Here is a 55629-nt window from a genome sequence, read left to right on the forward strand (position 1 = left end):
AACCTCTCGATTTGGGCCGAGCTTGGACTGTCGGACGCAGAGATCGAAACGTTGCGACATGAGAGGGTGATATGAGCGATGTTGCCGATTGGTGGCGCACCGCCATCATCGATATGGAGCCCGGGCGCATTGAACTGCGTGGCCAGCCGATTCAAGACCTGATCGGCAATCTGGGTTTCGCTGAAATGATCTGGTTTATGGTGCGGGGTGACAGACCGACACCTGCGCAGGCTCGATTGTTCGAGGCCGCTTTGGTCGCCGCCGTGGATCACGGCCCGCAAGCCCCCTCGATCGCGGCTGCACGAATGGCGGTGACCTGCGGGCTGTCTCTAAACAACGCGATGGCGAGTGCTGTTAACATGCTGGGTGACATCCATGGTGGTGCCGGCGAGCAGGCGATGGAGCTTTATCACTTTGTAGACGCCCATGCCGAAGGCCCAGAACAGGCATTAGACGACTGGATCGCCGAACGCGGGAAGATACTGCCGGGTTTCGGGCATCGGTTCCATACACCGACGGACCCGCGCGCACCCCGGCTGATGGCCCTGGTTGCTGATGCAGTCGAACAGGACGCCTGCGAGGGTCGGTTCATGAAAGTCGGGCAAGCCGTGGAAACCGACCTGATGCGCCGGAAAGGCAAGCCGGTGCCGATGAATATCGATGGTGTCACGGCAGTGATCTATGCAGAGCTAGGCTTTGCCCCGCCATTGGCACGAGGCTTATTTTGCCTTTCGCGGTCGGTCGGCATTCTGGCCCATGCCTGGGAGCAGACCCAGCAAGGCGGACGCAACAAAGGCCCTACGCCGCCCCACTATCGCTGGACATATCTAGGCGATGGAAGTTGAGGTATGCCGCCTGTCGTTTCTCATGGCTTCGGATGCCTTTTATCCAGATTCTGAAACACAGCGACATAGTTTGTGGCTAGAGCCTTCGCCTTGCGGCCAACTCCGTCCAGAACTGCGTAGTACAGGAGCTGGATAATTTGGGTGAAGTGACGTCGCAGCTGACACAGGTAGGACTGGCGTAGCGTGTTGTCGTTTTCCAGGAAAATGCGCACAAGGCGGACAACGTAATCGCCCTAAGTCAATGATCTAGAGTGAATTGGAGGCGAGTACCTGTTTTGAAATCGAACCGAGATTCTCAGGAAATCTTTTAAAAATAGTGTGTTAATGACGACCCTCTCGTCCTTCATTCGAAAAATGTTGCGGGATTTGTTGCGGGATCGGCATGACGCTTTCTGCTTAGCCATGCCGCTCGGACTACGATAACTTGATGCGATCTAACTGAGCGAGCCATCTGACAAAAGAAAGGCCTTGCGAAACAAGTAGAACTGCAGCCTCTTCAGTAGGCTGATTATGCACCTCAACACCTTGCTCATGTCGATAAAAGTGAGAAGCGTTGATCCACTCCTTGAATGACCCCAATGATTTTGCGGCTGCTGATTGCGAAGTCGGATGATCAGAGTAAAGCGATTGCAAGTCTCTTCCGAGTTTTTCGCCAGCAGTGCGCGCATCTAAGCGAGGCACGTTGTACATGAGTTTGAAAAGATTTTCATTGGCAGCAAAGGCCGAACGAATTGCGCCGATGTAGTCAACAGGCTCTTGTAGCAAATGAAAGTCTACAGCCTCTACAGATTTTACTGTGGCTGAGTAGCGTTCATCTCGCAGTGCGGCAATCGAAGAAAGTCTCTCAGAACTGAAAGCACCGTCAATGAGTGGGTGCACTCCACCTTGATCATCGATTTCGAAAGCAAGGTTTTCTTCTCGAAAGATGCGCTGAGCTCCCGATACGAAAACGCTTTCGTCACGATTGTAGGCCTCACGCAGATAGGTAGCTAATACCGTTATAGTATCAAGCAACTCCAAAACCGTTATTCGGCTAAAATACATTTCCCAATCACTGACCAACATGCCTGAGGCAGATCTTGTCGCAAATTTCATTCCCAGTTCGTTTTCGATGCGTTCCTGAGCGTACTTCGCGTGGTCGAAGGTGCGTCTGTTTCTTTCCCACCTAGGTTCAGGACAGTGGGCATTTGCTAACTTTGACAGGCGAAAGCGAGCTTTTTCACTGTCTTTCAGTGGCGCGCCTTTATTCACATAAACTTGCGTAAACCGTTGTCCTTTTTCGATCTCTGCCAACTTTTTTCCTACCTGCATTATCGACGCGAAGCCCTGCTTGATCGCTAGTTCTCTATCATGTGATGGCTTAGCTCAGCGGCATTGTGTTAACCAGCCTTTCATGCACCAACTGGTTGATTGTAACTTCTACAATTCACCAAAAGTGTCGAGTGCTTTGCCCTGCATCGTGCTGTCTAGCCATACGAAAGCCGCCGAAGGATACTCAATTCTCAAAGCTGTGAGAGGAATTTTTTCTCACGTTATCTACTTGGAAATAATGGATTATTTTTCTCGTGTGTTGCGGGATTTGTTGCGGGAAAAACCTGACTTGATCACGAGATAAAAATTTATCGTTTAAAATCAAGTATATAACATGGTTTTCTGGAGGCGAGTACCGGAATCGAACCGGTGTACACGGATTTGCAATCCGGAAAATTTCGTTGATTTCAAAAGGAAAAATTGTAAACGGACTTGTTTCGTTCAGGGTCACTTTTCAATAGGTTACGAGGCCCAAGTAAACGGTTTTTCACAGTCTCTCGCTCTGGCGAAAGGACAAAGAAAAACCGCTGAGGGGGCGGCCACCCACCTCAACGGCATAGAAGAATATTTCCGTCCCAATACCTACGGCATTTCCGGTCTGACCTCAACCCAATTGGCGGTGAGATCATGAGCTGGCGCATCGCAAATGAATGCGCCGAGCGCCGCTTTGGCAGCGCCGCGCGTAAGCAAATCATCATGTTCCTGGCCGACAAAGCGAGCGATGATGGCTCGGGCATCTGGTGCTCCAAGGGGACCATCCAGCGTCATACAGAGCTCAGCGAAAGCACGGTGAAGCGCACCATCATCGACTTCCTGCGGGAAGGCATTCTGATCGAGATAGGGCGGCGGCACTGCAAGAACGGCTACACGGTCATTTACCGCATCGTATTGGAGCGCGTGGCCGCGCTCGAACCCACGGCCGAGCCCGTCATCGACACGGGGGTCACTGTGAACCCCGTCCAGCCTGAACCCGGTACGGGGTCCACGGTGAACGGGGTACGGGGTTCACGGTGGACCCCAAACCATCCTAAAACCATCCATAAACCACCTACGCGCAGGCGCGAGGCGGCGGAGGAGGTTGAAGATCTTGAAGCTGAGAAGATCTTGGCAGCCTATCCCGAAGACAGGATCCGAGACCAACGAACTACTCTGCGCTTGATCGCTGCAGCATTGAAAGCCGGTGTGGAGCCCGATGACCTGAAGCAGGCGGTCAAAGCCTATGCCAAGGAAAGCGAGGGCTACACGCGCAGCAAGGTCTGTTTCTCGGATAATTGGTTCAAGATGCGGCGTTGGGAGAAGGGGCTTGCCCAGGTACAGGCGGACCGAGAGAAGGCGCGAGAGGCCGAAGCCAAGGGCCGTGCGAGCCTCGCCGAGTGGATCCACGAGCGCCATCCCTTGTGCCGCCACATCACTAACCGGCAGATCGAGGATTTGATCGCTTCAAAGCTAGTGACGCCTGAGCAGGTGCGCGCTGCGGGGCTGCAGGCATGACTTTCGTAGGAAGGTGACGCAATCGTTTCGTTCGAGCAGACGCGTTGTATCAGTGTGGTGAGATGACCGGGTTGTGTTTCGTAATGGTGACCTCAATGTGCCAAATGTTATACTGAGATAACATAAGATGAGACTGGTGTGGCGGCGTTGGATTATGGAGCTAAGCGGTGGAAATTGACATTAATGTTCTCTCTGTGTAACATTTAAAGGCTTAATGTCGCCTGGAGATATCTTTATGGCTGTTTCGATCAAAATGCCCAGGGCGGCGCGTAAGGAGCTCGTGGCACTTGGGGAAAACATTCGCGTTGCACGACTGCGCCGCAAGTTAACCGCTGAGATTGTTGCGCAGCGTGCTGGCACAACGCGGCAGACCATCGCCAAGATCGAAAGTGGCAACCCTGCAGTCAAGATCGGCACCTACGTTGCTGTATTGCAGGCGCTCGGCCTCTTGAAAGGTTGGGGGGACCTCGATGATCCGGTTGGTGAGCAGATGGCGCTGGATGACCTCCCGCAGCGTGCGAGACTGAAAAATGGTTGAGGTCTGGATCGACTGGAAAGGGTTGAAACAGGTCGGCACGCTCCACCGCACAGCGGGGCGCGGCCGAGAGCGGGTGTCTTTTACCTATCATGACGACTGGCTTGGCGACGAAAATGCCTTCGGGCTTTCGCCGGACATGCCTCTCGTCAGAGGGCAATTCGTGCCGGAAGCGGGGCAGGATATGCTTGCGCCACTCGGGGATTCTGCCCCCGACACCTGGGGCAGAACGGTGATGCGGCGCTATGAGGGGCGCATGGCAGAGGCCGAAGGGCGACGTCCGAGAGTGCTGCAAGAAACCGACTACCTGCTTGGGGTGAATGATGAGACCCGTTTGGGTGCGCTGCGTTTCAAGGTTGAAGGAGTGTTTCAAGCCCGCGAGGGCATTGGCGTGCCTGCGCTGGTGAGCCTCGGAGATTTGCTTCATGCGTCTCAGCGCGTTCTGCGCGGGGAGGAGACCGCAGAGGACCTCAAAATGCTGTTTGCTCCGGGAAGCTCGCTAGGTGGTGCACGGCCGAAGGCCAGCATCCTTGACCAGCACGGCCGTCTTTCTGTCGCCAAGTTCCCGAAAGAGACGGACACTTATTGCGTAGAACGCTGGGAAGCCATCGCACTGGAGCTCGCAAGGCGCGCCGGAATCACGGTTTCTGATCACACGCTTGAGATGGCTGGCGACAAGCCTGTTTTCCTGTCCCATCGGTTTGACCGGAACGAGGATGGCAGGATCCCGTTCATCTCAGCCATGGCGATGCTGGGCGGCAAGGATGGCGAAAGCTACAGCTATTTGGACCTAGCAGATATCATCACCTCAGAAAGCGTAACGCCCGACCAAGACCGCGAGGAACTCTACCGGCGGGTCGCCTTTTCCATTCTCGTGACGAACCTCGATGACCATATGCGCAATCACGGATTTCTGCGTGGGCGGGGCGGATGGCACCTCTCACCAGCCTACGACATCAACCCCGTGCCGAACCAACCACGCGTGCTCAAGAGCTACGTTGATGACGACAATCCGGATGCCAGTATCGCCCTGCACCGCGCGCAACATGACTCCTATCTTCTCGAACGCGGCGAGGCGGATCGCATCATTGCCGAGGTGGCCGAAGCGACGATGGCTTGGCGTGACGTTGCCCGTGCCCTGGGGGCTCCGGAGCGCGAGATCAGGGAGATGGCAACAGCCTTCGAGCACGAGGAAGCGGATCTGGCGCGAGCGTGAACTGGGGCATCTACTGGATTGGCTTGAGCGAAAGCCGATTAGCTACAGCGGAATCTTGAGGCCCTTGGCCATTCCGATGCGTTACGACGTGGCAGTCGATCTTGGAGTGCCGAACTCAGATCCTCAACGCCGTGTTTCTGATTGCTGAACATAAGCGGGCAGCCGTAGCAGGCGCGGTGCAAGCCCCGCTTCAACAAGAAATTTCCCCTGCGCCAGCGCATTCCTCGCGAGGCAACTTTCTTGCTGACAGCCCCTTGGTGCCAGCTTTGATCATGTTCATCGAAACACTCAAAATGAGGATCAAAAAATGGCCACCCAAACTCTGAAACTGAACGTCAAATCCGGCGAAAAAGACGGTAAGAACTTCTGGGACCGCTGCGGCGTGCTCTTCGTCAACACCGACGACAGCGGCAACATCACATCGATCAACGTCAAACACAGCATGTTCCCCGACGTCGAAATGGTCGCCTTCCCGCGCCGCGATGATGAACCAGTTACCGAGTGACCTTAGCGCCAGGGCGGGTTGCCCGCCCTGGAACGCAGCCAGGGAACAGCTTCACGCTGAACTCGACGACCTCTAGCAAGCCAAGCTTGCCGCTTCTTCTCCTTTCAACTAGTTTCAACCCATATCCCTCAGAGAGGACATTTTCGAAATGCCCAACGAAGACATTTTGACCGTGAAAGAGCTCGCTGAGTATCTCAAGATCGCTGAGAAAACGGCATATCGGTTCGCATCTGAGGGCAAGGTTCCCGGGTTCAAGGTGGGAAGCGCATGGCGATTTCGCAAAAGCGAAATTGACCGCTGGATTGCCGAGCAGGAACAAAAACAAGAAGGGGAGCAAAAATGACCGGGCAACAACAGGCTGAGGCATTGCGCCGAGAAATCTGGAGCATCGCAAACCGTGTGCGTGGTGCTGTCGACGGCTGGGACTTCAAGCAGTTCGTCCTGGGCGCGTTGTTCTATCGTTTCATCAGCGAGAACTTCACCAACTACATCGAAGGTGGCGACGACAGCATCAACTATGCGGACATGTCCGACGCAGACATCCCCGATGAAGCCAAAGTCGATGCAGTCAAAACCAAGGGCTACTTCATATATCCCAGCCAACTCTTTCAAAACGTGGTGAAAACCGCGAGCAAGAACGACAGCCTGAACACTGACCTTGCCGAGATCTTTTCGGCGATCGAAGCCTCGGCCAGCGGCTACCCATCCGAGCAGGACATCAATGGCCTGTTCGCCGATTTCGACACCACCAGCAACCGCCTGGGCAGCACGGTCAAACAGAAGAACGAGAGACTGGCTGACGTTCTCAAGGGAGTTGCAAGCGTAGAGTTGGTCTTTGACGATACCGAAGAAGACATGTTTGGCCACGCATATGAGTTCTTGATCTCGAACTACGCCGCCAACGCGGGCAAATCCGGCGGCGAGTTCTTCACGCCGACCCACGTGTCCAAGCTCATCGCCAAGCTGGCCATGCACAAGCAGACCAGCGTCAACAAGATCTACGATCCGGCGGCGGGGTCTGGGTCTCTGCTTTTGCAGGCCAAGGAAGAGTTTGAGAAACACATCATCGAAGACGGCTTCTTTGGGCAGGAAATCAACTACACCACCTACAACCTCGCCCGCATGAACATGTTCCTGCACAACATCAACTACGACAAGTTCAATATCCAGCACGGCAACACGCTGATGGAGCCACATTTTGGCGATGATAAACCCTTTGATGCGATCGTTTCGAATCCACCATACTCGATCAATTGGAAGGGCTCGGATGACCCAACACTGATCAACGACGACCGCTTTGCGCCTGCTGGGGTGTTGGCACCAAAGTCGAAGGCGGATTTTGCCTTTGTTCTTCATGCGCTGCACTACTTGTCTGCAAAAGGACGCGCCGCAATCGTCTGTTTCCCAGGTATCTTTTACCGGGGCGGGGCAGAGCAGAAGATCCGCAAGTATCTGGTCGACAACAACTTCGTTGAGACAGTGATTGCGCTCGCGCCAAACCTGTTTTTCGGAACCACCATCGCGGTGAACATTCTGGTGCTGGCCAAGAACAAGACCGACACAGCCGTTCAGTTCATCGATGCGAGCGGCGAAGAGTTCTTCAAAAAAGAAGCCAATACGAACGTCATGCAAGACGACCATATCGCCAAGATAATGGAAATCTTCGACACTAAAGAAAACTGGCCTCACATTTCGGAAGTCGTGAGGCAGGAGAACGTGGTCGCAAAGGACTATAACCTTTCTGTCAGCGCATACGTGGAACCCAAAGACACCCGAGAGGTTGCCAATATTTCCAAGCTCAACGAAGACTTGAAGCTCACAGTTGGCATGATCGATAAGAGGCGCGCGGCTGTTGATGCCATCGTTGGCGATATTGAAGGCGATAGCGATCAAGGGTTTATGGAACGGCTTCTGAAGCGGTCTGAAGTGGATTGGATACCCCTTGGAGATGAACAATTTTTTGAAGTGGCAAACAGGCACCGCAGACCTGTCAAAGCTTCGCTTCGCGTTGCTGGTGACACGCCATACTACGGCGCAAACAACATCCAGGATTTTGTTCAGGGACACACGCACGATGGCGAATATGTTTTGATCGCCGAAGACGGTTCGGCAAGTTTGGAGAACTATTCAATTCAGTACGCTCTCGGTAAGTTTTGGGCGAACAACCATGTCCACGTCATTCGCGGCAAAGACAATGTGAATACTAGGTACCTGTACCATTACCTTTGCGTCTTTAACTTCATTCCGTTCTTGACGGGGGGAGGACGCGCGAAGCTGACAAAGGGGCGGATGATTGAAATTCCAGTACCCATCCCCTGCTCAAAGGAACCGGACTCGTCGCTAGAAATTCAATCGGAAATCGCACGGCTTTTGGATACCTTCATTGATCTAAGTGCAGGTCTCAGCGAGGAGCTGAAGTCCAGAGAAAAGCAATATCACCACTATCGAGGTATCCTTTTGAACTTTCCTAAACCCGAGGGGACGGCCTGAAATGAGCCAAACCCTCGAACAGATCGCACAGCAGTTGCACAGTACAGACAAGAAAGTCCAACTGATCTATGCATTTAATGGTACCGGTAAGACCCGTTTATCCCGAACTTTGAAAAACTTAGTGGTGCCTAGGTCCGACGAAGGTGAAGAGGGTGAACTGTCACGCGAAAAAATCCTATACTACAACGCCTTCACTGAAGATCTGTTCTATTGGGACAATGATTTGGTTGACGATAGCGACCCGAAGTTGGTGATCCAGCCGAACACCTTCACCGATTGGATTCTTGGTGAAAGGGGCCTGGATCAAGAAATCATTGCCAACTTTCAGAGGTACACAGACGACAAGCTCACGCCGAGTTTTGTGGTGAAGACCGAGCAAATCACAAACAAAGACGGAAAACGGGAGAATAGAAACACCTATCCCCAGGTTACGTTTGCGTTTGACCGCGGATCTGAGCGGTCAACGGGGGTGAAGTTATCCAAAGGCGAGGAAAGCAACCTGATCTGGAGTGTCTTTTTTAGCTTGTTGAAGGAGGTCGTGGGACTTCTGCAGGAAGCCAAAGAAAACGAAGATCAAGAGCCGCAATTCGGTCAGTTGGAATATGTGTTCATCGATGACCCTGTAAGCTCTCTTGATGATACTCATTTGATCGAACTGGCCGTGGATCTGGCAGATCTCATCAAATCGACAGAAGCCGATTTGAAGTTTATCATCACAACTCACAATCCGCTTTTCTATAACGTTTTGCACAACGAATTTGGCAACAAGTATTACAAAAATCCGGAATCGATTGATCGGAAGCTGGTCTACAAGCCCAGCAAATCTGCGAAGTACCGCCTAGAGAAAAAGACTGACGGAACATACCAGTTAAATGAGCAGGCAAATGATGCGCCGTTCTCCTATCATCTCCTTCTATTGGCGGAGTTGAAGAAGGCTGTCGATGCGGACAGCGTTCAAAAATATCATTTCAACTTTTTGAGGAATGTTCTCGAAAAGACGGCAACTTTTTTGGGCTACAGAAGGTGGAGCGATCTATTGCCAAAGATCGATGGCAATCCTGACCCGTTCGCCAACAGAATAGTCAACCTTTCAAGCCACTCAGCGCATTCTGGTGAAGAAGTTGCCGAGATCGAAAGCAACGACAAGGACAAGCTGCGTGAGCTGGTCGAACATTTATTCACAAAATACCAATTTTTGAAACCGAAAGCAGAGTAATGGTCGAGCAAACAACGCCTATCGCGGAAACGAAGAATTTCATCGTCCTCGACAAGTACATTAAGGAGTGGGACGCCGCTGATCGCTACCAGAGCGAAGATGATCTGGAACGCGAATTGGTGCAGGATTTGGTCAATCAAGGCTATGAGTTCCTGCCTGCTCTAACGACTCCAGATACCATGCTTGCCAATGTCCGGGTGCAGCTGGAGCAGCTCAACAACGTCGCGTTTTCAGATGATGAATGGAAGCGATTTGTCGAGACCTACCTCGACAAGCCAAGCGACAGCATCGTCGACAAGACCCGTAAGATCCACGACGACTACATCCACGATTTCGTCTTCGACGACGGGCGTATCCAGAACATTTACCTCGTCGACAAGAAGAACATGGCCCGCAATAAGCTGCAGGTGATCAAGCAGTTCGAGCAGGTCGGCACCCACGCCAATCGTTATGACGTGACGATCCTGGTCAACGGGTTACCATTGGTGCAGATCGAGCTGAAGAAGCGCGGCGTGGCGATCCGGGAGGCCTTCAACCAGATCCACCGCTACAGCAAGGAAAGCTTTAACAGCGAGCATTCCCTGTTCAAGTTTCTGCAGCTCTTCGTGATTTCAAACGGCACCGACACCCGGTATTTCGCCAACACGACCAAGCGCAATAAGAACAGCTTCGACTTCACCATGAACTGGGCGAAGTCCGACAATGAGCTGATCAAAGATCTCAAGGATTTCACCGCAACTTTCCTTCAGAAGCGTACGCTGCTGAACGTTCTGTTGCAGTATTCTGTTTTCGATGTCAGCGACACTTTGCTGATCATGCGGCCTTACCAGATTGCAGCGACTGAACGCATCCTTTGGAAGATCAAAAGCTCATATGAAGCCAAAAACTGGAGGAAGCCTGAGGGCGGTGGTTTCATCTGGCACACCACGGGTTCCGGCAAAACGTTGACGAGTTTCAAGGCGGCACGGTTGGCAACCGAGCTGGATTTCATCGACAAAGTCTTCTTCGTCGTGGACCGTAAGGACCTCGACTACCAGACCATGAAGGAATACCAGAGGTTTTCCCCTGACAGTGTCAACGGTTCCGACAGCACGGCCGGGTTGAAGCGCAACTTAGGCAAGGACGATAACAAAATCATCGTCACGACGATCCAAAAGCTGAACAACCTGATGAAGTCAGAGGGTGACCTGCCGGTATATGACCAGCAGGTGGTCTTCATTTTCGATGAGTGTCATCGCAGCCAGTTTGGCGAGGCGCAGAAGAATCTGAAGAAGAAGTTCAAACGGTTTTACCAGTTTGGCTTTACCGGAACGCCGATCTTTCCTGAGAATGCGCTAGGGGCTGAAACGACCGCGGGGGTGTTTGGGCGCGAGCTGCATTCTTATGTGATCACCGATGCTATTCGCGACGAAAAGGTTCTGAAGTTCAAGGTCGACTACAATGATGTGCGTCCCCGGTTCAAAGCCATCGAGACTGAGCAAGACGAAAAGAAGCTCAGCGCGGCTGAAAACAAGCAAGCGCTACTTCATCCAGAACGTATTCGGGAAGTCTCTCAGTATATTCTGAACAACTTCCGTCAAAAAACCCACCGGATGCAAGCGGGTAGCAGTGGGTTCAATGCCATGTTTGCTGTCAGCAGTGTGGATGCCGCGAAGCTCTACTATGAAACCTTGAACGATCTGCAGGCGGGCAGTGAAAAGCCGCTGAAGATCGCCACGATCTTCTCGTTTGCGGCCAACGAACAGCAAGATGCGATCGGTGACATTCAAGACGAGAGCTTCGATGTGTCAGCGATGAATAGCAGCGCCAAGGAGTTCCTGAGTGCCGCAGTCAAAGATTACAATTCCTTTTTCAAAACGAACTTTGGTGTCGATAGCAGTGGCTTTCAAAACTACTACCGCGATCTTGCCAGCCGGGTTCGCTCGAAAGAAATCGACTTACTGATTGTCGTCGGCATGTTCCTTACAGGCTTTGACGCGCCAACGCTAAACACCTTGTTTGTCGACAAAAACCTTCGCTTCCATGGCTTGATGCAGGCGTTTTCCAGAACCAACCGGATTTACGATGCGACCAAGACCTTCGGCAATATCGTGGCGTTCAGGGACCTTGAGCAAGCGACCGTTGATGCGATCACGCTGTTCGGTGACAAGAACACAAAGAACGTCGTGCTTGAGAAGAGCTACGACGAGTACATGAATGGTTTCGTTGATCAGGAAACCGGCGCGGCGCGACGCGGGTTCATTGATGTTGTGAAGGAGTTGACGGAGCGCTTTCCAAAGCCAGACGAGATTGTCAAAGAAGTAGACAAAAAGGAGTTTGCGAAGCTCTTTGGTGAGTATCTGAGAGTTGAGAATGTGCTCAGAAATTACGACGAGTTTTCAGCATTGAAAGCCTACCAGGGCCTAGATTTAGCAGATGCCGCTGCCGTTGAGGAGTTCAAGCAAAAGCACTATTTGCGCGACGAGGACCTACGCGACCTGGAGGCAATAGAACTGCCTTCAGACCGAGCAGTTCAAGACTATAGATCAACATACAACGACATTCGCGATTGGCTGCGCCGGGAAAAGTCTTCGGCAGAGCAAGAACAAAGCAACATCGAGTGGGATGATGTCGTTTTCGAAGTGGACCTTCTGAAATCGCAGGAAATCAACCTCGACTACATCCTCGAGCTCATCTTTGAGAAAAACAAAAAAGTGAAGAGCAAAGGGGATCTGATTGAGGATGCTCGCCGCGTCATTCGCGGTAGCCTTGGAAATCGAGCCAAAGAGAGCCTGATTGTGGACTTTATCAACCAGACTGATCTTGATCAGATTGATGATAAGGCAGGCGTGATCGATGCATTTTTCTCTTTTGCTCAGGCAGAGCAGCGCAAAGAGGTAGAAGAGCTTATCAGATCGGAAGATCTAAATTCTGATGCAGCAAGGCGCTATATTTCTGCTTCCATAAAACGCGAATTTGCAAGTGAAAACGGTGCTGACCTCAATGCCATACTCCCCAAAATGAGCCCGCTAAATCCGCAGTTTCGGACCAAGAAGACGACGGTCTTCGAGAAGATTGCAGCTTTTGTAGAAAAATTCAAAGGTGTTGGCGGGCAGGTCTAGCCAAGACGTTGGGGTGCTCTACGATGGCTGTTTTGCTTCTGCTTGTTGCCAGTCGTGATACGTCTGCTTCGATCCCTTGACCTTCCACTCCAGGCGTCCGTTGCTGTTTCGGTCCAGGACGACAGCAGCGGCGGCTGAAGGACTGGTGAATGACCAAGGTTTCGTGAAGCGGAGTTTTTGATTGCCGTCGGCGACCAGAGTGCCGTCGGATATGAGTTTTTCCTTCAAGCTGCCATAGCTTTGTTGGACATAGCCGGTCTCGGTGAGCGCCTCAGACCCTTCCAGTACAACAAATTCACCATCTTCTTCGACAGCGGTCGCCTTGACGCCGCTTTTATGGCGGATCTCGAATTGCACTTCTCCTTCGGTCCGCTCGTCAACCGGCTTCGCCGTCTGAGTCACCGCGCGCGGTTGTGGCTTGAGCATATCCAGGCCGATCACTGGCAGGATGATGCGGAGGTTTGACAAAAACTGCTCCATGTTGGCAACGTCCGCCTCTGGCAATCGTCGCCTGCTGGTGTCTGGCTGCGTTCCGTTATCTAACGTGACGCGGCCTGCCTGGGCGGCTTGCTCTATTAGCCGCGCCTCCAGGTATTCAGCGTGTCCTTTGGAAAGGTCATCGTCACTTGTGGTGATGGTAATGGCCGTTTCCCAGAAGTCTCTTTTGATCGCGCTTTGCTTGATCCTCTCAGCCACGGAGTTTCCAGAGCCAATATAGGTGCGGGTTGCACCGGCTTTTTCGGGATCAGGACCCGATAGGATATAGATACCGGTCCGATCAACTTCTTCACGAGCGGTCAGGTCGCCGAAAGCTGAAGCGCCGCTTACAAAAAGCAAACCTGTCCAACCATGGATTGTCGCTTTTCGCAGCCCAGTTGGCTTTCCGTCGACGAGAAAAAGCTGGATTGTTCGACCGAATGAACCCTCTGCTTGCACGATTTTTCCCCTGAAAACATGATTCTAATAATTTCTTGTACAGCACACTTTAACCACGAAATTACATGATTGTCGTCCCGTCGGGACGGCTTTTGCAAACGGACTGCACCGGAGCTCAACGGGCCGTTGGCCCGCTCACCCCGATCCAGGCATCATTCTCTTTGTTTGGTCCGCCCAACATCCCTGACCGTGGCGGTCAACCTTAGTCCATCCCCAAAATCAGCCACCAATTTCCCCTGTCTCGCAGGCGAGCCATTCCTCGCGGGGCAAATTGGCGTCTGATTTGGGCGCAGGCATTTTCTTCGCAAATGTGGCCGATTGACAGCCCCGTTCAGGGCCGTGGGTCGGGCTTTGCCCTCTCCCACTCTGTTCCGCCGAATACATGCGTATTCGGTCAGATCAGGTGGCCGAGGCGCAGCCCATCGGCGGAAGGGGGCACGAAGCCTCACCCGCGTCACTTTGATCGAGGAGGCCACAAATGGCACCGAAGTTTGATGTTTATGCCCATGTCACCGACACCATTATTGCAGAGATCGAGGCGGGCACGCCGCCTTGGCGTAAGCCGTGGACCGGAAGCGCGTCCGGCATTGCCTTGCCGACCCGACACAACGGCGAGGAGTATCGCGGGATTAATATCCTGATGCTTTGGATCATGGCGGCCAAGCATGGCTATGTTTCCAGCCGCTGGATGACCTACAAACAGGCGCAGGAGCTGGGCGGACAGGTCCGCAAAGGTGAAACGTCGTCGACCGTGGTCAAATACGGGACGTTCACCCGAGAGAACGAATTGGGCATTGAGGAAGAACTGCCCTATGCGCGCGCATACCGCGTGTTCAATGCGGATCAGATCGAAGGTTTGCCGGAGGAATATTACATCCGGCCCGAGGCACCGAGTGATCTTGGGACGGCCGAAGATCCTGAGCTTAAGGCGTTTTTCAGCCGAACAGGGGCGGAGATACTCACCAGTGATGATCCGCGCGCCTACTACAGCCCCGCCAAGGACCACATCCATATGCCGCCGATTGCCACGTTTCACAATACGGCAGGCTACTATGGGACTTTGGCCCATGAGGTGATCCATTGGACCGGCAGCGAAAAGCGGCTGGAGCGGATCAAAAAATTTGCCAACCGCGAAGCCTATGCCTTTGAAGAGCTGGTGGCGGAAATCGGCGCTTGTTTCCTTGGGGCTCAGATTGGTGTCGCGCCGGAATTCGACCAAAGCGCCGCCTATGTTGAAGGGTGGTTGAAAGCGCTCAAAGAGGACAAACGGGCGATTTTTCGTGCGGCGTCCGAGGCGCAGAAAGCTGCCGACTTTGTTTTGAACGCTGCAGGTCAAAGCAAGGAGGTGGCAGCATGACCCCTGATTTTCACAGCGATGATTTTGCGACGGCGCGTCTGGAAGATACCGTCAGCTTGCGAAGCGCTGCCCGTGAGGCCCGCGCCACGCTTTACGCGGTGTTGAACCGGTTGGAGCTGAACGATCTGGAGGGTGAGGAGCAGCCCTATATCGACGATTGTCTTGGGGCTCTCGCAATCCTTGAGGAGGCGTTGCGATGACCTTGGAAGCGATCAAAACAGCAGTGGACGCGGGCGACCGCGTTCACTGGGTCAATAGCGGGTATGTGGTGACGCGTGATGACCTCGGGCAATACCTCATCACCTTCACACGGAACGGGTCGGCTATTGGCTTGACCAGTCGGGATGGCACCCGCCTGAATGGCGAGCCTGACGAATTCTTCATTATTGAAGGCGGCGGGGTTTGCCATGAAGTATTCTGACATCAAGCAGGCGGCCCGAGAGGGCCGCACTAGCGTGCATCTTCATGGGTTCTGCAATCTGCCCGATGGTGGGCAGGAGTATTGTGATGATCCAGAACTGATTGGTGGCTGGGCGATCTATGTCCGAGTTGAGACTCCGGACGACCCGCAACAGCCCTTTGATCTAAACGAGCTACCGGATCATCAAACCTATGCCAGCGTCGAAGGCGCGGCCCGCGCAATAGCGCTGCAATTGCTTGGCGATGCTGAGGCGTGGAACCACGACTAGTGGTGCCATGCCTTGCGCATGCGGCCGGGCTTTGCCCGGCGGTCGCAGCCTTTGGCTGCTCCAAACGGAATACAGGCAGTTGATACAATATTATAATATTGAATCAATAATTGTGAAATGCCATAACGGGGCTGCCTGTATGATGCTGGCAAGAAATAGGGGTGATTACTTCACATGGGCCAACCGCGCGCACCACGGCACAAGCGACTGACGCAAAACCAGCGTTTTGCCATCGTGCGCAAGCGTGCCGATGGGGTGCCGATCGAGGATCTGGCCCGCGAATTTGGCGTCACAACCCGCAGCATCTTCTACACCTTGAAGGCGGATCAAAGCCGCAAGCTGGATGCGCGCGTGCGCTCCGAACTGGTAAATGTCCGGCTGACGCCAAAGGAGCTCGCGAGCTTCGATGCGGTGCTGACGCGGCATGAAATTGCCAGCCGCGCCGAGGGGTTGCGGCGGCTGATCTATGCGTCGAACGATCTATTTGTTCCCGACGATGAACTGGCCAACCAGATGCAGGGGTTATCGGCCTCTCTCAATCGCACCGGCAACAACATCAACCAGATCGCGCAGCGCCTGAACGAGGCAAAGCGCCAAGGCAAAACGCCGCCCTATGGCAATTCTGCCCATGCTCAGGTCCGCGCTTTGGCCGGATTGATCTTCGACATTGCAGACCAAGTTCAGGACATGGCGCAGCGCCGCCGCAGCGCGCTGTCCGGTGAGGTTGCCCGGGTACTGGGAGGCTTTGCCGATGGCCCGGAATAGCGCCGTTGCTGCCGCGCAAGAGGCCTTCTTCGATCGCGACTGGAGCCGCATTCGCGGCAGCGTCCCGCGCGCCCGTGCCAAACAGATGGCGCGCGCGGCCATGGGGCATTCCCCCGCGATCTTCAAAGCCATTCGCGACGGCGGCACGCACAACAAAGCGCAACTGCGCAACCAGCTGGAATACCTGACCACCAAGTCCAGCTTCATCATCGACAGCCGTGGCACCTATGACGGCCAAAGCGTTCTGTCAGCCAAAGAGATCGAACAAGTCACGCGTCGGTTTTCGGCGCAGTGGAATGAGGGGTTCCACCCGAAACTGGGACATACCTCGCATCTCTTGATGGCCTTCCCAATTGGCACGCGCGGTGAGGATGTCGCCGACATTACGCGCGAGATCTGCGAGAGGTTCTTTCAGGGCGAAGGCAGCCATTTTGACTACATCGCCGCCGTGCATGAGGACCGGGATCACCCGCACGCCCACATCGTCCTCAACCGGCGCAGCAAGGATGGGGAGTTCTTCTTTCTGAAAGAAGGGCACCACTTCAACTATGACAGTTTTCGAGAGGCCATGGTGGAGGTGTCGGACCACTATGGGTTGCGCCTTGAGGCGACGCGAAAGCTGGAGCGTGGGATTACTACGAAGAGGCCAAGTGACTTGGACCAACGTCGCGCGGAATCCACCGGCCAAAAGCTGACCGAGCGTCAGCGCCTGGGGCCGGAGCTTGACCGTGCCTTGGCCGAAGTGGCGCAGAACGCGCGGCTCTATCGAGGCCTGGCGGCCGAGGCCTCGCGCGAGAACCAGCATGACATTGCAGCAGCCTTGGACAAGGCTGCGACGCTTTTGGCGCAGGGCAAACCGATTGAAGCAGATGGAAAGGTATATGGCATGGCCGAAGAACAGCATTCGTTTGATGAGGTCGTGGATGCCTTCCACGACAAGATCAACCAAGCCGAGCGCATCGTAGCGGACGCCCCAGTGGAGCGGCGCGCGGCGCTCGAGCATGAGCTGAACGACATCTATCGTTCACTGTCGCATCTGAGCCCAATGGGAACGCAGTCCCACACCTTGCTCGAAGATGCGTCCAAGAGTGGGATCTATTCCGCTGCGAATATACGGGCCGAGGCCCAAGGCGCTTTGCAGGATCCAGCTCTTTCCGAACGTCTTCAGCAGGCTTTGAAAGGCACCGGCATTGACGCACAAGAGGTTACCCGCCGCATCGAAATCGGTGCGGGCAATGCCGCGCTGGAGCGGCAATGGCTCGGGCAGGATTTGAAGGCGATTGCCGAGAAAGAGGGCTTTGACCTGTCTCGCGCCGATGAGCTGGAGAAGGCGATCGACCGCCTCGACCAAGTGCACAGTGATTTGGGGCGCGTGTTGGCCGATGCTGAGGTTCTCAAAGACAGTGGGGCGGTGGAAGCCGACCGGCAGGAAGCCATAGTCGACAGGTTGCCGCCGACCACCGCCGACATCCTGAGCCGTATGAGGGACGAGCCAACCGCAGATCCATTCCGAAACGATCAGGAACGCGAGACTTTGCGTGCCGAACTGGAGGAGTTGGTGGGGGAGGAACATGCCCCCGACTTGGAAATCGGCGATGAGACCACGCTGGAGGAGCATATCGAAGACCGCCTGGACCGGCTCTATGCGGCCAAGGCCTACCTGCAAAGCGATGCCGCTCTGGCGAACAGCGTGGCGATGGAGCATGTCCTCGACGAGATCGCCAATGAAGAAATAGACGTCCGACGCGAGCGGCACGTCGATGCCGACGGCGAAAAGGGCGTGACGCATGGGTAAGGCGCGGATCGCACTCGGCGTCATAAGCTTTGCTCTTCTGGGAGCGGTGTTGGGCTATGTTCTGGCGTCGGCCTTTCTGACGTTCCGCTGGTTCGGGGTTGGGGCTGACATCGATTTCTTGATGCTGGCACGCAGCTATGGGGTTCTCCGAACGACGCATCAGGCCGACATACAGATTGTTCACTTGATCGTGGGGATCAGCACTGGTGCCGGTGTTTTGCTCAGTGCGGTCTTGATGAACGATGCGCTGACCAAATTCGGTGAAACCCACTGGCAGCACATGTCCGAGATGAAGCGCAACGGTTTCTTCGGCAAGCCTGGCCACGGCTTTGTTCTCGGTAAAATGGGTAAGCCCAGGAGCTGCAAACCCTTCGTGATGTCCAAGGTATTCCCCCATGCTTTGATCGTGGCCCCGACCGGACGCGGGAAGACTACGGGTTTCGTCATTCCGAACCTTCTGACTTATCAGGGCAGTGCCGTCGTGCTCGACGTGAAGGGCGAAAACTTCGATGCGACGGCGCGCCACAGGGCCGCGCAGGGCGACAAGGTGTTCCGGTTCGCGCCAACAGACTGGAAGGATGGCCGTTCGCACCGGTACAATCCTTTGCTGCGCATATCGGCGCTGGAAAACGTCGACCGCCAGCAGATGGAGCTGCAACTTCTGGCTTCGCTGTTCCTGCAAGCAGATAACGACCGGGTGCAGGGGCTTCTCGATGGCGGTATTGACCTATTCGTGGCGGCAGGACTTTTGGCGTTCGAGCGAAAGCGGCCGACCCTGGGCGAGATCTACCGCATCACCGCATCGGGCGGGGACAAGCAGAAAGAGTATCGCCGCCGCGCCGATGAAGTGGTCAATCCAGCCGCCAAGCTGATCTTCATGCGGATGGCCTCGACCAACAACGATACGCTAACGTCTTATCTGTCGCTCTTGATGACATCTGGTCTCAAGCAGTGGTCGAACCCTGCGATCGACCGCGCAACTGCAACGTCAGACTTCGATTTCCGCGACATCCGCAAGACGCCGTTTTCTGTCTATCTCGTGGTCGAGCCGCTGATGGTGAAACCGCTCGCGCCGTTGATCCGCTTGTTCTTCTCGGACTTGCTGGCATCGTTGCAGGACCATGAACCCGGTAAAGACGAGCCCTGGCCGGTGATGATCATGCTCGATGAGTTCAATCGCCTTGGCAAAATGCCGATCGTGCTCGACAGCATCGAAACCCTGCGATCCTACCGCGCCAATCTTGCGATCGTCACACAGACGATCCCAGCTTTGGATGAGATCTATGGTGAAAATGCCCGCCGCGCGCTCCAGGGTAACGCGGGCATCAAACTTTATCTGACCCCCTCAGATGAAAAGACCATCGAAGAGCTCAGCAAAGCCGTCGGCAAAACAACCAAGCGCGTTGTGACTCGCTCGCGCTCGGTCGGTCGCAACCCATTCGCCGGGCGCAGCATGTCTGAACGGACCGAAGAGACCGCGTTGCTGCCCGAGGATGAAGCGCGGCGCATGGATCTTGATGACATCGTTCTGGTGGTCGACGCGCAAATGCCTGTGCGCGCCAAGCGGATCAAATACTATGAGGATCGGTTCTTTAAGCAGATCTTCGACAAGCAGAGCGGCGATCTGCCGTATCCCTCGGCGGGGGATCAAATGCGCGGCCTGCAAGGGCAGATCAAGGCGCTGGAGGCTAAGATTGGAGCGCTTGAGATGCCGATAGGGGTTGCCGATGATGCCCTAGAAAGGACTCAGGAACGGCGCGATGAGATCAAGGAATTAGCGTCCGGCATTCCAAATGCACAGTCAGCTGCTAAGGCCACTTTGGGTGATTACCAGGCCGGAACTAAAAGGGTGGAAAGGTTTATGGAAGAGGCCGCTCAGGGATGAATGTGAACTCAGATCTGCAACGCGGATCTTTAGGCAAGGCTAAGGCGGACAATCGAAGCCTCAAACCGGGGGGTATCAGGCAACCCGATGCGAAATAAGATATTCTCCATCGTCAGTTGTTGCGATCAGATCACTTTGAGCGGCAAGCGATAGCAACGTACCGAGACGATCTTCCGTGACTGTGGGCTGCCAAGGCGATGACACGAGTGCCGTCAGGCCCGTCTCTTCGATAGAAAGGCGCAGGCGTTGGTTGCGTCCATCGAAGCGGTTCACTGCTGTCGAAAAGTGCTGGCTGATGACCATGGCTTCCGCAATGTATTCGAAGGCTTCCGCCACGGTGACATCGCCAAGACCGGTCAATCTGTTTCGAAGTACACTGAGAGATAAGCGCGGCGCAGTGCCGAGTTGAATCATGTTCGGTGGAGCGTTTTCTGCACCCGCAAATGCGGCGCAGAGCAGAAGTCCGAAGAAGCATGGTGCGGCAAACTCCAGATCACGCTGGCGAAATTTTTCGGTGATCTCGGCCATGACCGAGAAGGGATCAGGGAGGGCGTTTGTGTTGACTGAAGCAATGAATTCTTCGACAGAACGAGACTTCGCGTCCAGTTCCTGGATCTGATTTTCGAGGGTTTGATCCTCGCCGAGACCGTAATCGGCTGGCGTCCAAGACGTCTTGAAGCGCGCAGCCATCGCAGACGGATCAACGAGATCGTAGCGAAGTATCTGGTCTTCGCACCAGCTGAGCAGGCTTTCCAAGGAAAGTCGTTGAAGCTGGCGCATTTGCAGCGCCAGCCATTTTCGGCGGCATTCTTCCAGCGAGTTTGGGACGACATAGGTCGATCCGTCAGGATGAACGGAGAAACACATGCCGCGTCTGATCTCTGGAATGCTCTGCGCCGCGCCAACTTGCTGTAAGTGGTGGCGTGCCAGCGCAAAGGTGGTGCTGCGCTTGCCCAGAAGCGTATCGGTCGAGCCGATGGCTTCTTCAGACGTCAAGGCGTCTGAGAAGACAGCCATTTCTTCATGCTCGACGGTCTCGGGAGACCAGAGCGCCCATAAGGCGATGGCATCACTCTCTCTTGCTTCGACGGGATCGAGCGTTGCCAGTAAGCTGCTATATCGCTCGCTATCCTCGCGAAGCTTTTTGTCGAGCGCTTTTGCCAAAGCGACGCCTGCGCTTGATACTCTGAAGAAACCGCCCCGTCCTGGAACAGGAGATAGAAATCCGAGCCCCGTCACGGTTTTAGTTGCAGGCCCGTACCACAGCGCGGCGATCAAGCTCGTACTACTTTGCACGCGGCCCCACGCGTCAAAGGTAAGAGGTTTTACGCCATCCTTGTCCGGCGGCGGCGTAGCCGAAACTCCTGGAATGCGCTCTGATGTTTCATGGAGGCTCGCGCCCCATGTAAAGAGCACCTCCATGCGTTCACGAAAAAACTTGAGATCGTCGCTGTTCGCTTCTTCGATCCCATCCTCTTTACAGAGGTCATGAAACTTCCAGTAAATCCACGACAGAAGCGAGAAGGGCCGAATATAGGAGGTAACGTTGTTGATGGACGGGATCATCTCTCCCATCATGTCGAGATTGGCTTGGCGCAGACCCAGAAAATCGACACCGCTATTTTCACGGTCGAGCGGAGGAAGGAAGAAAGGCTTCTGTGGGACTTCTATATTCATGGCTCGATATCCAACGAAAACTTCTTGCACTGGATACAATGACCAATTCGCTGACTTTGAAACTGATTGAGTTCCTGGATGGGGTAGGCGCACCAGCAATGGCTGCAAGCCGTGTAATTCGGGATTGCGCGTTTGATCTGCTTGTTCCAATTCGGTTTAATCAGTTTTGCGTGGAGAGATTGGCCGAGCGGTGTGCCAAATATTTCCCAGTCGCTCGGAATATCGTCCCCGCGCTCCGCAAGACGAAGCGCGTCTTCAAGCTGTCTGCGACGCGTTCTCGTGCTCAAAATAGATTTTAAGGCCGCTTCAAGTGCGTCTTCGTTAAGTTCGGGGAGGAGCGTAGACGCAAAGCCCGTTTTCGGGTCATGTACCAGACTCTCAAGTGCATTCGTTTCATCGACGATACCGGAGCAAAATCGTTCTAATGCATCATGTAAGGCGACCAACTGAGTGGTCTCTGAATAAGGATCGGCAAAGGCGGCAAGGATTGCGGCAGAGGTAAAGATATGCTGTGTCAACGCAGATAGATTGTCTTCACCTGCAAGACCGCGCTTCGTTGCATTTACAAACCATCGACCCAAGAATTCGCGCGCACTATCCAAGTCGTCCAGGCGATGCAGGCGCATCCACATGCCGACTTCAAGCTGGATCACGAGCAGACCCTTGAGCGCGTCAGGGCGATCTTCTGCGTCTTTGATCATCTGATCGAGCGAACGTTCAAAATCTTTTAGCCCAAGTCTATAGGCATCATCGTCGTTGGTTCTTTGGCACTCGTCATTCTCTTCGTCTTCAGCGACGACGGCATCTGCGTTGTCAGCGCGCGATAATGCGATCTTGCGCCCATGACCGAGCAACATTCGTCGGAGGCGCAACATCGCAGTTTCAAAGTGATCCTGGCCCGCGCTGCCCGCAGGGTTTTTGAACCCCTCAATATTGTCTAAGTCCGACATTGGGGCGAGATCATCAATAAGCACGCTGACAGTTTGTTCGTCCGTATCTTTTGGCGCGTCTTCGCCGTCGTCACTTGCCACCGGAAGATTGAAGATGCGCAAATGCTTGTCAGCTTGGACGCTGAGATAATCCAGCAACGCCTGGATATCATCATCCGTGCCATCTCGGCGCATGAGGCGGCTCAATGCACCAGCGGTCAGTCGTCGCCGCGACCCAATACTGAGCAAAAGGTCATTGTGAACCCAGCCACGGGCTTCGCGGTCATCTCGTTTTAGAGCGATTTGAAGTGCGGGCAGCTCGGCAAAGCCATCGAGATTCTCGTCGAAGACTTCGAATGAGCCATTGTCCTTGACGGTCACATCTCCTGCAACCGATGCGCCATCCGCTTGGGTCAGTCGGTACGTCCATGAACCTTCAGTCTCTTGCAGACTGAGAAGTGAGCCCCTTAAGACCCGTGTATCGCGCTGATCGAAGCGAGCGAAAACGATCTCTGATGATCCGAGACCGGAGGGCAATTGGGTATCAGCGTCAAAGCTCGGGGCGTCGCTTTCAGTCCAGTCCAGAAAGGAGATTCGCTCGTTCATCAGCCGAAGCACGCCGAGTTCGACATTGTCCGTTGTGGTCAAGGCCTTTCGTGTGGCGTTCACGCTGCCTGTCAACAGAACCGTCCCGTCCGCTGTCGTCAATTCAATCCATTTTGCGTGAACGAATTTTTGACCTGTAAGAACGGGCGCTTTCGGTGTGACGGGTTTTTTCCAAGAGGCGGCATCGGCAAACGGGAAAGGGCTTCCTTGGGGGGACGTGACGGCGACTGTTGTTTTTTGCGCGTCTGTTCTCTCAGCCAGATTTTGAACGGCAAAACCATTTGGGTCGAAATAGGGCGAGATGATTTTCAACTCTTCGCACGCACCGCGTGTGCTCACCGCGTCCACAAGCTGATCGGAGATAGGTGCCTCTAGCGGGTGTAGGAGTCTGATCGGTGGGGTCGAACTATCATCTGTGCCGCGCCGCGATGCTTGCTCTGCACGCGCGGCAAACTCATCGATCCAGCCCGTCAGTCCAGTTTGAATATCTGAGCGGGTGACCAAACCCAGAAGAAAGTCCGCATAGTCCTGGAATGCGGTGGCATGGTTTTCAGGCGTCAGGGCTTCGAAGACTTCGGCATTCCGCCCGTGTCCTCCAAATGTCAGATTGCCGCTTCCGACAAGAAGCACATCCTGTTCGGGCGATGACAGGTAAATACATTTCGGATGAAAAACTCCGTTCGGCAGACCGACAGGAACCAGTCTGTATTCCTGCCCGACACGCATTGATCGCCGTTCAAGCAGAGATGCACGATATCCTTGGGCGTCTGCCACCAGCCAAATATCGTCGCATCCCGCTTGTATCAGCGGGCGGAGAACTTCGGATTCAAAGTAGCTGAGGCTGAGAGCATAGGTTGTGAACAGGGCGTGTTTCCACTGACCTGCTTCAAGGAAATCTCGGATCGTTGGGGGTACGCTTTCTGTCACGTCGATCTTGTTCACGCGCACCTCATTCCAGGCTCAGAGGTGACGCACATTCGAGATAGCGGCAGAAACCATTTGCGAGCTGCATCTGTCTTGGGGTTTTGCACTCCGCTTCGAAGATGTCAGGGGAGGCGATTAGGATCGCGACGCATTGGGCGCGTGAGATCGCAACATTGAAACGGTTGGCGCTGTAGAGGAATTCCATGCCGCGCGGGGCATCGGCATGGCTGGATGTTGCCATGGAGTAGATGGCGATGGGGGCTTCCTGGCCTTGAAATTTGTCCACCGTTCCGACCCGTGCGTTGGGCAGGCGCTGCTGAATCTCAAACACTTGTGCGTTGTATGGTGTGATTATCACGATGTCGTCCAAGGTGAGGGGCTGTTCTTCGCCGTCGCGGTTGATCCAACTGGGTGTGCCCGCAAGGATGTTGTTGACCAGTTGTGCCGTGGCGTCGGCTTCTTCGAGTGAGAAGCTTTTATTGCCCGTGTGCTGGACGGCGAGGTAGCGCAAACCGCTGCCATTGATTGGAGCGTCTTGGTCCTCCGAGATGATCCGTTGCAGCGCGCAGCTCTCCTTGGCATGGAGCTTGTCGTCATAGAAAAGCTCTGAATTAAAGGCGCAGATATCAGGGTGCAGACGCCATGTCTGTTCGAGGAAAAGTCCGCGATCTGCGCTGATCGTATGCTCATCGCCCAGGATATGCTGGAGAGATGAGGCGTCTGTTCCATCGGGATGAGAGCCTTGGCTTGGCTGATCGAGTTGCTGCGGATCGCCGAGCAGGATCAGCGTCGGCGCAGCTTGAGAAACCGCTACGACATTGGCGAGTGACATCTGGGCAGCTTCATCGACAACCAGAACATCAAGTGTGTCTTGGGCGTCTTCGCGCGCCCAAAGGAAGCTAGTTCCTCCTGCGACTTGGCAGGCGCCGGAGCTTAAGCAGTCGAAGACGGCACCATTGTCCTTGGTGAAGATCAATCTGTCTTCAACATCAGCATTCTCTGACAGCTTTTGCAGACAGGTCAGGTCAATGCCCATCTCATGCGAGGCTTTGACGACACCGTTAATGAGGTTGCGAATGACCTTGTGCGAATTCGCTGTGATCCCGACCTTGAGGCCGCGTTCTACAAGGCGGCAGATCATCCGTGCGCCAGTGAATGTCTTTCCCGTTCCGGGCGGCCCTTGGATGGGAAGCACTCCGCCATCGATAGCAGCCGCGATACGTAGTGCCGCCTCGAGCGTGTCCTCACCGTCCGGCCTGATCGGCTGAACACCAATGCGGGGACGCTCGCGAAGAAGTAGCGTGCGAGCGGCGAGATACGGCCCATCACCCTCGATGCCATTTTTGGCGACATACTCCGCGATCCGGAAGATCGCACTGGCTTGTTCTTTCCCGGGAAAGTTATCGAAAGCGTAGACAGCGTCAGGGTGAAGCTCTGCCGTCTTCTTCGATTTCTTGATGTCCACTGTTCGTGCATCGGCATTGATCTCAACAATACTGCCGAAAGACTCTCCCCCAGCGGAACGGAGTTTTTCTCCGCCGCGTAAGTCAGTGTCTTGCTGCACGAACTGATAACGATCCGTCGGAATACCCGTCTTGGTGTGATCGACAGTGTCAACATAGGTAAGAGATGCGAGTGCTGGGCGCTCGTCCAAAAGCTCCTCTGCGGTCAATTCTTTGAGGCGGAAGAATTCCCACCACGTCGATTTTTCTTCACGCCAATGCCACTCGAGAAGGTAAGCGAGTAGCCATCGCGCCTGCTGTTCATCTGTTCGTTCCTCAATATCGACAGGAACATGGGCCGTAAGGCGCTCGATGAGATCGAGTATCGCAAGCTGGCGCTCGCTCAGTTCTTCCTGCTCCTGATCGTGTTTCAGCGGAGGGCGTGGCACCTCGATGCCGTGATCGATCAGGCCTTGTCGTTGCTCTTCAAGCCAATTTTGGAGGGCGGCAGTGGAGGCACAATCATCGAGGTTGTAGCCTTGCACGGTGGCTTTGTCGTCATCGCTGATGGACTCGATGTCGCCGAGTTCCAATCCTGCTTGCAAACTCTTGAGGGCAAGGTTGGCATCGGAAAGCTCCGTTGACCTTTCAAAGCCGTAGATCGGTTCCAGCTTTTTGATAGAGTAGCTTTCCACGCCTGCACGCACTGCATTGCGCACGACCGAGAGCAGATCGACGAAGATTTCTGCGCGCAGGAAATTGTCGATTTCGTTTTCGCGGCTGGCATAGCGCCCCATCAACCGCTTAAGCGCAGCGGTTTCATAGGGTGCAAAATGATAGATATGGAGGTCGGGATAGGTCTTGCGACGTTCGACGACGAAATCAACGAAACGCTCGAAGATGGCTTTCTCCCTGTCTCGGTCAAAAGCCCAGTCAGCCGTATATTCCCAGTTCCCGTCCGCATCTCGGTATGTGTAGCCGAACAGATATTCGATGCCATGTTCACCGACGAATGCATCGCTCTCAATATCAAAGAAGATGTCGCCTTCAGACGGCTCCGGGAGGATGCACAGGCCTGTTTCTAGTATGACGGGCAGAAGTTCGAATTTGAGCTCGCCTGCATTCCGGGACTCGATTTGGATACGCGCTTGCTCTCGAATTTTCTCAAATGACTGAGACGATCCGCGCTGGGGTTTCCACGGTAGGGGTGAGGGCATCGCAGCGAGGGCAGAGGCGGTGGTTATGCCGTGCTCTTGAAGCTCTATTGTCTGGTTTTTGCTGATATTGGCCACAAGGCACAGATGGTCGTCTTCGCGGCGCTTGGTTTCACAGCGCTCGCGCCATCGACAGATATCACAATGCTCTTTTGGCTCGGGATAATGCGCAGGAGGCGCATCCTCCAACGTCGCCGCCTCGATGGCCGATTTCGCCTTCCGAAAATAGGCCGCATAATCAGCGTATCGGAATTGCTGTGGTTCAAAGTTCGACCACGGCGCAACGACATGGATGAATTCAGGGGCAATGCCCTGCGCCTGATCAAGTAGGTAGGCGTAGAGGCATAACTGAAGAACGGAACCCGCCTTGGTCTCGCGGGCGAGCTTGGTGTCGATGATCTCATAGGACCATGCCCCGAGATCACTAGGTTTTTCGACGCGGCGAAGGATGTCCGCGCGGCCTGACCAGCGATTGTGGCGTAGCGCAGCCTGGATGATTACCTCCGCGCCTCGTGCCATTGCATCATTGGTTTGGGCGACGGCGTCATCGGTGATGTCCACACCCTCGATTACGATACTGCAGAGGCCCAGATCGGATAAATGCTGCACGAATTCCTGTTCGTGGCGATGTCCCCGCTCACGTAGTATCTCCAGAAATGGGTCCCAAACTTCGGGCCTTTGAAGCGTGCCGAAAGCGACGTTCAGATCGAGTTCCGTCAGATGGTTGCAATTCAAGTAACCGACAAGGTCGGAGGCGCTTAACTGTATGACATCAAATTTCTTTTTCATTGGAAAATAATATCAATACTCAAAAAACTGGTCCAATGAATCCTGACCTGATGAGCGCATTCCTTTGGCTTGGGCTGTTTTGAACCGAGTCTGTCGCCTCAGCAGTTCGCCGTCCAACCCTAGTGAGGGTCAGGTCAGGCCGTTGGGCCGACAACTTTTCATCTGATGTTTTTCAGAGCTTACGCCCTCTTCGCATCAATAGTCCGCTTTGTCCGCTGACGGAGAGCCCACAGCGTTTCTAGTTTTGCAACTATGGGCCGAAAATCCCTATTCCAACCGCTTTGCTCTTTCAGCTACCCGCTGAACCATTGAAATAGTCGCACCGCCCGCCTGGCGTATCCCAGCCCCAGCGATCTCAGCATTCGACCTCGTCCCAAACCGCGCCCGTGCCCGTGAGCCCTTGGTTCCGATCAAGCCCTTTGCGAACCCACCAGGGCCGGGAATGCTTGGCGTTCCGGCCATCATGAAGTTGCCTGAGATTGAGCGGACGATCAGCGGGGTGGCGATGATCATGCCGCCTGCGAGGAACATCATCATGAAGAAGGGCACCAGCGCGCCAATGCTGCTTGCGCCGGAGGGATCTCCGAGTTCGGTCATGAGCGAGCGCGACATGCCGACGACGGTGGAAAACACCCCTGCGATTACCAAGGGGTAGAGCGCGTAGGAGACCGTGCTGGACAGCCAGCGGTGGAAATAGTCCTTGCTGACATCAAAAAGCGACAGCGCGATCATGATTGGGGCGATGCCGATCATGAAGGCCAGCATGATTTTCGCAAAGATTAGGACAAGCCCGCAGAGCGCGCCGATCACGCCGAGGAGGAACGCGCCGATCGCGCCGATCAGGGCTCCGGCCATCCAATGCATGTTGTCACCAGCCGCGTTCAGGTAGTCGCCGAACTCTTCGATGAGATCGTCGAAGGCCTCGGCAAAGTAGGACGCACCTGCACCACCCCCGCCAAGTCCTGCCACCATGCCGCCCGCGAGCTGGTCGAGCCCGTTGATGAGGGCGCTGGCGACCGAGTTAAATTGGACCCAATTCATAGCAAAGAGGGAGATCAGCATGAGCTTGAGGGCGAACCAGAACGCGGTCCTTCCATCCATGGATTTGTACTGAAACACCATGTTGAGGAAGACGCCTATCACAGCCAACGTCGAGGCTACGGCAATGACGCCGCCGAGCTGACCCGCGACGTTTCCAAAGGTGGTTTGGGCCGCGTCGTCCAGAAAGTTGTCGGTTGTCTCAACCATCCAGGTGACGACGCCCATCGGTTCCTCCTCGGTTGGATTTAGGTGGTGTCACCAGTGCGACGTTTCAGGAATGCCTTCAGGATGTGCTCACCGTCGAAATCCGGCACCACCGACACCAACTCCCAACCATCCTGACCAAGAGCTGTTAGCTGCGCTTCGATCTTCGGTGGCTTAGTTTTGGCGGTGTTGATCAGTCCAATCTTGTATTCAAACATGGGCTGTTTCCTTTGAATGGGCCGGATCAACCGGCAGGTAGAATTCGGTGATGCCGCGTGCGCCTTCATGGCGACCGGCTTGGATGATCACATCGATCGAGCGCGTGATGTAGTCGTTCATGTCCTGGTAGGTCATGGGCACGTCGGTTTTCAGGGCGGCGATGGCCAGGCGCTGCACGGCCAGCTGAGGGGTTTCAGCATGGAGCGTGGTGAGTGAGCCACCATGGCCGGTGTTGATCGCCTCAAGGAAGGTCATGGCCTCTTTGCCGCGTACTTCGCCCAGGACGATACGGTCTGGCCGCATGCGCAGGGTGGATGTCAGCAGGACATCAGCGCTGCGTGTGGCTTCGTCGCGATCAGACATCAGGGTGACGACATTGGCCTGTGTTGGCCGCAGCTCGGCGGCCTCTTCGATCGTGATAATACGCTCGTCGGCGGGCACAAATGATAGGATTTTGCGTGCTGTGACGGTCTTGCCGGTCGAGGTTCCGCCGGACACGATCATGTTGAGCTTGTGGGTGACGCAGAACTTGATCGCGGCGTCGATGTCGCCGGTGGCCACGACATCCCGTAGCTCGGCATTGCGTTTGCGCCTTGCACCTTCATTGCTGCGCTCTTTTCCGAACAGGTAAGACAGCTTGATCTGCTCCAACGGCAAATCCGCGAAGAACCTCAAGGAAATCGCGTAACCGCCATCGACAGCGGGGGGCTGGATGACTTGCGCGCGGATCGGGCGGTTCCGATAGGTGATACTGACCGAGACGATGGGTTTCGTTCGGCTGAGCGTGGTGTTCGCGGCGGAGGCAATCTGATTTCCCAGGTCCTTGATCTCATTCGCCGAGAGCTGTCGATTGACGTTCCGCATGAAGTGATCCCCCTGAAACTCCCCCCAAAGCGAACCATCAGGATTGACGCAAAGCTCGATAAGCTTTGGATCACGCGCCTCGGGGATCTTGTCCATTGAGCTTTGCAGATAGCTGGCCGCCATGATCAGAAGATCTCCAGATCGCGGTCGACCATCACGGTGACGCGGGCACCCTGATCCACATAGATCACCGGCGAGACGGAGAGATATTCGCCTATTACGCTTTGCGCGCTGTCCTGAAGGTCTTCGCCAATGCCCTCGAGGACATCCGAGGTGATCTCATCTTCGGTATTCTGGGCTGCCACAGCGGGCAAGGCTCCGATCAGGGATATGAGGGCGGCTGACCCGAACCGCGTGCCAAAGCGGCTGTCGACAAAACCGGTCGTGCCGGAGCGTCCCAGTTCGTCGCCACCAAAAGCACTGATTTCAACGGTCTGGTTGCTGGGCAGAATGATCCGGTCCCAGGCGATGGTCACGCGTTGCTGCGCGATGTCGAGGCCGGATTGATACCGCCCGATCAGACGCGCGCCGCGCGGGATCAGGATCCGTGAGCCATCATAGGCGTGGACATCTTCCGATACCATGGCGCGGACCTGACCGGCGAGCGAGCTGTCGATTGCGGTCTCCAGCACCGCCTGGATCATCGTGCCCTGAACAACTGTGTTTGACGGATTCACGATCACTTGGGCTTGTGTCACCTCGGCAGGTTCAGCACCATTGCGGACAAAGTCTGTGTCGCCATCAAGCCGCCGTTGCTGCGTGGCGGTTTCATTGTTGCCGCTGCCCGAGCCGCCGAAAGCAATGATTGGGCTGGCGATACGGGCTTGCAGCTCTTCAAGTTCGGCTTGCCGCCGCCGTTCCAGCTCCTGAAGGCGCAGTTCCTCGGCCGTCGGGCCGGTCGGTGCAGGCGAGCGCGGGGCTTCCAGGCGTGCAAGCTCAAGATCGTTTTGCAGGCGCTGGATTTGCCGCGCACGTTCTTCCAACTCTTCGCGCAAGGCCGTTTGCGTTGCTTCTGCCTCGCTGCGCAGGGCGTCGATTTCTGCGCCCAAGGTATCCAGTGCCTCGAGGTCGACAGTTGGGGCTTCAGTTGCAGGTGCGTTGCGCATGGCTTCGAGCTCGCGCCGCATGGCGTCCATTTGCGCGCGCAGCTCTTCTGTTTCGCTGTTTGGTTCCGGCTCCGGCGGCGGGGTTGTGTCAATCGGTGCAGGCGTGGGCTCGAGCGCACCAAAGCCCGGTCCCGCTGCTTGGAATTCATCCGGGGAGGCGGTTTCCAGGCTGTCGGGTTCAGAACCGCCAGAGAACAACAGCAAGAGGCCGCCCAGAGCGGCGATTGCCCCAATGCCTAGGGCAATAGTGACAACGGACAGTCGCGATTTTCGGTTTTGTGGTTTGCCTTCAAGCGCTTCGAGGCGCTTCTTAAGCTCAGCTGTTTCACTCATCGTGGGTTGCCTCGCTCATCTCTTGGACGCAGATCTCATCCTCGCCGAGCCTGAGAACCCATCGATCGCTGACACCTGACACGCGGATCACACCATCTGGCCGGGCGAGCGCATTCACGCTGCGCTCATTGCCGCCTGACCAGCGAAAGATCGCAGGTAGCGGCGCGTTCGCGGCAAAGCGGAAATAGGTGAAGGTCCCGTCGTCCCAAATCTCGCGTGGGGTGATCTCGGATCGTGCGCTGACGCCATAGGCGTGGTTCGCGGGTCGGTTTGTTGCCACACGGGATTGCCGAGGGGCAGCCTCAGGATAGGTGAAGCGAATGACGTAGAAGGTCGGTGAACTCGCCTCGGTCACGTTGAAATAGTAACTGCGCCGGTTGGTATAGACGGTGATGTTGGTATGCGCGCCGCGCGAGACTGGCTTGATCGCAAAGGCCTGGCCACCGGGCACGCCGTCCAGGAGAAACCCTTCGGTGTCACCTGCAATGATCGAGCGGATGGTCTCGCCTTGGCCAAACTCGATGCTGGTCACATGGGTCAGGCTGGTGCGGATGCTATAGACCTGCCCATCCTGATAGGTGGCCAGCCGGACGCGGGCATCATAGGGGCCTTGGCGCGGCTGTGTCTCTGCATGGGCGTTGCCAGCAAGCTGAATTAGGAAGGTGAGGGTCAGGAACAGGCAGCGCATTGGTTACTCCAAGCGATCCGAACGGATCGCGTATTCGGTGACAGTGAAGCCGAAGGGGTTCTGCCAGACATCATCGATCGACCGACTATTCTCGGGCCGAAACTCAAACATCAGGGTCGCGGTGAAGAGCCCGTTTTGACTGCCGCGTGGCGAGTTGAGCCGCTTGCGCAGACGCACCTGTGCACGATTGGCGCTGATATGGGTAATCGACAGAACCTCGACATCAAGACGGGCATCTGTGCCGTAGCTGTCCGGCGGATAGGCCTCATAGCCACTGGTCCAAAGCGCGCGCAGCCCTGCGGCGGCCGCGCTGTCCGACTGATCCAGGACCCGCCGCACGCGCACGTCATTGTCGAGCTGATTGTATGTCTCTCGATCAATCACATAGCGATAGACCTGTGCCTCGATGATAGCGGGGCGTTCCGTGAGTGAGACCGCTTCAACCACGGCATTGGGGAGGGCCATGCCGGTTTCGCTATCAAAGGGCACGATCATGGGCGGCGGGTCCACGTCGAACAGGGCCACGAGGGCAGCGGCGAGACAACCTGCCATGCCAAACGCCATGCCTGTCAGCCCCAATTTCTGCCACATGAGCTCGCGTCGTCGTGCGCCGTAGACGAGCTCTTCTTCGATGATTTCTGCCTCACTGTTCATGGGGTCAGTCCGCGCGCAGGTCTGGCAGGGTGAAGTCCATGTAGCGGCGTTCTTCGGCCAGCGTGGCGGCATCCACCACGCCGGATTGGCCCACGCCAACGGTCTGGATGGCTTCAAGCTCCCACATGCGCGTCATGGCTATCGCCAACTCTGCCGTGACGCGGGTGTTGTGATCGACGGCTTCCTTGAGCGTTTCCATGTCGGGGATCAGCGAGACCAGCTGTTCGACCCGTTCGAGGGATTGCGCGGCCTCTTCATAGCTGTTTTCAGCGGCTGCAGACATGACAGCCCCGGTGCCTGCCTGACTGGCGATACGTTCGGCCCCTGGGTTGCCGCTGCTGGCCATGTCGGACAGGCTGTCTTGGTCAAAGCCTGCATCCTCTAAGGCTTGCGTCATACGGCCCTCCATCTGTGGGGCTGCATTGCCGATGAGGCCGCTGAAATCGCCGCTCTGGATTTGCCTGATGGTGCCCAGAAGATCGCCGAATTCCTGATCGAGAAGCCCGTCGAGATCACCACCCATGGCCATTTCGATAATATCCGTCGCGCCGGTCAGGGCAGCATAGGTCTCATTGAGCGTGTCAAGTTGCTGCTGCACCAGGTCGAGCTGTTCGAGAAGCGTGTCGAGCTGGTCGGTCTGGATCCCGAAATCCTCCAGCATCTGCTGTAGCTGACGAATTTCCTGCGCGATGTTGCGTGTGTCGACCGTCGGCACGCCTTGAGCAGTTGCAGGAGACGCAACCAACAATACGCAGGTGGCTACGGCAGAAAGAAAGCGGATCATGGGAGTGCCTCCAGATCGAATTGCATGAAGTCTTGTTCGCGGGCCTGAGCGGCCGCCATGGCCAGCTCAGCTGCGCTAAGCGGGCGGGTATGGGCGGCCTTGAGGCGCGTGCGGATCGCGATCAGGCGAGCGAGCTCGGCCCGAGCGTAGGAGTTGAGCGACATGGCCGCGTGAATGTCGTCGGTTTCGCCAATGCGGGTGATGATGTCCTGCACGCGCAGGGCGGCCGCTTGCACCGAGACCAGTGAGTAGTCGCCATAGACGCCTGCGCCGAAAGAGGTCAGGCTCATTGTGGAGTTGGCGAGCAAAACCGGATCAATGGTGCCGAGCGCATCAACGCCGCCGACACGGGCGAGGTATAGGTTGTAGCGCTCAGGGATGACCTGAACGTAGTGCTGGGTTTCGGCAAAGGGTGGCACGCCGCTGTAGCGCTGCACATTGCCGGGGCCGGCATTATAGGCCGCCAGCCCGTGAATGATGTTGCCGTCAAACATGGCCAGCATCTGCGCCAGATAGCGCGCACCGCCCGTGACCTGGATGTAGGGGTTTTCATAGTAGGCGGGATAAATCCCGAGATCCTGCGCCGTACCGGGCATGATCTGGGTCAGGCCGAATGCACCAACGGGCGAGCGCGCGCCGATGGTGAAGCGGCTTTCTTGCCAGATCAGCGCCTGCAACAGACAGCGCCATTGCTTGGGCGACAGACCGGCAGCACGCACGCCGGACATATGGTGCGTTTCTTGGGCGGCACGAATGATCAGCTGTTCAATCGAGCCGGATGCATCGCCGAACATCTGTGCCGCGCCGGGGTTTGGGTCGACCGGACCGTAAAGCGTCTCTGCGGTGCTCTCGGGCGATGAACCCGCTTCTAGGCTTGCGACCAGTGCGCCGGAATTCCCGCTGGCCAAAGTCGTGGCATCGAGGATGTCTTCTAGCGCTTGGAGTTGTTCTTGCTCGAGCTCTTCAAGCTCTTCCTCTTTGGTCAACCGATCCCGCTGCAGCGCCAGATCTTGTTCGCCCTGCTGCAGCACGCGCTCGCGCTGCAAGAACATGCCCGCGTCGAATGTGGGCACGCCTTGGGCAAAGGCCATTGGCGCGGCGAGCGACACCAAGCCTGCAAAGATATGCAGGCGGTGCTTACTCACCGAGACCACCAATCGGCCCGAGCAGTTCAAAATTGCAGTTGCTGCGGCTGACCTCGGCAAAAGACTTGAAGCATTCGGCATCTGATGGCCGGTATTCCGCGCAGGCTGTCAGGGTCAAAAGCGTGAGGGTCAGCACACAAAGGCTACGCATCAATCTGTCTCCAAAATTCGGGGTTCTGGCGGTAATCCGCGCCGACCAGCGCCTCGCCTTTTTCCATGCCGCCAAGGATCGTGAGGAAGGGGCCAAGGGCGCTCAGATCAGCGTCGATCACGACGGAGCCTTTATCATCACGCACCAGCGCCAGACGGGAATTGCTGCCTGTGCCGAGCAATACGCTGAGCTCTTTGTCAGTGAGCCCCAGCATGGTGTAATCGCTGGCCGAAGCGCGGATGTTGGGAAGCAAGAGCTGCGTCGGTACGGCCTCGACAATCGTCTTTCCGGTGCGAGTTTTCTCGAGCTGGCTTGCGTATTGGGTCATCATCACGACAACCGCGTTTTGTTTGCGCGCCGTGACCAGCCAGTTACTGAGCCGATCCGCGAAATACGGGTTGTCGAGTGCCTTCCAGGCCTCATCAATGATGATCAACGTCGGCTGGCGGTCTTCGATCACGCGCTCCACCCGCCGAAATAGGTAGGACAGGACCGCCATGCGTTCTTTCTCGCTTTCGCTGTCGAGAATCCCGGTCAGGTCGAAACCGACCACATCACCATCGAGCGAGAAGGTGTCCTCAGCGCTTTGACCGAAGATCCAGCCATAGCGGCCATCGGCGGTCCATTCCTGGATCCGTTCGAACAGATCCCCTTCATCCGCCCCAGCCACAAAGAGGGAGGCCAAATCCTGCCAGTTGCGCAGGGCGGCATCGCTCGCCCCGGCGTTCTGGCGCACCACTTCCTGAATTCGGTTGATCTGAACCGGGCTCAGGGGCTTGTCGGCACGATGCAGCAGCGTGGCCAGCCAATCGGATAGCCAGGCTTGGCCGCGCCCATCGATTTCGGTGCGGAGCGGGTTGAGGCCGGTTGCTTCACCCGCCTTGATGGCGCTGTAGCGCCCGCCATTGGCCCGCACGGCCATTTCCATGCCCGCGCGATAGTCAAAGACAAAGACGCGCGCGTCGCAGCGACGGGCTTGGGTCATGAGGAAGGCTGACAAGACCGACTTGCCGGAGCCAGGGCGGCCAAGGATCAAAGTATGACCACCGGTCGGCTCTTTGTCCGGCCGCCCCGTCTCATGGTAGTTGAAGAGGAAGCCCGAACGCTCCGGCGTCGGGAAGAGAGTGATCGGCTTGCCCCAAGGCACTTTGTGTCCGGGTTTGCCCAGTTGACCGCGATGAAGTGCGGCGAGGTCGGCAAAGTTCGTATTGGTGATAGCGGCCTTGCGGCTGCGCATTTGTCCGTTGCCCGGATGCTGCGCGAAATAATGTGTCCGAGCCGCAAAGCTCTCATTGACAAGATTGACCCCTTCACTGGCCGCGATATTGCGCACCTCGGCCGCGATTGCTTCCAGCTTTTCCTCGGTCTCGGCGAAAACCGTCACCGTCATGTGATGATCGCCAAAGCTGAGGCGCTTGGATTCAAGATCGTCCAGCGCGTCGACCAGCTCTTCGGCGAGGGAAATCGCGCCGTCATCGCTGGCCTTCATAAGGCGTTGCTGACGCTTGATCCGACTGGCCATGATGTTGCTGTTAATCGGCGTGAAGGAATGGGTGACGACCATGTCGACCGGCAGGTTCAGCTCATCGAACATGGTGCAGCTGGTTTTTGCCGGGTAGGTCTTGATCGCAAAACTGGTGCCAAACCGCTTGCCCGCCGTCCCGTCGTTGAGCGTAAAGCCACGCCCCTGAAACGTGACGCGGGTGTTGGCCACATCTTCGGCAATGACGCCAAAGCGGGATTTTGCGAAGAGGGGGTGTTCCTGTCCAATGTTGAGCGCCCCGAGGAACCCGAGTAGCTCGCCGCTTTCAGCGCCCAGCAGTCGCGGGTTCATCTCTGCAAAGGACGACCTGAGAAACCCGACGACTTCCTCGAGCTTACGTAGCTGTTTGGCCGTCTGGTCTTTCAGCTGTGCGATGGAGTCTGAACGTTTCAAGCGCAGCCGTGCGCCGAGGTGCGGACGTTTCAGCAGTGTGAGCGTCAGTGTCTTGTCCCGCAGACCTGCCCGCGCCATGGCCGATTGCCAACGGCTGTCCAGGGCTTGGGCAAACCCCTCATTGGGCACTGGTGGCAAAGCAGTTTCGATCGCTTTTGAAACCTTGTGCACGTAGAAACTGTACTCCGGCCCGATCTGCGCAATGATCGCTGCAAAGAGCGCGCGGACCTTCTCCAAATGCGCGTCATCGCTTGTCATGCTGTTGACGCCATCAAGGCGGATGCACTGGAACAGCGCATTGCCGCGCGTGCGGATTGTCACGTCATTCACGAGGCTGACATAGGGCAGCATGCTGGCCATCGGGCGCTCTTTGCGCGCCCAGTCCGGCAGCGTTGCAAGATCATCCGAAGGATCACGGAGCATAGATGTCCCCCGAATGGATCTTGCGGTTCGGGGTGGGCGGCGTTTCCTGCAGGGCAGTGACCATCACCTCAAGAAAGGCCGGATCCCAATCCGCCGCTTTCCACAGCGCAGGATAGGCCAGAGCGGCGATGATGATCACCGGCCAGCTCTGGACCCAAAGAAACAGCAACACAAACCCGAAGAGCCACACCATTGCATACATGATTGGTAAGCCGATGAGCTTTGGCGGCCGGATCAGGCCCAGGAAGAGGCGGGTTTGCGTTGCCATGCTGGATTTATGCGCCCCAGATGGCGGTCACGATGGTCGGCGCAGCTGCGATGCCTGCGATAGCGACCAGCACCCAAAGAGCCTGGCGGAAATCCAGAATGCCAAAGAGCCAGGAGAGGAACACGCCAATCAGGGCCAGGGTGCCGATCACAATGCCCAAGGGGCCGGTGATCGTGTCGACAATGCCTTGAAGAAGGTTCTGCACCGGGGAGAGATCGATGCTCTGTGCAAGGGCCGGGTTGGCAATCATCAAGCTGGCCAGAGCCAGCGACAGGATCGTGCGGAATTGAATGTGCATCAGGAGGCTCCAGTCAGTCGATCACGCACGGCCATGACGCGGCGCACGTGATTTTGGGTTTCTCGGTAGGGAGGGATGCCGCCATAGCGCGTGACCGCGTCTGGTCCCGCGTTATAGGCAGCGAGCGCGAGTTCGGGCGTGCCGAATTGCGCCAGCATCATCAGAAGGTAGCGGGCTGAGCCGTCGAGGTTGGCCTGCCAGTCATGCGGATCCACGCCGAGCTGCGCGGCCGTCGCGGGCATCAGCTGTCCAAGGCCAATCGCGCCTGCGGAACTGCGCGCATTAGGGCGATAGGCGCTTTCGATCTCGATATTGGCTTGAAAGAGCGCCTGCCACTCCGTCACCGAGAGACCGGCGCGGCGCAACGCAGGGTGCCCGCCATATCGATGCGCCGTGCTTTCAATTGCTGACAGGATTTCGGGACGAGGAACTGCGCGGGCGGGTGTAGGTGAAGACGCTTCAGGTACAGGCGCTGCAAAAACGATCAGCTCTGGTGGGTTTGCACCAATCCCGTCGACATAACTTTGTGCAAAACCTGATTGGGGGGATTTGGTTTCCAGCTGCCCATCGGCTCGCATGGAGAGAACGAAGCCTTCAGAATAGGCGGGTGCAGCAAGGAATGCTGCGAGGACGGCAAGTGGCTTAGCCCGCGTCGTCCAATTTGTGCGAGGCAACCTTGCCTTCGAGCATGGGGATCGAAACGATCGAGACGCCCAGCCCTGCAAGGAAGCTGGATAAGCCGTTGATTGTCTTGAACTCTCGGGCGGCCATGTTGTTGCGTGCAGTGACGAGCAGGCGACGCGTCTCGCCATCGGGCGAGACGCAATGCACGGTCCAAACACCGGACCACTGAGCACCTGTACGTTTGGGCGTAACCCGGCACACAACATCCGCCGAATGACCCTCGGCAAGCAGCGTGCGCAGCCCGTCTTCACTGACAACATTGGGGGCGTCTTGCATCAAATTCATAGGATCGAGCCTTGCAGAATTGTGCATTGGCCCGGCAGTCCCTCATGGACTACCGAACCGATACAATATTATAACTTTGCAATCAATAGGTGCAATTTGAGTTGTTGCGCCCTTCATGCGTTGAAACAAATTTACTGCAACGGAGTGGCTGAGCCAAGATAATATGGCGCTTTTGAAACAAACATGGGCGGTTATGGTCGTTCTGAGCTGGGGATCTGCCGCGATCGCGGGCAGTTGTTTGCCGCCTGCGCCGCCGTGGATGCCGACCGATGCCGATGACGTGCAGGCCTATGCGGATCTGTTGAAGCGCGATGCGGAGGCTTATTTTGCGGATGTCGAGAATTATTTCCGTTGCCTAGATCAGCAGAGGCGAGAGGTCTTCGAGCAAGCGCGCATGGTCAGTGGAGACTATGCGCGCGTTCTGGAATTCCTGGACGACATGAGGAAATGATACCCGTCCTCAAGTAGAGAAAGCTGCCGTTCAACAAAGCTGCCGCGAAGGTCGCCAACGCGGGACAAAAGGTAAATTCGCTGCGTTCGCACCAATGGCCGCTTGTTTTCTCTTCGCTGACGTCAGAACATTCCGTGCGCGAGTGGAGCTTTAAAGCCAGGTGTGGCGTAATTTGCAGCGGTCGCGCCATCAATGTTCATCTGGATAGCGCGACCTTTGATATCTAACAATTGCCCCTCGATCTGCGGTGCGAGACTGGAACAGGCCATAGCTTCAACCGCATAATATTTTCCAGTGTCTTGGAATAGATGCCGCTGACCCGACTGCTACAGATAGACCCGGTCCTCAGAGGTTTCATCGTCTTAGCTTTCCGATTTGACACCAGTGTATTCGGGCAGATAGCGCGGGGGCATTGGTCCTTTGTTCCGGCCGCCCTGCTGCATCTGTTCCCAGCCATGAGACAAGATGCCGACCGAGCGGGAGAGACAGAAAAAACCGCGTGAAAGCGGCGGTGGAAAACCCAGCTCGCAAAAGATAACCGCCGTGGCCCCATCGATATTCATTGCGATCTCAGTACCGCGCTTGCGTCCGATTTCCGCCTGAACGGCCTCACCGATGTCGGCAAACCGCCCATCCACCGTGCCAGACTTTGCGGCCTCGCGTACGAGTGCCATCAACCTTGGTGCACGGGGATCGACGGGCTTGTGGAAACGGTGTCCAAAGCCCGAGACAATCTTGCCATGTTCCTCGCGCCAAGCGGCGATACCGTCGCGGACGGCAGTTTCCTGTTCAGCGCCGTCATCGATCCGTTTGGCGACGTCAAAATAAAGTTCGGCGCATTGTTCACCTGCGCCGCCATGCACATCACCCAGCATGTTGACCCCGGTGGCAATGACGTTGTTAAGCCCCAGCCCACAGGTCGCGGCCATACGAGCGGCGGCAATCGAAGGCGCTTGCGGACCATGATCCACGCCTGCCACCAGCGCACATTCAAAAAGCGCCGCCTGTTCTGGCGTTGGCATATCGCCCCGCACCATGAGCCAGATCATCTGAGCAAAGCTGACAGACCCAATAAGATTCTGGATCGGGTGGCCGCGAAAGGCGATCCGCCCAGGAGCCATGTCGATAATTGCAGTGCGCCACCAATGGCGCATGTCATCGGCATCTTTGGGTTCCGAGGGGGCCGTCATATCGCGCCTTCCTTTGCCAGTTTTTCTATGTCTTCTGGTGAAAGTCCCAACTCACCCCAGATTTCAGTGTTGTGCTGCCCCAATGTGGGCGGGGGCGCATCGACAGTGGGTGCGCTGCCGTCCAGTTTGATCCCGGTCGTGGCCACCTCTATGTCTCTTCCGACGCCGGGGACGTTTTCAAACTGACTGAGGAATCCACGGTCTGCAACTTGCGGCATTTCCAGTACTTCCGGTACTGTCAAAACCGCACCTGACGGTACGCCGATACTATTGAGCTCCTTGGCCCAGTCGCGCGGTGGGCGGGTCTTTAGCACCGCCTCAAGCTCTGCTTTCAAGGCCAGTCTGTTGCGTTTGCGATCCTCACGCGTGGCATATTCAGGGCGTTCGCGCAGCGCGCCCAATCCCAGATGGTCCGTCAGAAGCTCCCATTGCTGGTCCTTGTTTGCGGCGATGTTGATTAACCCGCCCTCGGCCTCAAACGCACCAGAAGGCGCCGAAGTGGGATTCTCATTGCCGTTGGCGGTCGGAATGACTCCCGCGATAAGATAGTTCGACACCACCCAACCCATTGTCGCCAGCACCGATTCCAGCATCGACACATCAATGAACGTTCCGCGCGGATTGGCGTTTAGGGCAGAAGAAATCGCGAAGGCTGCGGTGATACCGCCCACGGTGTCTGCCACCGGATATCCAACCCGCAATGGCGCGCTTTTGTCATTCCCGGTAATCGACATTACACCCGAAGTGCCCTGGATGATCTGATCATAGGCCGGGCGGCGAATCCATGGGCCCTCCTGGCCAAAGCCGGAGATGGCACAGTAAATCAGCGTCGGATTGACCTCCTTTAGCGTCTCGTAGCCCACGCCGAGGCGCGTCATAACGCCGGGCCGGAAGTTTTCCACCACCACATCTGCCGTTTCGACGAGTTTCAGAAAAATCTCTCGACCCCATGCGTTCTTCAGATTGACCGTGACCGATTTCTTACCCGCGTTCTGGGCCAGAAAGGACACACCCATGTTGGCCTTGTTCAGCTCTGGGTCAGCCCCCAGTTGGCGGGCGAGATCGCCCCGTCCGACGGCCTCGACCTTGATGACTTCGGCCCCCAAATGCGCCAGATGGTGACAGCAGAACGGACCGGCCAGCACATTGGTCAGATCAAGGACACGAATGCCTTTAAGCGGTGACTGTGCCATTTATCCTCGACCCTCATGTACAACCTTGGCTGCGGTGAAAAACTCGCGGCAATAGCTGCCTTTTTCCGGCGCGCCAAAGGATGATCCTTTTCGACCCGTAAACGGGGCGTGGAAATCCATGCCTGCAGTGGGCAGATTGACCTGGATCATACCTGCCTCAGCGTGCTGCGAGAAATGGTCGATCTTGGCCGTATCCCGAGTGACGATGCCCGCAGACAATCCGAATTCGCAGTCGTTGGCGGTGGCAAGGGCGGCATCATAATCTGGAACACGTAACACAGCGGCGATGGGCCCAAATATCTCGTCACGCGCGACGGCTGCCTGTGGTGACACATCGGTAAACAGGGCCGGAGCAAGGTAATGTCCGGGAGTATTCAATCTGACATCGCTGCCTCCTGCAGCAAGCGTTGCGCCGTTCGCCACGGCTCCCTCGATGTAGCTTTTGTCGATGGCCAGCTGCGCCTCACTTGCCACCGGGCCGATTTGCGTATCCGGCGCACGCGCATCACCGATCCTGAGATCATTCATCGCCGCGCAAAGACGATCCACAAATGCGTCGTGTATCCCTTCTGTGACGATCAGGCGGGATGAGGCCGTGCATCGTTGGCCGGTTGAGAAAAAGCTGCCCAGTAATGCGCAGTGAACCGCCAGATCCAGATCCGCATCATCCAGCACAATCAATGGGTTCTTGCCCCCCATTTCAAGCTGCATTTTGGCCCCGCGGGCGAACAGCGCAGCCCCCATATTGCGACCGACAGGTGTCGAGCCGGTGAACGTGACCCCAGAGACTTTGGGATGTGTAACGATCGCCTGCCCAACCTCACGGCCTTTGCCCATCACAAGGTTGAACACACCCTCGGGCAGGCCCGCACGGGAAATGATGTCGGACAGCATCCATGCCGATCCGGGCACCAGTTCGGCAGGTTTGAACACAACCGTGTTGCCATAGGCCAGGGCGGGCGCAATTTTCCATGCCGGGATCGCCAGCGGGAAATTCCAGGGCGTGATCACGCCTACGACGCCAATCGGTTCGCGCAGAACTTTAAGAGACACACCTTCGCGCAAAGATTGATAAGTATCGCCCGTTGCACGATATGCTTCGGCCGCGAAGTATTTGAACAGATGCCCGGCGCGATGCGCTTCGGCCTTGGCCTCGGGCAGGGTTTTGCCCTCTTCACGGGCCAACATGTCGCCCAACTCGTCTACACGGGCAAGGATTTCCGACCCGATCCGGTCCAATGCATCGAACCGGACCAGTGGCGATGTCGCGCGCCATTTCGGAAAGGCGGCAGCGGCGGCCTCGATCGCATCGGCAGTCTGCGCGGCACTGGCCTGCGCATAATCACCAATCGTGTCGTTCAGGTCAGACGGGTTGATGTTTGGAACAGCACCACTGCCAGCGGCCCATGATCCGGCGATATAGTTGGGAAATGGGTCTGAAGTCATAGCACTTCCTCAAGGACTGGACGCCACCCGATATCTTCATGCCGGTGGTCCACAGTGTTCACGTAAAAATAGGTCGGGCCATGATAGCCCCGGCAGACCCGCCCGTCTGCACGGCTGGCGACGGGTTCGGCCGTCCAGCTGACCGCCCCAAACCAGTTCCACACACGGTTATGTGGCGAGGTCAGATGATCCGGGCCAAGCGGGGCTGCACTGTCGGCCGGATTCGGTCGAGGCGCGTTTGACGCGCCGCCGCCACCCACCAACGCATCCCATTCATTGGGCCGGGTTGCCCCCTGATAGGGGTCATCACAGGGCGTATCACCGCCGGTCAGCAACCGGCAGCGAAACGGTCTGCCATCAATCGACACGGCCTTTCCAAAGACAAACCCTGCATCATCCAGATCCTGCCAGCTGATGCGGCTCATAAGCATCCGGTCGGCGACCATCAGCCGAGATCTCACGTCCTGAAACACATGCCAGTTCAGGCGTTTTGTCGGGTCCTTGGGGCTGTCCGTGAGCGCCCAGTTGTCCCAATCCGGGTCACGTTCAAATTCCGGGAGGTTACCGGGTTGAAGACCCTCGTAAGGGCAAAGCGCTGCAAGATCCGTGATCCAAGGCCGGGTTGCCGGGGCAAGGATTTCTCCTGCATGTGATAGCCCGCCCATTTGACGGGTTCCGATATACTCCATCATTGCTCCGCCACCGGCCCAGTCACAGGTCGCGTGCGGAAGCGGCGCAGAATCCGGAACAGCATTTCCGCCGACAGGAATTCGGTGCGCTGTGAGGGATCAAGCGGTGGTGAGACCTCGACAATGTCCAACCCGCCCAAGGGGGCCTCGGCCAGTCCATCCAGCAGATCGTAGTATTGTCGCGGTGTAATGCCGCTGTGCACGATGGAGCCTGTGCCGGGAAGGTAGCCGGCGTCCATAGCGTCGATGTCGATTGAAAGATAGAGCTCGTCGCAGCCCTGCATGGCATGTGCAAGCGCCTGACGCACCACCTCGGCCGCGCCGAGTTTTTGCACCTCGCCAGATGAAAACACCCGTCCGCCCTGCTCTTCGATAAGTGCAAGATCGCCGCCATCGACCCAGCCCGTGATGCCGATCCAGACCATATTGGAGACATCGATGTTGGGCAGTTCGGAAATCCGGCGCGCGTTGGTTGCATGGTTGTGGCTGCCCCACGCCCCCAGCCGGTCGGAGAAATCGAGATGACCATCGATCTGGATATATCCGAAGCGCGCGTTTGGCGAACGTTTGGTCAGCCCACGGGAATAGCCCAGACAGGCCGGGAAGCTGTTATAGTGATCACCGCCCAGTGCCAGTGGGATCGCCCCGGCAACGGTCAGCGTTTCGATCATTGCGGCGATGGCTTCGGTTGTTGCGTCAACGTCCTGCGCTGTGATCTCTGCGTCGCCGCAATCGATCAGCCAATCGGTTGCAGGCACGGTACGGCGGCATGTATCGGGATCAAAGCTGGCTCCCTGCGGACGCAAAGATTGCAGAAGACTTGTCGCCCTGCGCAATGCTTCGGGGCCGAACCTTGTGCCAAGGCGGCTGGAATGTGTCCAGTCGCTCGGCATGCCGACCACGCCGATCTTATCGGGACCGACCTCGTCCACGTCGCGCAAATGCCCATCAAACAGCCGATATCCCGGTTGTGACAGAGGCGGGTGAAATGTGGTATTCGTTGCAGTCATGTCAGTACATTTTCCTTGGGAATTGGGCGCACCGGTCGGTCAATCCCAAAACCGAGGCGCGCATAGATGAATGCCAGAAGAGCCGTGACCATCAGTCGTTGGCCAACCTTCACCACACCCATTCCGGGCCTGCTCGGGTTCAGACCGGTCAACATGATGGCACTGACCTCGTGCTGTCCCAGGGCGCTGAGCCATTGCACCACTGTATCAAGGTCGCAGCCTCCCAAACGGGGCCGATCACAAAGCGCGCTGAGCGATGTTTCAAACACGGACAGATCAAACTGCACACACAGCGGCTTTGATACATCCCGCCACCTGGAAAACGCGGCAAGCTGCGCGGCAGTGTTTTGGCTGCAGGTCGTGCCACCCCCGTTTGGCAGGGGCGATACATGAAAGTCGCGCGCATCATCTGGCGTACCGCCAAGCTGCACAGTCTGACACTCAGGCAGCGCGCTCTGCACTGTCTTGGACAGGCGATCTGACCCACCCAATATTATGGCGCAGGCACCATTGCGGCTGACATGACGCGTTGCCGCCTTCAATGCCGCATGGATCGCGTCCTCGGACCCGCGCGCGATATCTCCGAGGTCACATAACCGCTCGTGTAGTCCGTCGGTGCTGATGTCTTGACGTGCATCGATATCTACGGGGTGACTGAATTGCGGGTTTGCGTGCCAACCGAAATAGACCGAGGTCTCGCGCAAGGCACGCGGCGCCAGGGATTGCCCAGCATGCGCTGCGCTTGTGTCTTCAAACGGGACACCCAGTACCGCCAGATCGCCGGACCTGACATCACCGATTGCTTTGGTCTGCGCACGCATGAATGACAGATGCCCTGCCATGCGTGGCAATGGAGCCGACCTTAAAGGCATCAGCCTACTCCTCTCTCAAGGCGCTCAGTCACCGCTTGCAAGATCGACAGTGCCGCGAGGGTTTCAGTTCTGCCACGATTGTCCAATTCCGGGGCAAGCCCGAAAACGGCTGCAGCGATGATTTTGCCGGCGGTGGCGTCGATTCGCGCGATCATCTGTTCCGGCGACAGCCCGGTCAGGCAACGTGGTTTCGATACCCAGTTGGCCGCAAGCTGTTGTAAATCCACAGATAGGATGACCGGTTGAGTATGGGGCAGATCGCCCGCATTTTCCCCTGCGACCGGAATGACAGGAACATCCGTACCCGTGGCATTTTTTGCAGCGCTGCCAAGTGCCTTCAAACCGCTGGAATCACCGCCAACCAGCACCATGCGCGCACCGGTTTCCAGAACCGCCTCGCATTGTGCAATGACTGCGGAAAAGTGCTTGTTCGGCTCAAGCGGAAATACGTTCACATCCCCCAGATCAATCGCGTTTTCCGGGGGCTTTCCGGGACGGGAGGCATATCGCAACTGCCGTGCGAGGTAGCGTTGCCCTGCCGCTGGTCGATCGAGATTGTCACAAAAGTACCCTGCCATCGCAACCTGCCCGGGCACGAGATCTTCCAGATCGCCAACAGATGCGCCCAGAAAACTTGGGATTGTGTCGAACCGTATGTGCGCCGCTTCACCCATCGTGCAACGCCGCGTTTAGGGTTTCGATGGCCGCCAGTTCCGAAATACCCCGGGTATCGAGCGCAGGCGCAAGGCCAGTGATCGCAATCGCCTGCCAGCTACAGGACATTGAGCCGATAACGGACACCAGCGTTTCGGGCTTCATACCGCCGGGGTTAAGGCCGACGCACCCTGCTGCATGCCCCAGATCAATGACCGATATGTCAATCCAGAGAACAGCGCGCTCGGGAATGTCATAAAAGTCGCCGCGCCCTTCATCCAGCTGCCGGGCGGTACACCAGGCCATCGAGCGCTGGTCGATCTGATCCCATACATCGGCAGGCTGCTCGCCGTTCAAACCCACCCAGATCGTGTTTGCAGGCCGCGCCGCAACATCACCCCGGGCGAGCGGCATGGCCGCGACAACCGGCAGGTCAGGCAGGGCCCCCAGCACTGCCGAGGCAACTTCTGATGCGCCACCCAGAACAACTGGCACAACGCCGTGATCCACCATCTGCGTCACAAGCTGCATCAAAGTGACGGACCAATCGCCCGACAGGTTCAGATTTCCAATATCCCGGCCATTTACAGGCAGACCGGTCCCAAGCTGTTGTGACATCCTGCGCAGCGCATCCGGTGCCAGTGAGGCCCCGATACGCGGCCCGCTATCGACTTCGCTTGGAACACCCAAAACCCCGACATTGCCCGCCTCACATTGCGAAAACTCGCCAAAGGGCAGACCGGCATATCCGGTCATTATCCATCGTTTTTGTGCATTATTCATCGTCAGATACCTTCACGAAATGCGATTTCAAATTGCGCCCGAACTCGCTACACATGGGCGCGGAACTGCGTCGAAAGGTCTGCCTATGCCCAACAAACCCCAAGCCCCGGACACAAATGGTGGTGTCGAAGCGGTTGAACGTGCATTGCGTGTTCTGGACAGCTTTGAGCCCGGCGATGCGGGTCTTTCTCTGAAAGAGGTCGCGGACCGCAGTGGTGTCAACAAAGCGACAATCCTGCGTTTGAGCGTCTCGCTGGAAAAGTTTGGCCATATTACGCGAGACGCCGAAGGCCTGTTTCACCTCGGGCCGTCTTTGTGGCGTCTTGGGTCCGTATTTCGTCAGAACCTGCGCATGGGGCCTATTGTGCGCCCGGTGCTGGCGGAACTGGTGAATGCCACGGGGGAAAGCGCGTCGTTTTACGTGCAACGCGGCAATTCCGGTGTCTGCCTCTACCGGGTCAACTCGCCTAGGCTGGCGCGCGATCACATTCAGGAAGGTGAAATCATTCCGCTGAACATGGGCTCGTCGGGCCGGGTGCTGGATGCCTATTCTATCGGGCAGGGCAAACAGGCCGCCAGAATCCGAGAGGCCGGATATTATCTCAGTCTCGGTGAACGTGATCCGGACGTCGCTGGTTTGTCGGTCCCGGTTCTTGGGTCCGAAGGCGAGCTGCTGGGTGCGGTCAGCCTGTCGGGTTTGCGGGTTCGCTTCGACGAAGCCGCCGTCGAGGGCTATCGCACTATGGTGCTTGATGCCGCCCGCCAGATCCGGACCGAGATCGGTGAAAGATAACGAGTCCATCATTTATCAACATTCTTGCTGCGGCCAATCAACTGCACGCCGATGAGCGCCGAGACTGACACGATAATTAGACAGGTAGAGATCGCTGCAATGGTCGGATCAAGCTGGTCACGCAGCGAATTGAACATGCGGCGGGTAATCGTGGCATTTTCCCCGCCCGAGACCAGCATCGAAATCACCACTTCATCCAGTGACGTGATGAAGGCGAGGAAGGCACCGGTCTGTATCGAAAATTTGACTTGCGGAACCGTCACCGTCCACAGGGCATATGCCCGCGATGCCCCGAGGCTACGCGCTGCCAGTTCCTGATCAAAATCATAGTTCTGCAAGCCTGACATCACGGTCACGATCACAAACGGCAATGCCAGCGCGGTATGGGCGATCACAATCCCGGCAAGCGTGTAGTTGAGCCCCAGCTTGGCATAAAGGCTGAACACGCCGACAGCGATCAAGATCACCGGTACGACAATGGGCATGATCACGAGGATCTGTGCCGAGTTTCTGATCCGCGGAGTGCAACAATGCAGGCCATAGGCACAAAGTGAACCCAAAGGTGTCGCAATCGCCGTAGTCAATGCCGCTGCTATCAACGAGGTCTTTGTGGCGCTCATCCATTCCGGCGAGGTGAAATAGGCCTCGTACCAGCGAAACGAAAACGACGTGGGTGGGAACTCCAGAAACGAGGCCCCCGAAAACGACATCGGGATCACGATAAGCGTGGGCAGGATCAGAAAGAACAGCACTGCAATGCCAACCACCGTCAGCCACAGCCCGTCAATTTTGCGTTGTCCGACTTGTTCCATTATTCCGATCCTTAGCGCATGAAGAGTTTGTCGAGGCCGAAGACCCGGTTCATCAACCAGATCATCGCCAGTGCAAGCAGCAGCAGGACAACGCCCAAGGCGGATGCGGCTCCCCAATTGGAATAGACCGTGATGGTGCTTTCGATCCGTTGCGCCAACATCTGAACACGGCCACCGCCCAGCAAAGCAGGTGTGACGAAGAACCCTAGCGACAGGATGAAAACCAGCACGATGCCGGCAAAAAGGCCCGGCAGCGACATCGGAAAAAACACTCGCCAGAATGCCCCGCGCGGGCTGGAACCAAGCCCCACAGCCGCCCGAACCAAGTCGGTATCAATGTTGCGCATGGTGGCGTAAAGCGGCAGAACCAGAAACGGCAGCATGATATGTACCATGCCAATGATTGACCCCGTGAGGTTGTGCGCCAGCTGCAGCGGTTCATCAATTATGCCCATCGACATCAGCGACGAATTGATGATGCCATTGCGCTGCAACAGCACCAGCCAGGCGTAGGTTCGCACCAGAACCGACGTCCAGAACGGGACCAGCACGAAAACCATCAGAATTGCAGCTGTTCTGTCCGGCAGCCGAGTCAGCCAGTAGCACAGCGGATACCCAAGCAGCACACAAATCACCGTCACGGCGATGCTTATCTGAAAGGTGACAACAAAGGTCCGTCGATACAGTGCGCTTTTGAAAATGCGTTCGTAGTTCTCCAAGCTCAACTCGCCGGCCGCATTGTAAAACGACAGCGAAGACAGCCAGAAAATTGGCAGAAACACGACGATCAGAATTGCTAGAACCGCGGGCAGCGAAAGGCCAAAAAATGTCAGGCGCTCACGGCGCTCTTCGGATTTGAGCGTGCTTGCGTTCTGAAGCGTCTGAGCTGTCCCATAAGACTCGGCGACGCTCATGATACATGCTCCGGTACGATGATTGTATCTTCGGGATGCAGGGCAAGGCCGATGCGCTCTCCCTTGGAGGGCAGACCCGTTTGGCCGGCGCGATTGGCAGGGACGCGTACATTGATCTGGCCCGCGCTGTCGTGCTGTACGATGACCAGAACGCTGTCGCCCTGATAAATGATGTCGCTCACCCGGCCAGACAAATCATTAGCAGTTTCAGGCACAGCGCCCGCGGTGACCTCCAACAACTCGGGGCGGATCACCAGGCGATGACCTCCACTGCCCTCGGCAATTGGTAAGCCGGACTTCAACACGCGCCCGCCAAGTTGTGCCGCGTTATTGGCCACGTTCACCGGCGCCGAAATGGATTCACCGATGAAATCCGCCACAAAGAAACTGTGAGGCTGGCGATACAGCCGCTCAGGTGTCTCAACCTGCTCGATCCGCCCATGGTTTACCACCGCGATCCTGTCTGACATCGTCAGTGCTTCGCGCTGATCATGGGTTACATAGACAACGGTCGCATCCAATTTTTCATGGAGCGCTTTCAGTTCAATCTGCATATGTTCGCGCAACTTCTTGTCGAGCGCGGACAGGGGTTCATCCATGAGGATGATCTGCGGCTCGAAAACCATGGCGCGGGCAAGAGCCACACGCTGCCGCTGGCCGCCCGACAATTGAGTGATACGTCGATCTCCATAGCCACCAAGCTGCACGGTATCCAGCGCACGCTCTGCGCGGGTCTTCTGTTCGCTTTTAGAAACCCCGCGGATCTTCAGCGGATAGGCCACGTTTTCAGCCACGGTCATGAATGGGAACAACGCATAGCTTTGGAAAACCATGCCGAGGCCGCGCTTATGGGGCGGCGTCGCAATCATTTCCTGACCGCCAAATCGGAGCGATCCGCCATCTGGACGTACAAAACCGGCCAGTGCCATCAAAAGCGTCGTTTTGCCCGAGCCTGATGGCCCAAGCAGTGTCAGGAATTCACCTGCAGCAATGTTCAGCGATACGTCATCGAGCGCTTTGACCGAACCGTAGGCCTTGCATAGGTTGGAAATGTCGATGGGAAGGGATTGGGCAGCAGGTGACATAGGGGCTCCTAACCTGACGAAAAAGGCGCAGCACGAGATGCACTGCGCCAAATTTGATTATTGCTGGATCAGCGTGTCGAACTCTTCGGTCAACTCACCCAGCTGGCCAATGTAGAAGTTCGGGTCGACCAGAAGCTGCTTGCCGTAGTTGTCGGGATGCGTGTTGACCTTGACCGCCATCTCTTCCGAGATAATGCTGGTATCGAATGCACCCGTATTGACCGGGCCCAGCGGCATTGTCACGGCCAGCCGCGCCTGCGCTTCGGCGCTCAGCAGCTCATTGATCAGGCGCATCGCATTTTCGACGTTCGGCGCGCCTTTGGGCACCAGCAAGCAATCAACATCCATCGTGCCACCATCGAATGCATAAGCAACGTCAATGCCCGATGCGATAACACTCTCCACGCGGTTATGGCCCATGTGGATCACGTCCACTTCTCCATCACGCAGCAATTGTGCGGATTGTGATCCGCCACGATACCAAACGGTGACCTCGGGTGCGATCTCTCCCAGTTTGGCCCAGGCGCGCGCGATGCCCTCGTCCGTAGCCAGAACGTCGTAAACTTCTGCCATAGGCACGCCATCGGCCATAAGGGCTGCCTCAAGGTTGTAGTTCACCTTGCCGTGCATGCCGCGCTTGCCGGGGAAGTTTTCCAGATCCCAGAACTCTGCCCAGTTGGACGGACCATTGTCGCCAAAGGCATCCTTGCGATAGGCAATCACCTTGGTGAAGTTGATGAAGCCGATGTAGTTTTCGTGGATCAGCTCCTCCGGGATACCCGTCGTGTCGACAATCGAATAATCAATCGGCTCAAGAGCACCTTCACGGCTGAGCGTCTCGCACGAGGGCAAGTCCTGCTCGGTCACATCCCAGGCGACGGCACCTGCTGTGATCTGTGCGCGCACGTCCTGGATGCCGTTTGTCGTATCTTCCTTGACCGTGACATTCAATGCGCTGGCTGCGGGATCCAGCATGGCGGAACGCAAGGCATCCTGAAAGGAGCCTCCCCATGATGCAAACACCACTTCGCCTTCGGCGAAGGCAGGTGCCGCCATTACCAAGCCGCCAGCCACAATACTGGCTGCAAGCGACAGTCTTCTCTGTTCTTTCTTCATGTCAGGCTCTCCCTAAAGTTTTGGTTGGTTACATGATCGGATTTTCTCTTCCTGGATATCGCGGCCTACTGGCATTAGGTCTCCAACCCAGTCCGCAATCAGGCGTGGCTGTTCGAGCATCAAGAAATGGCCGGTATCGGGCACCAGCTTGATCGTCGCTTTGGGAATCCGAGCGCGAAAGGCATCCAGCCAAAGCGACGAAGGGTAGGCCGCCACTGGTCGGCGCACTTCGTGCTCATCCAGCGAAGTCGACTGCAATATCGTAACCGGGCAGGTGAGGTGGTCGATGGCTGAACCAAAATGATCGCGATCCCATGCAGCCATCGCATGATAGTACGCGAGCAAAACCTCGGTTGGATATTGCGCAGCGCGGGTCACAAGATCGTGCTTTTGATCCTGGTCGAGATTATCTAGCATCATCGTCGCGAATGTAGCTTCCGCCCATTCTTGCTGCCCAAGCTGCCCAAGCTGTTCCTTCAGGCGCGCAACCGCTTCATCGGGATCTTCAGGCACGTTGCTGCCATCCAGCAAAAGAAGACTAGAGACGCGCGCTTGCCAATTCGCAGCCAGTTCGATTGCAATCCGCGCACCCATGCTATGCCCAACCAGAGCAAAGCGATCAAAACCCAGATCATTTGCATGGGCTATCACATGAGCCGCGCAATCCCTCAGGCTGACTGCCCCTTCCAAGGGCACGGCACCAGGGCTTCCAGGCAGCTTGGCAAGACCATTGTTTACACCATCTGGAAGGAGCGATGCGACGCCACTCCAGTCCTGCCATCCGCACGCCCAGCCATGAACGAAAAGGACGTTCATAGATGCTGCCGGATTGGGTACAGGACTGGAGCACATCGATTTCGCTCTATTGCTGAATCAGCGCGTCAAATCGCTCTTGCAGTTCCGCGAAGTTTTCGACGTAGAAGCTCGCGTCAATGACCACCTGGGTCTCCATGTTGTCAGGGGAGGCATTGTTTTTGGCTGCAAGTTCGGGCGGGATCAGCCCGGTTTCGAATGCCCCGGAATTCGCCGGGCCGTAGGAAATGGCCACTGCCATGCGGGCTTGGGATTCGGCCGACAGCATCTCGTTGAGAACAAGCATAGCGTTTTCGCGATTTGGCGCGCCTTTGGGCACCAACAAGCAATCAGCATCGGTCGTAGCCTGGTTCCAAGTATAGCCAACCGTTACTGCATCTGCATTGAGCGCTTCTGCGCGGCCGTTGCCAATATGAATGAAGTCGATTTCGCCATCAGCCATCAACTGCGCCGCTTGCGAGCCGCCCCTGTACCAGACCGTGATATCGGGAGCGATCTCCTCAAGCTTGGCAAAGGCCCGATCAACCCCGCCTTCACTACGCAGGACGGAATTTACCTCCGCCGGGTCGACACCATCCGCCATTAGAGCCGCTTCCAGTGCATGGGACACCGAGTTAAACATCGCACGCGTGCCGGGATAGGCTTCGGTGTTCCAGAAATCTGCCCAGGACTGTGGACCGTTTTCGCCAAATTTCTCAGCTTGCCAACCGATTACAAGCGAATAGGTCAACAGGCCTACCCATTCGCTGTCCACGAGACTGGTAGGTATGCCATCGGTCGAGACCACGCCATAGTCAATGGATTCCAGCGACCCTTCTTGCTTCAAACGAGCACAGTCGGACAATGCTTGTTCCGTGATGTCCCAGGCTACCGCGCCCGCTGTGATCTGCGCGCGCACATCCTGGATGCCGTTTGTCGTATCTTCCTTGATGGTTAGTCCCAGTTTTTTTGCGGCTGGGTCCAGCATGGAGTCCCGAAGTGCATCTTGAAATGATCCGCCCCAGGACGAAAACACCACTTCGCCTTCGGCAAAGGCAGACGTGGCCATGGCCAGACTACCGGCTACAAGGCCCGCAGTGAGCGTCAATTTCCGGTTATCTTTCATCATGTCGGGCTCCTCCCCTAATGCTGGTTGGCTTGCGGGTCCTCGACATGAGCGCGCCCGTCTTTCACCACCTCAACGTTTCATTCAGCAAAACCACATTTCATTTCTACTAGTTGTGATGCTGGAGCCAGTCAAGAATTCTTTTGACCCCGCCGGTTTCAACCTCCCGTTTTCGGAGCGTCAGAGTCGGGTGAAAAGTCGGGTTACGCCCTTATACTCTGTGTCCATCTCGCTTTGATCTTGCGCAATTTGGTATCGAGTGCGAACTTTTCCGTCCCCAGTTTCATAGCCACCGAGTGACGCATCTTTCGGGATCAGGCCGAACGCAATCTCTCACTCGCATACCGTTGGTCAGCAAATCTGAATGGCAGCTTCACACCATCTACGCCCCTTGATCCTGGCCGCAGCGTTGATCAATTTGGGCTCTTTCCGGCCGTTAGCTGCGTTTTCCACCAATGTCTGGTTCAGTGGTAAGCTCTGAGTTGTGTTGCGCTATAGGCTCGCCGTCATTGTGCAACGCAGCCTGCGTCTCGCCGTTGTCCCAGCGATACAGAAGGCCGATTTCTTCACCTGTTTTGATGCATGAAATACGGCCGATGGCTTCGGCCGTTGTGCGAACACTCGTAATTTCGGGCAATATCAGCCCCTCTTGTTTAATAACTCTTGTGGGTCGATTTCGAGAGCAAGTGCGATCCGCTCCAGAACATCGATTGATGCTGAATTTTTGGCGAGTTCGATCTCGCTGATATAGCTGCGATCTACATCCGCAGCCAAAGCTAGCTGTTCTTGGCTCAATCCTCTGGAACTTCTTAGATTCCGGACATTTAACCCTACTCGTTCCCGTAATTTCATGGCCTCTATTCGGCCAGATCACAAGAACTGCTCTACGGAATATATTCCACAAAACGCGCGCGAACATCATAAACACTATGCTCGCATATGGTGTGGAGATTGAGATTGGAGCTAGTGTATCAATAATGCAGTAATGTAGTCAGAAGGCATTTATTGATATGTGGTGCAGACTTATCAGAAATTTGAGCGCCGGAGCTGTCGTGGCTCTTCTTTCAACCGTGGCCCCGCAGGCGGCTAAGGCCTATCAGGTTGACTGCGCCATTCTGCTTTGCCTGGCTGGTGGGTGGCCCGCGTCAGCAGAATGTGCCCATGCCCGTGCCGTGTTTATCCGTCGGATCACGCCCTGGCCGATTGAGCCGCCGTTGCAAATCTGGCGTTGTCCGATGGGTGTTTCTGAGCGTGTGCCTTTGCAAAGCACGGCCCCGAAAATCTGGGAGGCCAGCAACCAATCAGGTCAGCAGCTCGCACAAGTCATTCTGGCACAGGTAGTCGAAGGTGGTGCCGATATCGACATCAGTGGTCTGGAATTCGATTTCGTACGCTCGATTCGTGTCTGGGATGTTCGGCACTACAGCCATCGCGAACGCGGTCGCGACGATGATTGTTCTGAGAGTTACAACATGCGCCTCGGGACCTATGGCACGCAGGGCGAATTCGGCTGGCAAAGCACGACACCAGCGGCCGCCCCGCAATGGGTTCTGCCGTCACGGCGCTGTTCATCATCGAATTGGCGACGAGGAGTTGGCGTGGAATGGGAAGATCACGAAGGTAACCACGGATATGAGTGGGTGGCCTACTAGGGCTATTCCCCGATGTCCTTCATGCGTTCAGCAATGTCGCCCGCAATGCGCTCATACAGGGCGGCTTGCTTGTCCCTTGGCGTCCCAGGCTTTGGGTTTCTTCGACGGATGCGTTTGGCGAGCCAGAACAGCAGCCGCGCGGCTGGATCCGACGTCGCATCCGGTTCTGCAGCCGGGTACTTCTCCTCAAGGGCGACGACGATTTCCTGCGACAGGCTGCGCCGGTTCAGTGTGGCATGCGTTTCTAGAC

At 56.4% G+C, this 55629-nt stretch carries 56 protein-coding genes (2 of these 56 only partly in view); 20 read left to right on the plus strand and 36 right to left on the minus strand.

What is annotated here, in order from left to right:
• Both ACR0CZ_RS08170 and ACR0CZ_RS08175 read left to right on the plus strand, forming a co-directional pair.
• Positions 1-75, plus strand: partial view of a CoA transferase gene (locus ACR0CZ_RS08170; RefSeq protein WP_170391817.1) — the 3' end only. Its footprint begins 1113 nt before the window's first position; 75 of the gene's 1188 nt are visible here — the last part of the coding sequence; its start codon lies off the left edge, out of view; it ends in the stop codon at positions 73-75.
• Positions 72-845 carry a citryl-CoA lyase gene (locus tag ACR0CZ_RS08175; RefSeq protein WP_170464923.1) on the plus strand — a complete coding sequence of 258 codons (774 nt, stop codon included), beginning with the start codon at positions 72-74 and terminating at the stop codon, positions 843-845. Before ACR0CZ_RS08170 ends, ACR0CZ_RS08175 begins: the two co-directional genes overlap by 4 nt.
• A gap of 414 nt (positions 846-1259) precedes the next feature.
• Here ACR0CZ_RS08175 and ACR0CZ_RS08180 read toward each other — a convergent pair whose 3' ends face one another.
• Positions 1260-2138, minus strand: a complete 879-nt coding sequence (locus tag ACR0CZ_RS08180) for a hypothetical protein (RefSeq protein ID WP_170464921.1) — start codon at positions 2136-2138, stop codon at positions 1260-1262.
• Between the two features lie 645 nt (positions 2139-2783).
• On the opposite strand from ACR0CZ_RS08180, the gene ACR0CZ_RS08185 reads away from it, so the two are divergent.
• The 8 genes from ACR0CZ_RS08185 to ACR0CZ_RS08220 all read left to right on the plus strand — a co-directional run bounded on the left by ACR0CZ_RS08185 (position 2784) and on the right by ACR0CZ_RS08220 (position 12710).
• The gene (locus tag ACR0CZ_RS08185) at positions 2784-3647 is read left to right on the plus strand and encodes a hypothetical protein (protein WP_480537004.1); all 864 of its coding nucleotides are present in this window, start codon (positions 2784-2786) and stop codon (positions 3645-3647) included.
• 235 nt (positions 3648-3882) lie between these two features.
• Positions 3883-4185 (plus strand): helix-turn-helix domain-containing protein, encoded by a 303-nt coding sequence (locus tag ACR0CZ_RS08190; protein WP_480537003.1) that lies wholly within the window; start codon positions 3883-3885, stop codon positions 4183-4185.
• A complete protein-coding gene (locus tag ACR0CZ_RS08195) occupies positions 4178-5398 on the plus strand; it encodes a type II toxin-antitoxin system HipA family toxin (protein WP_480537002.1) in 1221 nt (406 codons plus the stop codon). The genes ACR0CZ_RS08190 and ACR0CZ_RS08195 overlap by 8 nt, the downstream gene beginning before the upstream one ends.
• 307 nt (positions 5399-5705) lie before the next feature.
• A complete protein-coding gene (locus tag ACR0CZ_RS08200; protein ID WP_480537001.1) occupies positions 5706-5903 on the plus strand; it encodes a hypothetical protein in 198 nt (65 codons plus the stop codon).
• Between the two features lie 148 nt (positions 5904-6051).
• The gene (mads1, locus tag ACR0CZ_RS08205; protein WP_058239057.1) at positions 6052-6246 is read left to right on the plus strand and encodes a methylation-associated defense system helix-turn-helix domain-containing protein MAD1; all 195 of its coding nucleotides are present in this window, start codon (positions 6052-6054) and stop codon (positions 6244-6246) included.
• Complete coding sequence (locus tag ACR0CZ_RS08210; RefSeq protein WP_480537000.1) at positions 6243-8393, plus strand: type I restriction-modification system subunit M; 2151 nt, start codon at positions 6243-6245, stop codon at positions 8391-8393. The genes mads1 and ACR0CZ_RS08210 overlap by 4 nt, the downstream gene beginning before the upstream one ends.
• A 1-nt stretch (position 8394) precedes the next feature.
• Positions 8395-9609, plus strand: coding sequence for an AAA family ATPase (locus ACR0CZ_RS08215; protein ID WP_480536999.1), 1215 nt, complete (start codon positions 8395-8397; stop codon positions 9607-9609).
• Positions 9609-12710, plus strand: coding sequence for an HsdR family type I site-specific deoxyribonuclease (locus ACR0CZ_RS08220; protein WP_480536998.1), 3102 nt, complete (start codon positions 9609-9611; stop codon positions 12708-12710). Before ACR0CZ_RS08215 ends, ACR0CZ_RS08220 begins: the two co-directional genes overlap by 1 nt.
• An 18-nt stretch (positions 12711-12728) precedes the next feature.
• On the opposite strand, the gene ACR0CZ_RS08225 is transcribed toward ACR0CZ_RS08220, so the two are convergent.
• Positions 12729-13646, minus strand: a complete 918-nt coding sequence (locus ACR0CZ_RS08225) for a GIY-YIG nuclease family protein (RefSeq protein ID WP_234170498.1) — start codon at positions 13644-13646, stop codon at positions 12729-12731.
• Positions 13647-14124: 478 nt separating this feature from the next.
• Here ACR0CZ_RS08225 and ACR0CZ_RS08230 point away from each other — a divergent pair, with 478 nt between their 5' ends.
• The 7 genes from ACR0CZ_RS08230 to ACR0CZ_RS08260 all read left to right on the plus strand — a co-directional run bounded on the left by ACR0CZ_RS08230 (position 14125) and on the right by ACR0CZ_RS08260 (position 20137).
• A complete protein-coding gene (locus ACR0CZ_RS08230) occupies positions 14125-15003 on the plus strand; it encodes an ArdC family protein (protein WP_480536997.1) in 879 nt (292 codons plus the stop codon).
• The gene (locus tag ACR0CZ_RS08235) at positions 15000-15203 is read left to right on the plus strand and encodes a hypothetical protein (RefSeq protein WP_480536996.1); all 204 of its coding nucleotides are present in this window, start codon (positions 15000-15002) and stop codon (positions 15201-15203) included. The genes ACR0CZ_RS08230 and ACR0CZ_RS08235 overlap by 4 nt, the downstream gene beginning before the upstream one ends.
• A complete protein-coding gene (locus ACR0CZ_RS08240) occupies positions 15200-15424 on the plus strand; it encodes a hypothetical protein (RefSeq protein WP_480536995.1) in 225 nt (74 codons plus the stop codon). Before ACR0CZ_RS08235 ends, ACR0CZ_RS08240 begins: the two co-directional genes overlap by 4 nt.
• Entirely contained in the window at positions 15411-15692 is a 282-nt protein-coding gene (locus tag ACR0CZ_RS08245) for a hypothetical protein (protein WP_480536994.1), read from the plus strand. The genes ACR0CZ_RS08240 and ACR0CZ_RS08245 overlap by 14 nt, the downstream gene beginning before the upstream one ends.
• Before the next feature lie 174 nt (positions 15693-15866).
• Positions 15867-16457 carry a hypothetical protein gene (locus ACR0CZ_RS08250; RefSeq protein ID WP_480536993.1) on the plus strand — a complete coding sequence of 197 codons (591 nt, stop codon included), beginning with the start codon at positions 15867-15869 and terminating at the stop codon, positions 16455-16457.
• Positions 16444-18252 carry a relaxase/mobilization nuclease domain-containing protein gene (locus ACR0CZ_RS08255; RefSeq protein WP_480536992.1) on the plus strand — a complete coding sequence of 603 codons (1809 nt, stop codon included), beginning with the start codon at positions 16444-16446 and terminating at the stop codon, positions 18250-18252. Before ACR0CZ_RS08250 ends, ACR0CZ_RS08255 begins: the two co-directional genes overlap by 14 nt.
• On the plus strand, positions 18245-20137 hold the full coding sequence (locus tag ACR0CZ_RS08260) for a type IV secretory system conjugative DNA transfer family protein (RefSeq protein WP_480536991.1): 1893 nt from the start codon (positions 18245-18247) through the stop codon (positions 20135-20137). Before ACR0CZ_RS08255 ends, ACR0CZ_RS08260 begins: the two co-directional genes overlap by 8 nt.
• A gap of 75 nt (positions 20138-20212) precedes the next feature.
• Here the strand turns inward: ACR0CZ_RS08260 and ACR0CZ_RS08265 are convergent, their stop codons facing one another.
• From ACR0CZ_RS08265 to ACR0CZ_RS08345, 17 genes are all read right to left on the minus strand, one after another.
• The gene (locus ACR0CZ_RS08265) at positions 20213-21814 is read right to left on the minus strand and encodes a hypothetical protein (RefSeq protein WP_480536990.1); all 1602 of its coding nucleotides are present in this window, start codon (positions 21812-21814) and stop codon (positions 20213-20215) included.
• Positions 21811-24123 carry a phospholipase D family protein gene (locus ACR0CZ_RS08270; RefSeq protein WP_480562718.1) on the minus strand — a complete coding sequence of 771 codons (2313 nt, stop codon included), beginning with the start codon at positions 24121-24123 and terminating at the stop codon, positions 21811-21813. The genes ACR0CZ_RS08265 and ACR0CZ_RS08270 overlap by 4 nt, the downstream gene beginning before the upstream one ends.
• Before the next feature lie 175 nt (positions 24124-24298).
• On the minus strand, positions 24299-27718 hold the full coding sequence (locus ACR0CZ_RS08275; protein WP_480536988.1) for a TM0106 family RecB-like putative nuclease: 3420 nt from the start codon (positions 27716-27718) through the stop codon (positions 24299-24301).
• 267 nt (positions 27719-27985) lie between these two features.
• On the minus strand, positions 27986-28984 hold the full coding sequence (locus ACR0CZ_RS08280; RefSeq protein ID WP_480536987.1) for a TrbL/VirB6 family protein: 999 nt from the start codon (positions 28982-28984) through the stop codon (positions 27986-27988).
• A 20-nt stretch (positions 28985-29004) separates the two neighbouring features.
• Complete coding sequence (locus ACR0CZ_RS08285) at positions 29005-29181, minus strand: DUF4177 domain-containing protein (protein ID WP_480502313.1); 177 nt, start codon at positions 29179-29181, stop codon at positions 29005-29007.
• Positions 29174-30169 carry an ATPase, T2SS/T4P/T4SS family gene (locus ACR0CZ_RS08290; RefSeq protein ID WP_480536986.1) on the minus strand — a complete coding sequence of 332 codons (996 nt, stop codon included), beginning with the start codon at positions 30167-30169 and terminating at the stop codon, positions 29174-29176. The genes ACR0CZ_RS08285 and ACR0CZ_RS08290 overlap by 8 nt, the downstream gene beginning before the upstream one ends.
• Before the next feature lie 2 nt (positions 30170-30171).
• Positions 30172-31485: a TraB/TrbI/VirB10 family type IV secretion system protein gene (locus ACR0CZ_RS08295; RefSeq protein WP_480536985.1), complete on the minus strand. Its 1314-nt coding sequence runs from the start codon at positions 31483-31485 to the stop codon at positions 30172-30174.
• Complete coding sequence (locus ACR0CZ_RS08300) at positions 31478-32173, minus strand: TrbG/VirB9 family P-type conjugative transfer protein (protein WP_480536984.1); 696 nt, start codon at positions 32171-32173, stop codon at positions 31478-31480. Before ACR0CZ_RS08300 ends, ACR0CZ_RS08295 begins: the two co-directional genes overlap by 8 nt.
• A gap of 3 nt (positions 32174-32176) precedes the next feature.
• Positions 32177-32827, minus strand: a complete 651-nt coding sequence (locus ACR0CZ_RS08305) for a VirB8 family type IV secretion system protein (protein ID WP_480536983.1) — start codon at positions 32825-32827, stop codon at positions 32177-32179.
• Positions 32828-32831: 4 nt separating this feature from the next.
• The gene (locus ACR0CZ_RS08310; protein WP_480536982.1) at positions 32832-33611 is read right to left on the minus strand and encodes a type IV secretion system protein; all 780 of its coding nucleotides are present in this window, start codon (positions 33609-33611) and stop codon (positions 32832-32834) included.
• Complete coding sequence (locus ACR0CZ_RS08315) at positions 33608-34702, minus strand: lytic transglycosylase domain-containing protein (RefSeq protein WP_480537077.1); 1095 nt, start codon at positions 34700-34702, stop codon at positions 33608-33610. Before ACR0CZ_RS08315 ends, ACR0CZ_RS08310 begins: the two co-directional genes overlap by 4 nt.
• A 46-nt stretch (positions 34703-34748) precedes the next feature.
• On the minus strand, positions 34749-34907 hold the full coding sequence (locus tag ACR0CZ_RS08320; protein ID WP_480536981.1) for a hypothetical protein: 159 nt from the start codon (positions 34905-34907) through the stop codon (positions 34749-34751).
• Positions 34900-37266: a VirB4 family type IV secretion/conjugal transfer ATPase gene (locus tag ACR0CZ_RS08325; protein ID WP_480536980.1), complete on the minus strand. Its 2367-nt coding sequence runs from the start codon at positions 37264-37266 to the stop codon at positions 34900-34902. Before ACR0CZ_RS08325 ends, ACR0CZ_RS08320 begins: the two co-directional genes overlap by 8 nt.
• Entirely contained in the window at positions 37256-37534 is a 279-nt protein-coding gene (locus ACR0CZ_RS08330) for a VirB3 family type IV secretion system protein (RefSeq protein ID WP_480536979.1), read from the minus strand. The genes ACR0CZ_RS08325 and ACR0CZ_RS08330 overlap by 11 nt, the downstream gene beginning before the upstream one ends.
• 7 nt (positions 37535-37541) lie before the next feature.
• Positions 37542-37832, minus strand: coding sequence for a TrbC/VirB2 family type IV secretion system protein (locus ACR0CZ_RS08335; RefSeq protein ID WP_114885057.1), 291 nt, complete (start codon positions 37830-37832; stop codon positions 37542-37544).
• The gene (locus tag ACR0CZ_RS08340) at positions 37832-38410 is read right to left on the minus strand and encodes a lytic transglycosylase domain-containing protein (RefSeq protein ID WP_480536978.1); all 579 of its coding nucleotides are present in this window, start codon (positions 38408-38410) and stop codon (positions 37832-37834) included. Before ACR0CZ_RS08340 ends, ACR0CZ_RS08335 begins: the two co-directional genes overlap by 1 nt.
• A gap of 64 nt (positions 38411-38474) precedes the next feature.
• Entirely contained in the window at positions 38475-38792 is a 318-nt protein-coding gene (locus ACR0CZ_RS08345; protein WP_253282779.1) for a hypothetical protein, read from the minus strand.
• Between the two features lie 172 nt (positions 38793-38964).
• Between ACR0CZ_RS08345 and ACR0CZ_RS08350 the strand changes: the two genes are divergently transcribed.
• Positions 38965-39252: a hypothetical protein gene (locus ACR0CZ_RS08350; RefSeq protein ID WP_480536977.1), complete on the plus strand. Its 288-nt coding sequence runs from the start codon at positions 38965-38967 to the stop codon at positions 39250-39252.
• 362 nt (positions 39253-39614) lie between these two features.
• Here the strand turns inward: ACR0CZ_RS08350 and ACR0CZ_RS08355 are convergent, their stop codons facing one another.
• From ACR0CZ_RS08355 to ACR0CZ_RS08390, 8 genes are read right to left on the minus strand one after another with little or no spacing between them, the layout of a single operon-like run.
• Positions 39615-40442 (minus strand): citryl-CoA lyase, encoded by an 828-nt coding sequence (locus ACR0CZ_RS08355; RefSeq protein ID WP_170349211.1) that lies wholly within the window; start codon positions 40440-40442, stop codon positions 39615-39617.
• Positions 40439-41635 carry a CaiB/BaiF CoA transferase family protein gene (locus ACR0CZ_RS08360; RefSeq protein WP_170349210.1) on the minus strand — a complete coding sequence of 399 codons (1197 nt, stop codon included), beginning with the start codon at positions 41633-41635 and terminating at the stop codon, positions 40439-40441. Before ACR0CZ_RS08360 ends, ACR0CZ_RS08355 begins: the two co-directional genes overlap by 4 nt.
• Complete coding sequence (locus ACR0CZ_RS08365) at positions 41636-43081, minus strand: aldehyde dehydrogenase family protein (RefSeq protein WP_170349209.1); 1446 nt, start codon at positions 43079-43081, stop codon at positions 41636-41638. It lies immediately after the preceding gene.
• Positions 43078-43770, minus strand: a complete 693-nt coding sequence (locus tag ACR0CZ_RS08370; protein WP_480536976.1) for a hypothetical protein — start codon at positions 43768-43770, stop codon at positions 43078-43080. The genes ACR0CZ_RS08365 and ACR0CZ_RS08370 overlap by 4 nt, the downstream gene beginning before the upstream one ends.
• Positions 43770-44780, minus strand: a complete 1011-nt coding sequence (locus ACR0CZ_RS08375; RefSeq protein WP_480536975.1) for an agmatinase family protein — start codon at positions 44778-44780, stop codon at positions 43770-43772. Before ACR0CZ_RS08375 ends, ACR0CZ_RS08370 begins: the two co-directional genes overlap by 1 nt.
• Positions 44777-45652 carry an arginase family protein gene (locus tag ACR0CZ_RS08380; protein ID WP_170349206.1) on the minus strand — a complete coding sequence of 292 codons (876 nt, stop codon included), beginning with the start codon at positions 45650-45652 and terminating at the stop codon, positions 44777-44779. Before ACR0CZ_RS08380 ends, ACR0CZ_RS08375 begins: the two co-directional genes overlap by 4 nt.
• Entirely contained in the window at positions 45652-46326 is a 675-nt protein-coding gene (locus tag ACR0CZ_RS08385; RefSeq protein WP_170349205.1) for an arginase family protein, read from the minus strand. The genes ACR0CZ_RS08380 and ACR0CZ_RS08385 overlap by 1 nt, the downstream gene beginning before the upstream one ends.
• A complete protein-coding gene (locus tag ACR0CZ_RS08390) occupies positions 46319-47062 on the minus strand; it encodes an arginase family protein (RefSeq protein WP_170349204.1) in 744 nt (247 codons plus the stop codon). The genes ACR0CZ_RS08385 and ACR0CZ_RS08390 overlap by 8 nt, the downstream gene beginning before the upstream one ends.
• A gap of 46 nt (positions 47063-47108) precedes the next feature.
• Here ACR0CZ_RS08390 and ACR0CZ_RS08395 point away from each other — a divergent pair, with 46 nt between their 5' ends.
• Complete coding sequence (locus ACR0CZ_RS08395; protein WP_170515027.1) at positions 47109-47882, plus strand: IclR family transcriptional regulator; 774 nt, start codon at positions 47109-47111, stop codon at positions 47880-47882.
• 8 nt (positions 47883-47890) lie between these two features.
• On the opposite strand, the gene ACR0CZ_RS08400 is transcribed toward ACR0CZ_RS08395, so the two are convergent.
• The 8 genes from ACR0CZ_RS08400 to ACR0CZ_RS08435 all read right to left on the minus strand — a co-directional run bounded on the left by ACR0CZ_RS08400 (position 47891) and on the right by ACR0CZ_RS08435 (position 54579).
• Positions 47891-48694 carry an ABC transporter permease gene (locus ACR0CZ_RS08400; RefSeq protein WP_170349202.1) on the minus strand — a complete coding sequence of 268 codons (804 nt, stop codon included), beginning with the start codon at positions 48692-48694 and terminating at the stop codon, positions 47891-47893.
• Positions 48695-48705: 11 nt separating this feature from the next.
• Positions 48706-49608 (minus strand): ABC transporter permease, encoded by a 903-nt coding sequence (locus tag ACR0CZ_RS08405; protein WP_170349201.1) that lies wholly within the window; start codon positions 49606-49608, stop codon positions 48706-48708.
• On the minus strand, positions 49605-50693 hold the full coding sequence (locus ACR0CZ_RS08410) for an ABC transporter ATP-binding protein (protein ID WP_170349200.1): 1089 nt from the start codon (positions 50691-50693) through the stop codon (positions 49605-49607). The genes ACR0CZ_RS08405 and ACR0CZ_RS08410 overlap by 4 nt, the downstream gene beginning before the upstream one ends.
• Before the next feature lie 57 nt (positions 50694-50750).
• Positions 50751-51809 (minus strand): ABC transporter substrate-binding protein, encoded by a 1059-nt coding sequence (locus ACR0CZ_RS08415; protein ID WP_170349199.1) that lies wholly within the window; start codon positions 51807-51809, stop codon positions 50751-50753.
• A 12-nt stretch (positions 51810-51821) separates the two neighbouring features.
• Positions 51822-52625, minus strand: coding sequence for an alpha/beta fold hydrolase (locus ACR0CZ_RS08420; protein ID WP_170349198.1), 804 nt, complete (start codon positions 52623-52625; stop codon positions 51822-51824).
• A 46-nt stretch (positions 52626-52671) separates the two neighbouring features.
• Positions 52672-53730 (minus strand): ABC transporter substrate-binding protein, encoded by a 1059-nt coding sequence (locus tag ACR0CZ_RS08425; protein WP_170349197.1) that lies wholly within the window; start codon positions 53728-53730, stop codon positions 52672-52674.
• Positions 53731-54163: 433 nt separating this feature from the next.
• Positions 54164-54364, minus strand: a complete 201-nt coding sequence (locus ACR0CZ_RS08430) for a hypothetical protein (protein WP_058260737.1) — start codon at positions 54362-54364, stop codon at positions 54164-54166.
• Positions 54365-54366: 2 nt separating this feature from the next.
• Positions 54367-54579, minus strand: a complete 213-nt coding sequence (locus ACR0CZ_RS08435) for a helix-turn-helix domain-containing protein (protein ID WP_170349196.1) — start codon at positions 54577-54579, stop codon at positions 54367-54369.
• Positions 54580-54737: 158 nt separating this feature from the next.
• Between ACR0CZ_RS08435 and ACR0CZ_RS08440 the strand changes: the two genes are divergently transcribed.
• Entirely contained in the window at positions 54738-55379 is a 642-nt protein-coding gene (locus ACR0CZ_RS08440) for a hypothetical protein (RefSeq protein ID WP_480536974.1), read from the plus strand.
• Between the two features lie 2 nt (positions 55380-55381).
• Here ACR0CZ_RS08440 and ACR0CZ_RS08445 read toward each other — a convergent pair whose 3' ends face one another.
• Positions 55382-55629, minus strand: the 3' portion of a protein-coding gene (locus ACR0CZ_RS08445; protein WP_131727396.1) for a hypothetical protein. Its footprint extends 58 nt past the window's final position; only the last 248 of its 306 coding nucleotides appear in the window; its start codon lies beyond the right edge, outside the window — the gene reads right to left on this strand; it ends in the stop codon at positions 55382-55384.

Source organism: Ruegeria sp. H9 (genome assembly GCF_056532915.1).

What these genes read in the sequence shown, in the direction of transcription:
- ACR0CZ_RS08325 (WP_480536980.1), bottom strand. Translation starts at nt 37,266, where the DNA reads ATGCTCCGTGATCCTTCGGATGATCTTGCAACGCTGCCGGACTGGGCG.
- ACR0CZ_RS08300 (WP_480536984.1), bottom strand. Translation starts at nt 32,173, where the DNA reads ATGCGCTGCCTGTTCCTGACCCTCACCTTCCTAATTCAGCTTGCTGGC.
- ACR0CZ_RS08365 (WP_170349209.1), bottom strand. Translation starts at nt 43,081, where the DNA reads ATGACTTCAGACCCATTTCCCAACTATATCGCCGGATCATGGGCCGCT.
- ACR0CZ_RS08195 (WP_480537002.1), top strand. Translation starts at nt 4,178, where the DNA reads ATGGTTGAGGTCTGGATCGACTGGAAAGGGTTGAAACAGGTCGGCACG.
- ACR0CZ_RS08425 (WP_170349197.1), bottom strand. Translation starts at nt 53,730, where the DNA reads ATGATGAAAGATAACCGGAAATTGACGCTCACTGCGGGCCTTGTAGCC.
- ACR0CZ_RS08340 (WP_480536978.1), bottom strand. Translation starts at nt 38,410, where the DNA reads ATGCGAGCCGATGGGCAGCTGGAAACCAAATCCCCCCAATCAGGTTTT.
- ACR0CZ_RS08375 (WP_480536975.1), bottom strand. Translation starts at nt 44,780, where the DNA reads ATGACTGCAACGAATACCACATTTCACCCGCCTCTGTCACAACCGGGA.
- ACR0CZ_RS08215 (WP_480536999.1), top strand. Translation starts at nt 8,395, where the DNA reads ATGAGCCAAACCCTCGAACAGATCGCACAGCAGTTGCACAGTACAGAC.
- ACR0CZ_RS08185 (WP_480537004.1), top strand. Translation starts at nt 2,784, where the DNA reads ATGAGCTGGCGCATCGCAAATGAATGCGCCGAGCGCCGCTTTGGCAGC.
- ACR0CZ_RS08230 (WP_480536997.1), top strand. Translation starts at nt 14,125, where the DNA reads ATGGCACCGAAGTTTGATGTTTATGCCCATGTCACCGACACCATTATT.
- ACR0CZ_RS08265 (WP_480536990.1), bottom strand. Translation starts at nt 21,814, where the DNA reads ATGAATATAGAAGTCCCACAGAAGCCTTTCTTCCTTCCTCCGCTCGAC.
- ACR0CZ_RS08350 (WP_480536977.1), top strand. Translation starts at nt 38,965, where the DNA reads ATGGCGCTTTTGAAACAAACATGGGCGGTTATGGTCGTTCTGAGCTGG.
- ACR0CZ_RS08200 (WP_480537001.1), top strand. Translation starts at nt 5,706, where the DNA reads ATGGCCACCCAAACTCTGAAACTGAACGTCAAATCCGGCGAAAAAGAC.
- ACR0CZ_RS08330 (WP_480536979.1), bottom strand. Translation starts at nt 37,534, where the DNA reads ATGGCAACGCAAACCCGCCTCTTCCTGGGCCTGATCCGGCCGCCAAAG.
- ACR0CZ_RS08310 (WP_480536982.1), bottom strand. Translation starts at nt 33,611, where the DNA reads ATGATCCGCTTTCTTTCTGCCGTAGCCACCTGCGTATTGTTGGTTGCG.
- ACR0CZ_RS08315 (WP_480537077.1), bottom strand. Translation starts at nt 34,702, where the DNA reads ATGGCCTTTGCCCAAGGCGTGCCCACATTCGACGCGGGCATGTTCTTG.
- ACR0CZ_RS08400 (WP_170349202.1), bottom strand. Translation starts at nt 48,694, where the DNA reads ATGGAACAAGTCGGACAACGCAAAATTGACGGGCTGTGGCTGACGGTG.
- ACR0CZ_RS08285 (WP_480502313.1), bottom strand. Translation starts at nt 29,181, where the DNA reads ATGTTTGAATACAAGATTGGACTGATCAACACCGCCAAAACTAAGCCA.
- ACR0CZ_RS08410 (WP_170349200.1), bottom strand. Translation starts at nt 50,693, where the DNA reads ATGTCACCTGCTGCCCAATCCCTTCCCATCGACATTTCCAACCTATGC.
- ACR0CZ_RS08290 (WP_480536986.1), bottom strand. Translation starts at nt 30,169, where the DNA reads ATGGCGGCCAGCTATCTGCAAAGCTCAATGGACAAGATCCCCGAGGCG.
- ACR0CZ_RS08385 (WP_170349205.1), bottom strand. Translation starts at nt 46,326, where the DNA reads ATGGGTGAAGCGGCGCACATACGGTTCGACACAATCCCAAGTTTTCTG.
- ACR0CZ_RS08305 (WP_480536983.1), bottom strand. Translation starts at nt 32,827, where the DNA reads ATGAACAGTGAGGCAGAAATCATCGAAGAAGAGCTCGTCTACGGCGCA.
- ACR0CZ_RS08320 (WP_480536981.1), bottom strand. Translation starts at nt 34,907, where the DNA reads ATGCGTAGCCTTTGTGTGCTGACCCTCACGCTTTTGACCCTGACAGCC.
- ACR0CZ_RS08345 (WP_253282779.1), bottom strand. Translation starts at nt 38,792, where the DNA reads ATGCAAGACGCCCCCAATGTTGTCAGTGAAGACGGGCTGCGCACGCTG.
- ACR0CZ_RS08415 (WP_170349199.1), bottom strand. Translation starts at nt 51,809, where the DNA reads ATGAAGAAAGAACAGAGAAGACTGTCGCTTGCAGCCAGTATTGTGGCT.
- ACR0CZ_RS08370 (WP_480536976.1), bottom strand. Translation starts at nt 43,770, where the DNA reads ATGGAGTATATCGGAACCCGTCAAATGGGCGGGCTATCACATGCAGGA.
- ACR0CZ_RS08190 (WP_480537003.1), top strand. Translation starts at nt 3,883, where the DNA reads ATGGCTGTTTCGATCAAAATGCCCAGGGCGGCGCGTAAGGAGCTCGTG.
- ACR0CZ_RS08245 (WP_480536994.1), top strand. Translation starts at nt 15,411, where the DNA reads ATGAAGTATTCTGACATCAAGCAGGCGGCCCGAGAGGGCCGCACTAGC.
- ACR0CZ_RS08360 (WP_170349210.1), bottom strand. Translation starts at nt 41,635, where the DNA reads ATGGCACAGTCACCGCTTAAAGGCATTCGTGTCCTTGATCTGACCAAT.
- ACR0CZ_RS08210 (WP_480537000.1), top strand. Translation starts at nt 6,243, where the DNA reads ATGACCGGGCAACAACAGGCTGAGGCATTGCGCCGAGAAATCTGGAGC.
- ACR0CZ_RS08355 (WP_170349211.1), bottom strand. Translation starts at nt 40,442, where the DNA reads ATGACGGCCCCCTCGGAACCCAAAGATGCCGATGACATGCGCCATTGG.
- ACR0CZ_RS08255 (WP_480536992.1), top strand. Translation starts at nt 16,444, where the DNA reads ATGGCCCGGAATAGCGCCGTTGCTGCCGCGCAAGAGGCCTTCTTCGAT.
- mads1 (WP_058239057.1), top strand. Translation starts at nt 6,052, where the DNA reads ATGCCCAACGAAGACATTTTGACCGTGAAAGAGCTCGCTGAGTATCTC.
- ACR0CZ_RS08175 (WP_170464923.1), top strand. Translation starts at nt 72, where the DNA reads ATGAGCGATGTTGCCGATTGGTGGCGCACCGCCATCATCGATATGGAG.
- ACR0CZ_RS08405 (WP_170349201.1), bottom strand. Translation starts at nt 49,608, where the DNA reads ATGAGCGTCGCCGAGTCTTATGGGACAGCTCAGACGCTTCAGAACGCA.
- ACR0CZ_RS08295 (WP_480536985.1), bottom strand. Translation starts at nt 31,485, where the DNA reads ATGAGTGAAACAGCTGAGCTTAAGAAGCGCCTCGAAGCGCTTGAAGGC.
- ACR0CZ_RS08390 (WP_170349204.1), bottom strand. Translation starts at nt 47,062, where the DNA reads ATGACCGGATATGCCGGTCTGCCCTTTGGCGAGTTTTCGCAATGTGAG.
- ACR0CZ_RS08240 (WP_480536995.1), top strand. Translation starts at nt 15,200, where the DNA reads ATGACCTTGGAAGCGATCAAAACAGCAGTGGACGCGGGCGACCGCGTT.
- ACR0CZ_RS08260 (WP_480536991.1), top strand. Translation starts at nt 18,245, where the DNA reads ATGGGTAAGGCGCGGATCGCACTCGGCGTCATAAGCTTTGCTCTTCTG.
- ACR0CZ_RS08435 (WP_170349196.1), bottom strand. Translation starts at nt 54,579, where the DNA reads ATGAAATTACGGGAACGAGTAGGGTTAAATGTCCGGAATCTAAGAAGT.
- ACR0CZ_RS08235 (WP_480536996.1), top strand. Translation starts at nt 15,000, where the DNA reads ATGACCCCTGATTTTCACAGCGATGATTTTGCGACGGCGCGTCTGGAA.
- ACR0CZ_RS08380 (WP_170349206.1), bottom strand. Translation starts at nt 45,652, where the DNA reads ATGCCTTTAAGGTCGGCTCCATTGCCACGCATGGCAGGGCATCTGTCA.
- ACR0CZ_RS08420 (WP_170349198.1), bottom strand. Translation starts at nt 52,625, where the DNA reads ATGAACGTCCTTTTCGTTCATGGCTGGGCGTGCGGATGGCAGGACTGG.
- ACR0CZ_RS08250 (WP_480536993.1), top strand. Translation starts at nt 15,867, where the DNA reads ATGGGCCAACCGCGCGCACCACGGCACAAGCGACTGACGCAAAACCAG.
- ACR0CZ_RS08220 (WP_480536998.1), top strand. Translation starts at nt 9,609, where the DNA reads ATGGTCGAGCAAACAACGCCTATCGCGGAAACGAAGAATTTCATCGTC.
- ACR0CZ_RS08280 (WP_480536987.1), bottom strand. Translation starts at nt 28,984, where the DNA reads ATGGGCGTCGTCACCTGGATGGTTGAGACAACCGACAACTTTCTGGAC.
- ACR0CZ_RS08335 (WP_114885057.1), bottom strand. Translation starts at nt 37,832, where the DNA reads ATGCACATTCAATTCCGCACGATCCTGTCGCTGGCTCTGGCCAGCTTG.
- ACR0CZ_RS08275 (WP_480536988.1), bottom strand. Translation starts at nt 27,718, where the DNA reads ATGAAAAAGAAATTTGATGTCATACAGTTAAGCGCCTCCGACCTTGTC.
- ACR0CZ_RS08440 (WP_480536974.1), top strand. Translation starts at nt 54,738, where the DNA reads ATGTGGTGCAGACTTATCAGAAATTTGAGCGCCGGAGCTGTCGTGGCT.
- ACR0CZ_RS08395 (WP_170515027.1), top strand. Translation starts at nt 47,109, where the DNA reads ATGCGATTTCAAATTGCGCCCGAACTCGCTACACATGGGCGCGGAACT.